This window comes from Thermodesulfobacteriota bacterium (assembly GCA_035325995.1).
Classification (GTDB): Bacteria; Desulfobacterota_D; UBA1144; order Nemesobacterales; family UBA2774; genus JADLGH01.
Map to the genome: position 1 here is coordinate 1 of DAOKYU010000007.1, position 56,995 is coordinate 56,995.

General features: G+C 52.6%; 63 protein-coding genes, 1 pseudogene and 1 riboswitch (1 of these 65 cut by a window edge). Of the genes and pseudogenes, 40 read left to right on the forward strand and 24 right to left on the reverse strand.

Annotated features, from left to right (window positions below; translation table 11 throughout):
• Positions 1-77: 77 nt before the first annotated feature.
• The 33 genes and pseudogenes from rpsJ (at position 78) to pdxH (ending at position 18,133) form a co-directional block, all read left to right on the forward strand.
• Positions 78-398, forward strand: a complete 321-nt coding sequence (gene rpsJ / locus PKC29_10145) for a 30S ribosomal protein S10 (protein HML95777.1) — start codon at positions 78-80, stop codon at positions 396-398.
• The gene (gene rplC, locus PKC29_10150) at positions 392-1,048 is read left to right on the forward strand and encodes a 50S ribosomal protein L3 (protein ID HML95778.1); all 657 of its coding nucleotides are present in this window, start codon (positions 392-394) and stop codon (positions 1,046-1,048) included. The genes rpsJ and rplC overlap by 7 nt, the downstream gene beginning before the upstream one ends.
• The gene (gene rplD, locus PKC29_10155) at positions 1,035-1,658 is read left to right on the forward strand and encodes a 50S ribosomal protein L4 (GenBank protein ID HML95779.1); all 624 of its coding nucleotides are present in this window, start codon (positions 1,035-1,037) and stop codon (positions 1,656-1,658) included. The genes rplC and rplD overlap by 14 nt, the downstream gene beginning before the upstream one ends.
• Positions 1,655-1,942 carry a 50S ribosomal protein L23 gene (gene rplW / locus PKC29_10160; GenBank protein HML95780.1) on the forward strand — a complete coding sequence of 96 codons (288 nt, stop codon included), beginning with the start codon at positions 1,655-1,657 and terminating at the stop codon, positions 1,940-1,942. Before rplD ends, rplW begins: the two co-directional genes overlap by 4 nt.
• 3 nt (positions 1,943-1,945) lie before the next feature.
• Entirely contained in the window at positions 1,946-2,788 is an 843-nt protein-coding gene (gene rplB / locus PKC29_10165; protein HML95781.1) for a 50S ribosomal protein L2, read from the forward strand.
• Positions 2,789-2,797: 9 nt separating this feature from the next.
• Positions 2,798-3,088: a 30S ribosomal protein S19 gene (gene rpsS / locus PKC29_10170; protein HML95782.1), complete on the forward strand. Its 291-nt coding sequence runs from the start codon at positions 2,798-2,800 to the stop codon at positions 3,086-3,088.
• 15 nt (positions 3,089-3,103) lie between these two features.
• Positions 3,104-3,442, forward strand: a complete 339-nt coding sequence (rplV, locus tag PKC29_10175; GenBank protein HML95783.1) for a 50S ribosomal protein L22 — start codon at positions 3,104-3,106, stop codon at positions 3,440-3,442.
• 1 nt (position 3,443) lies between these two features.
• On the forward strand, positions 3,444-4,097 hold the full coding sequence (gene rpsC, locus PKC29_10180) for a 30S ribosomal protein S3 (GenBank protein HML95784.1): 654 nt from the start codon (positions 3,444-3,446) through the stop codon (positions 4,095-4,097).
• A gap of 9 nt (positions 4,098-4,106) precedes the next feature.
• The gene (rplP, locus tag PKC29_10185) at positions 4,107-4,532 is read left to right on the forward strand and encodes a 50S ribosomal protein L16 (protein ID HML95785.1); all 426 of its coding nucleotides are present in this window, start codon (positions 4,107-4,109) and stop codon (positions 4,530-4,532) included.
• Positions 4,529-4,732: a 50S ribosomal protein L29 gene (gene rpmC, locus PKC29_10190; GenBank protein ID HML95786.1), complete on the forward strand. Its 204-nt coding sequence runs from the start codon at positions 4,529-4,531 to the stop codon at positions 4,730-4,732. Before rplP ends, rpmC begins: the two co-directional genes overlap by 4 nt.
• A 4-nt stretch (positions 4,733-4,736) precedes the next feature.
• Entirely contained in the window at positions 4,737-5,045 is a 309-nt protein-coding gene (rpsQ, locus tag PKC29_10195; GenBank protein HML95787.1) for a 30S ribosomal protein S17, read from the forward strand.
• Positions 5,042-5,410 (forward strand): 50S ribosomal protein L14, encoded by a 369-nt coding sequence (gene rplN / locus PKC29_10200; GenBank protein ID HML95788.1) that lies wholly within the window; start codon positions 5,042-5,044, stop codon positions 5,408-5,410. Before rpsQ ends, rplN begins: the two co-directional genes overlap by 4 nt.
• A 1-nt stretch (position 5,411) precedes the next feature.
• Entirely contained in the window at positions 5,412-5,768 is a 357-nt protein-coding gene (gene rplX, locus PKC29_10205; protein HML95789.1) for a 50S ribosomal protein L24, read from the forward strand.
• Positions 5,768-6,322, forward strand: coding sequence for a 50S ribosomal protein L5 (gene rplE, locus PKC29_10210; GenBank protein ID HML95790.1), 555 nt, complete (start codon positions 5,768-5,770; stop codon positions 6,320-6,322). The genes rplX and rplE overlap by 1 nt, the downstream gene beginning before the upstream one ends.
• 13 nt (positions 6,323-6,335) lie before the next feature.
• A complete protein-coding gene (locus PKC29_10215) occupies positions 6,336-6,521 on the forward strand; it encodes a type Z 30S ribosomal protein S14 (protein HML95791.1) in 186 nt (61 codons plus the stop codon).
• A gap of 54 nt (positions 6,522-6,575) precedes the next feature.
• A complete protein-coding gene (gene rpsH, locus PKC29_10220) occupies positions 6,576-6,968 on the forward strand; it encodes a 30S ribosomal protein S8 (protein ID HML95792.1) in 393 nt (130 codons plus the stop codon).
• A 10-nt stretch (positions 6,969-6,978) separates the two neighbouring features.
• Positions 6,979-7,527 (forward strand): 50S ribosomal protein L6, encoded by a 549-nt coding sequence (gene rplF, locus PKC29_10225; protein HML95793.1) that lies wholly within the window; start codon positions 6,979-6,981, stop codon positions 7,525-7,527.
• Entirely contained in the window at positions 7,524-7,898 is a 375-nt protein-coding gene (gene rplR, locus PKC29_10230; protein ID HML95794.1) for a 50S ribosomal protein L18, read from the forward strand. The genes rplF and rplR overlap by 4 nt, the downstream gene beginning before the upstream one ends.
• A 40-nt stretch (positions 7,899-7,938) precedes the next feature.
• Complete coding sequence (gene rpsE, locus PKC29_10235; GenBank protein ID HML95795.1) at positions 7,939-8,463, forward strand: 30S ribosomal protein S5; 525 nt, start codon at positions 7,939-7,941, stop codon at positions 8,461-8,463.
• A gap of 79 nt (positions 8,464-8,542) precedes the next feature.
• A complete protein-coding gene (gene rplO, locus PKC29_10240; GenBank protein ID HML95796.1) occupies positions 8,543-8,974 on the forward strand; it encodes a 50S ribosomal protein L15 in 432 nt (143 codons plus the stop codon).
• Complete coding sequence (gene secY, locus PKC29_10245) at positions 8,971-10,290, forward strand: preprotein translocase subunit SecY (protein HML95797.1); 1,320 nt, start codon at positions 8,971-8,973, stop codon at positions 10,288-10,290. Before rplO ends, secY begins: the two co-directional genes overlap by 4 nt.
• A gap of 13 nt (positions 10,291-10,303) precedes the next feature.
• Positions 10,304-10,879, forward strand: a complete 576-nt coding sequence (locus tag PKC29_10250; protein HML95798.1) for an adenylate kinase — start codon at positions 10,304-10,306, stop codon at positions 10,877-10,879.
• The gene (gene map / locus PKC29_10255; protein HML95799.1) at positions 10,876-11,634 is read left to right on the forward strand and encodes a type I methionyl aminopeptidase; all 759 of its coding nucleotides are present in this window, start codon (positions 10,876-10,878) and stop codon (positions 11,632-11,634) included. The genes PKC29_10250 and map overlap by 4 nt, the downstream gene beginning before the upstream one ends.
• Positions 11,635-11,642: 8 nt before the next feature.
• Positions 11,643-11,864: a translation initiation factor IF-1 gene (gene infA, locus PKC29_10260; protein HML95800.1), complete on the forward strand. Its 222-nt coding sequence runs from the start codon at positions 11,643-11,645 to the stop codon at positions 11,862-11,864.
• Between the two features lie 18 nt (positions 11,865-11,882).
• Positions 11,883-11,996 (forward strand): 50S ribosomal protein L36, encoded by a 114-nt coding sequence (gene rpmJ / locus PKC29_10265; GenBank protein ID HML95801.1) that lies wholly within the window; start codon positions 11,883-11,885, stop codon positions 11,994-11,996.
• Between the two features lie 12 nt (positions 11,997-12,008).
• Entirely contained in the window at positions 12,009-12,389 is a 381-nt protein-coding gene (gene rpsM / locus PKC29_10270) for a 30S ribosomal protein S13 (GenBank protein ID HML95802.1), read from the forward strand.
• A gap of 19 nt (positions 12,390-12,408) precedes the next feature.
• On the forward strand, positions 12,409-12,795 hold the full coding sequence (gene rpsK / locus PKC29_10275; GenBank protein HML95803.1) for a 30S ribosomal protein S11: 387 nt from the start codon (positions 12,409-12,411) through the stop codon (positions 12,793-12,795).
• A gap of 61 nt (positions 12,796-12,856) precedes the next feature.
• On the forward strand, positions 12,857-13,489 hold the full coding sequence (rpsD, locus tag PKC29_10280; protein HML95804.1) for a 30S ribosomal protein S4: 633 nt from the start codon (positions 12,857-12,859) through the stop codon (positions 13,487-13,489).
• An 82-nt stretch (positions 13,490-13,571) separates the two neighbouring features.
• Positions 13,572-14,603, forward strand: coding sequence for a DNA-directed RNA polymerase subunit alpha (locus PKC29_10285; protein ID HML95805.1), 1,032 nt, complete (start codon positions 13,572-13,574; stop codon positions 14,601-14,603).
• A 29-nt stretch (positions 14,604-14,632) separates the two neighbouring features.
• A pseudogene (gene rplQ, locus PKC29_10290) lies at positions 14,633-15,031 on the forward strand (50S ribosomal protein L17).
• A gap of 513 nt (positions 15,032-15,544) precedes the next feature.
• The gene (locus tag PKC29_10295; GenBank protein ID HML95806.1) at positions 15,545-16,519 is read left to right on the forward strand and encodes an LLM class flavin-dependent oxidoreductase; all 975 of its coding nucleotides are present in this window, start codon (positions 15,545-15,547) and stop codon (positions 16,517-16,519) included.
• Positions 16,520-16,572: 53 nt separating this feature from the next.
• Positions 16,573-17,466 (forward strand): TIGR01777 family oxidoreductase, encoded by an 894-nt coding sequence (locus tag PKC29_10300; protein HML95807.1) that lies wholly within the window; start codon positions 16,573-16,575, stop codon positions 17,464-17,466.
• 28 nt (positions 17,467-17,494) lie between these two features.
• Entirely contained in the window at positions 17,495-18,133 is a 639-nt protein-coding gene (gene pdxH / locus PKC29_10305) for a pyridoxamine 5'-phosphate oxidase (GenBank protein HML95808.1), read from the forward strand.
• 35 nt (positions 18,134-18,168) lie between these two features.
• On the opposite strand, the gene PKC29_10310 is transcribed toward pdxH, so the two are convergent.
• Both PKC29_10310 and metF read right to left on the reverse strand, forming a co-directional pair.
• On the reverse strand, positions 18,169-18,849 hold the full coding sequence (locus tag PKC29_10310) for a ubiquinone/menaquinone biosynthesis methyltransferase (protein ID HML95809.1): 681 nt from the start codon (positions 18,847-18,849) through the stop codon (positions 18,169-18,171).
• A gap of 5 nt (positions 18,850-18,854) precedes the next feature.
• A complete protein-coding gene (metF, locus tag PKC29_10315; GenBank protein ID HML95810.1) occupies positions 18,855-19,799 on the reverse strand; it encodes a methylenetetrahydrofolate reductase [NAD(P)H] in 945 nt (314 codons plus the stop codon).
• Positions 19,800-20,227: 428 nt separating this feature from the next.
• On the opposite strand from metF, the gene PKC29_10320 reads away from it, so the two are divergent.
• The gene (locus PKC29_10320; protein HML95811.1) at positions 20,228-20,455 is read left to right on the forward strand and encodes a hypothetical protein; all 228 of its coding nucleotides are present in this window, start codon (positions 20,228-20,230) and stop codon (positions 20,453-20,455) included.
• An 887-nt stretch (positions 20,456-21,342) separates the two neighbouring features.
• Positions 21,343-21,433, forward strand: a riboswitch (cyclic di-GMP riboswitch).
• A 115-nt stretch (positions 21,434-21,548) separates the two neighbouring features.
• On the opposite strand, the gene PKC29_10325 is transcribed toward PKC29_10320, so the two are convergent.
• Complete coding sequence (locus tag PKC29_10325; GenBank protein ID HML95812.1) at positions 21,549-21,815, reverse strand: hypothetical protein; 267 nt, start codon at positions 21,813-21,815, stop codon at positions 21,549-21,551.
• Positions 21,816-22,134: 319 nt separating this feature from the next.
• On the opposite strand from PKC29_10325, the gene PKC29_10330 reads away from it, so the two are divergent.
• Positions 22,135-23,298 carry a pectinesterase family protein gene (locus tag PKC29_10330; GenBank protein ID HML95813.1) on the forward strand — a complete coding sequence of 388 codons (1,164 nt, stop codon included), beginning with the start codon at positions 22,135-22,137 and terminating at the stop codon, positions 23,296-23,298.
• Positions 23,299-23,399: 101 nt separating this feature from the next.
• Here the strand turns inward: PKC29_10330 and PKC29_10335 are convergent, their stop codons facing one another.
• Positions 23,400-24,617, reverse strand: a complete 1,218-nt coding sequence (locus PKC29_10335; protein ID HML95814.1) for a glycosyltransferase family 4 protein — start codon at positions 24,615-24,617, stop codon at positions 23,400-23,402.
• Between the two features lie 382 nt (positions 24,618-24,999).
• Here PKC29_10335 and PKC29_10340 point away from each other — a divergent pair, with 382 nt between their 5' ends.
• Positions 25,000-26,121, forward strand: coding sequence for a pectinesterase family protein (locus PKC29_10340; GenBank protein HML95815.1), 1,122 nt, complete (start codon positions 25,000-25,002; stop codon positions 26,119-26,121).
• Between the two features lie 78 nt (positions 26,122-26,199).
• On the opposite strand, the gene PKC29_10345 is transcribed toward PKC29_10340, so the two are convergent.
• From PKC29_10345 to PKC29_10395, 11 genes are all read right to left on the reverse strand, one after another.
• Positions 26,200-27,465, reverse strand: a complete 1,266-nt coding sequence (locus tag PKC29_10345) for a glycosyltransferase family 4 protein (protein ID HML95816.1) — start codon at positions 27,463-27,465, stop codon at positions 26,200-26,202.
• Positions 27,462-28,589: a glycosyltransferase gene (locus PKC29_10350; GenBank protein ID HML95817.1), complete on the reverse strand. Its 1,128-nt coding sequence runs from the start codon at positions 28,587-28,589 to the stop codon at positions 27,462-27,464. Before PKC29_10350 ends, PKC29_10345 begins: the two co-directional genes overlap by 4 nt.
• A gap of 45 nt (positions 28,590-28,634) precedes the next feature.
• The gene (locus tag PKC29_10355; protein ID HML95818.1) at positions 28,635-30,038 is read right to left on the reverse strand and encodes an O-antigen ligase family protein; all 1,404 of its coding nucleotides are present in this window, start codon (positions 30,036-30,038) and stop codon (positions 28,635-28,637) included.
• A gap of 43 nt (positions 30,039-30,081) precedes the next feature.
• Positions 30,082-31,002: a glycosyltransferase gene (locus tag PKC29_10360; protein ID HML95819.1), complete on the reverse strand. Its 921-nt coding sequence runs from the start codon at positions 31,000-31,002 to the stop codon at positions 30,082-30,084.
• 38 nt (positions 31,003-31,040) lie between these two features.
• Entirely contained in the window at positions 31,041-32,276 is a 1,236-nt protein-coding gene (locus PKC29_10365; GenBank protein HML95820.1) for a glycosyltransferase, read from the reverse strand.
• A 41-nt stretch (positions 32,277-32,317) separates the two neighbouring features.
• Complete coding sequence (locus tag PKC29_10370; protein HML95821.1) at positions 32,318-33,445, reverse strand: glycosyltransferase family 4 protein; 1,128 nt, start codon at positions 33,443-33,445, stop codon at positions 32,318-32,320.
• 36 nt (positions 33,446-33,481) lie between these two features.
• Complete coding sequence (locus tag PKC29_10375; GenBank protein HML95822.1) at positions 33,482-34,291, reverse strand: polysaccharide deacetylase family protein; 810 nt, start codon at positions 34,289-34,291, stop codon at positions 33,482-33,484.
• A gap of 449 nt (positions 34,292-34,740) precedes the next feature.
• On the reverse strand, positions 34,741-35,766 hold the full coding sequence (locus PKC29_10380) for a glycosyltransferase (protein ID HML95823.1): 1,026 nt from the start codon (positions 35,764-35,766) through the stop codon (positions 34,741-34,743).
• A 324-nt stretch (positions 35,767-36,090) separates the two neighbouring features.
• Positions 36,091-37,221: a GNAT family N-acetyltransferase gene (locus PKC29_10385; protein HML95824.1), complete on the reverse strand. Its 1,131-nt coding sequence runs from the start codon at positions 37,219-37,221 to the stop codon at positions 36,091-36,093.
• A 365-nt stretch (positions 37,222-37,586) separates the two neighbouring features.
• A complete protein-coding gene (locus PKC29_10390; GenBank protein HML95825.1) occupies positions 37,587-38,753 on the reverse strand; it encodes a GNAT family N-acetyltransferase in 1,167 nt (388 codons plus the stop codon).
• A 55-nt stretch (positions 38,754-38,808) separates the two neighbouring features.
• On the reverse strand, positions 38,809-39,936 hold the full coding sequence (locus tag PKC29_10395; GenBank protein HML95826.1) for a GNAT family N-acetyltransferase: 1,128 nt from the start codon (positions 39,934-39,936) through the stop codon (positions 38,809-38,811).
• A gap of 311 nt (positions 39,937-40,247) precedes the next feature.
• On the opposite strand from PKC29_10395, the gene PKC29_10400 reads away from it, so the two are divergent.
• On the forward strand, positions 40,248-41,864 hold the full coding sequence (locus PKC29_10400; GenBank protein HML95827.1) for a phosphotransferase: 1,617 nt from the start codon (positions 40,248-40,250) through the stop codon (positions 41,862-41,864).
• A 106-nt stretch (positions 41,865-41,970) separates the two neighbouring features.
• Here the strand turns inward: PKC29_10400 and PKC29_10405 are convergent, their stop codons facing one another.
• Together PKC29_10405 and PKC29_10410 are read right to left on the reverse strand one after the other, a co-directional pair.
• Entirely contained in the window at positions 41,971-43,272 is a 1,302-nt protein-coding gene (locus tag PKC29_10405) for an ABC transporter ATP-binding protein (GenBank protein HML95828.1), read from the reverse strand.
• A gap of 1 nt (position 43,273) precedes the next feature.
• Complete coding sequence (locus PKC29_10410; protein HML95829.1) at positions 43,274-44,077, reverse strand: ABC transporter permease; 804 nt, start codon at positions 44,075-44,077, stop codon at positions 43,274-43,276.
• Between the two features lie 714 nt (positions 44,078-44,791).
• On the opposite strand from PKC29_10410, the gene PKC29_10415 reads away from it, so the two are divergent.
• Complete coding sequence (locus PKC29_10415; GenBank protein HML95830.1) at positions 44,792-46,240, forward strand: hypothetical protein; 1,449 nt, start codon at positions 44,792-44,794, stop codon at positions 46,238-46,240.
• Positions 46,241-46,297: 57 nt separating this feature from the next.
• Here PKC29_10415 and PKC29_10420 read toward each other — a convergent pair whose 3' ends face one another.
• From PKC29_10420 to PKC29_10450, 7 genes are all read right to left on the reverse strand, one after another.
• Positions 46,298-47,680 (reverse strand): O-antigen ligase family protein, encoded by a 1,383-nt coding sequence (locus PKC29_10420; GenBank protein HML95831.1) that lies wholly within the window; start codon positions 47,678-47,680, stop codon positions 46,298-46,300.
• 13 nt (positions 47,681-47,693) lie between these two features.
• The gene (locus tag PKC29_10425; GenBank protein ID HML95832.1) at positions 47,694-48,920 is read right to left on the reverse strand and encodes a tetratricopeptide repeat protein; all 1,227 of its coding nucleotides are present in this window, start codon (positions 48,918-48,920) and stop codon (positions 47,694-47,696) included.
• A 74-nt stretch (positions 48,921-48,994) separates the two neighbouring features.
• On the reverse strand, positions 48,995-51,268 hold the full coding sequence (locus tag PKC29_10430; protein HML95833.1) for a polysaccharide biosynthesis tyrosine autokinase: 2,274 nt from the start codon (positions 51,266-51,268) through the stop codon (positions 48,995-48,997).
• A 123-nt stretch (positions 51,269-51,391) separates the two neighbouring features.
• Positions 51,392-52,384: an SLBB domain-containing protein gene (locus tag PKC29_10435; GenBank protein HML95834.1), complete on the reverse strand. Its 993-nt coding sequence runs from the start codon at positions 52,382-52,384 to the stop codon at positions 51,392-51,394.
• 109 nt (positions 52,385-52,493) lie between these two features.
• The gene (locus PKC29_10440) at positions 52,494-53,261 is read right to left on the reverse strand and encodes a hypothetical protein (protein HML95835.1); all 768 of its coding nucleotides are present in this window, start codon (positions 53,259-53,261) and stop codon (positions 52,494-52,496) included.
• 279 nt (positions 53,262-53,540) lie between these two features.
• Complete coding sequence (locus tag PKC29_10445; GenBank protein ID HML95836.1) at positions 53,541-54,839, reverse strand: hypothetical protein; 1,299 nt, start codon at positions 54,837-54,839, stop codon at positions 53,541-53,543.
• A gap of 72 nt (positions 54,840-54,911) precedes the next feature.
• Positions 54,912-55,388, reverse strand: a complete 477-nt coding sequence (locus PKC29_10450) for an SRPBCC family protein (GenBank protein ID HML95837.1) — start codon at positions 55,386-55,388, stop codon at positions 54,912-54,914.
• 160 nt (positions 55,389-55,548) lie between these two features.
• Here PKC29_10450 and hisD point away from each other — a divergent pair, with 160 nt between their 5' ends.
• Together hisD and hisC are read left to right on the forward strand one after the other, a co-directional pair.
• Positions 55,549-56,841: a histidinol dehydrogenase gene (gene hisD, locus PKC29_10455; GenBank protein HML95838.1), complete on the forward strand. Its 1,293-nt coding sequence runs from the start codon at positions 55,549-55,551 to the stop codon at positions 56,839-56,841.
• Positions 56,842-56,882: 41 nt separating this feature from the next.
• Positions 56,883-56,995, forward strand: partial view of a histidinol-phosphate transaminase gene (gene hisC / locus PKC29_10460; protein HML95839.1) — the beginning only. 988 nt of this gene lie beyond the right edge of the window; only the first 113 of its 1,101 coding nucleotides appear in the window; the start codon lies at positions 56,883-56,885; its stop codon lies beyond the right edge, outside the window.

The window sequence follows — 56,995 nt, forward strand, 5'->3', positions numbered from 1 at the left end:
CAGGGAAGGCGGCAGGACCGTGGGCGCCGGAGTCGTTACCAAAATCGTGGAGTGATCGGGTAAAAGGGAATTGATAAATGAATCGCGCTGCTAAAATAAGAATTAAGCTGAAATCGTTCGATCACAGACTGCTCGACAGATCTTCGGTCGAAATCGTGGACACCGCAAAGAGGACGGGGGCCCGGGTCGCAGGACCTGTGCCGCTTCCGACTCACATAAGCCGCTACTGCGTGCTGAGGTCGCCGCATGTCGACAAGAATTCGAGGGAGCATTTCGAGGTCAGGACGCACAAAAGGGTCGTGGACATACTCGAACCCACGCAACAGACAATCGACGCACTTATGAAACTCGACCTTGCTTCAGGTGTTGAAGTCGAGATAAAACTTACAGGATCTTGATAATGATAGAAGGAATTCTAGGCAAGAAAATCGGGATGACCGAGTATTTCCTGGACAACGGGAACGCAGTCGTCGCTACCGTTATAGAGGCTGGACCGTGTTACGTCGTCCAGAAAAAGACCGCCGGGAAGGACGGCTACGAGGCCGTGCAGGTCGGGTTCCTCGAAGCCAAGCCGCAGAGGGTGAATAAGCCCATGCAGGGACACTTCAAAAAGGCGGGCGTAGCGCCGTTAAAGCACATCGTCGAATTCGCTGCGGGGGCTGACGAGTACGGGCCCGGCGACGAGATCAAGGCTGACGTGTTCGAAGAAGGCGAGATCGTCGACGTCGTGGGAACCAGCAAGGGTAAGGGGTTTTCGGGCGTCATGGAAAAGCATAACTTTCGCGGTCAGCCGGCTTCGCACGGAGGCATGGCGCACAGAAGGCCCGGCGGTATAGGCTCCGCAAGCTACCCGGCGAGGGTCTGGAAGGGGCAGCGCATGGCCGGACACCTGGGTAACGAAAGAGTGACGATTCAGGGGCTTACGGTGTTCAAGGTCGACGCCGAGCGGAATCTCATCGTGATCAAGGGGTCGGTGCCCGGTCCGAACGGCGGCCTCGTAGTGATAAAGAGAAGTAGCAAAGGGGGCAGGACAAGTGCCGCAGCTTGAAATATATAACATCGAGAAAGGGAAGGTCGGAACGTTCGACCTCGACCCTGCAATATTCGAAGCCCCTGTAAAGAAGCATCTTATGCACGCTGTCGTTAACTGGCAGCTCGCCAGGAGAAGGGCGGGAACCGCGTCTACGAAGACGAGGGGAGAGGTCAGCGGCGGCGGCAAGAAGCCTTGGAAGCAGAAGCATCTCGGCAGGGCGCGTCAGGGGAGCATCAGGGCCGCCCAGTGGCGCCACGGCGCTGTAATCTTCGGGCCGAAGCCGAAGGACTGGTCTTATTCCATCAACAAGAAGGCCAGGAAGCAGGCGCTGGTGAGCGCGCTTTCCCTGAAGTTCGGCGAAGGCGTTCTCTTCGGCCTCGACGGGTTCGAGCTTCCGTCCATAAAGACTAAGCAGGTGGCGGATTTTATAAAGAGGTTCGAGTTCAAGTCGGCTCTTATAATCGTTGGCGGGGAGAACGAGAACCTTCTCAAATCCTCCAGGAATATACCGAACGTTAAGGTGGTAAGGGTGGAAGGGCTTAACGTATACGACATCCTGAAGTACGATGCTCTCGTCATGACCCAGGATTCACTCGAAAGAGCTCAGGAGGTCCTCAAGAATTGAAAGACCCGAGACAGATAATAAAACGGCCGCTCGTTACCGAAAAATCCTCCGACGCGAGGGAGAAGAACTGGTACGTGTTCTCCGTCGACAAGAGGTGCAACAAGCGGGAAATAAAGGATGCGGTTGAAAAAATTTTCAAGGTTAAGGTTGGAAAGGTAAGGACGCTCGTGACGACGGGGAAGGCCGTAAAGAGGTTCGGCCGCGTTTCCGGCAAGAGGCCTTCCATAAAGAAGGCCTACGTCGAGCTCAGGGAAGGCGTAATAGAGATATTCGAGGGAGTTTAGAAAATGGGTATTAAGAAATTTCGTCCGACAAGCCCGGGCACGAGATTCAGATCAGGCTCGGACTATTCGGACATAACGACAGACAAGCCCTATAAGCCGCTCACTTCTCCGGTAAAGAAGACGGGCGGCAGGAACTCGCAGGGAAGGGTTACGAGTTTTCAGAGGGGCGGCGGTAACAAGCGCCTTTACAGGATTATCGACTTCAAGAGGAACAAGACCGACGTTCCGGGAAAGGTGGTTTCCGTAGAGTACGATCCGAACCGTTCGTCGAGGATAGCGCTCGTTTCCTATGCCGACGGAGAGAAGAGATACATACTCGCCCCCGAGGGGATAGGCGTAGGGAGCACCGTAATGTCGGGGTCCGACGTGGAAGTGACGGTCGGAAACGCGCTCCCGCTGAGGAGTATTCCGGTGGGTACCGTCGTTCATAACATAGAGCTTAAGCCCGGGGCGGGCGGCAAGATGGTGCGTGCCGCCGGGGCTTCGGCGCAGATAGCGGCCAAGGACGGGGATTACGCCCAGATAAAGCTCGCATCGGGTGAGATAAGGCTCGTTCATCTTAACTGCATGGCGACTGTCGGCAAGATAGGGAACAGCGAGCACGAGCTCATCTCTTATGGTAAAGCGGGCAGGAAGAGGCACATAGGCAAGCGTCCGCACGTAAGGGGCGTCGCGATGAACCCCGTAGACCATCCGCACGGCGGCGGCGAGGGCAAGGCGGCCAAGGGTAACCCGCATCCCGTGTCTCCCTGGGGCTGGATAACGATTGGATATAAAACAAGAAAGAACAAGAGAACCGATAAGTTTATAGTCAAGCGCAGAAGAATCGGTTACGGAATGGATTAAGGAGTATCTATGCCTAGATCAAGCAAAAAAGGACCTTTTATCAGCAGCCGGCTTTTGGAGAAAGTGCAGTCCGAAAAGGCTGCCGGAGGCACAAAGATCATAAGGACGTGGTCCAGGGGGTCGATGGTAATCCCCGACATGATAGGGCTGACATTCGCCGTTTACAACGGGAGAAAGTTCATACCTGTCTATGTTACGGAGCACATGGTCGGGCACAAGCTCGGGGAATTTTCCCCGACGAGGACGTTCACCGGACACGCGGGTGACAAGAAGGCAAAAGTTTCGAAAGGCAAAAAATAGCGAGAAGGATTGATCATGGTTTCACAGGCCGTAAAGAAATATTACAGATCTTCACCTAAAAAACTGGGCCCGGTGCTGGGACTTATCCGGGGCTCGGGAGTCGAAAACGCATTTACTCTCCTGTCCTCGCTGAACAAGCGCTCCGCTCCCGATATCGCGAAGCTTCTTAAGTCGGCTGTCGCGAATGCCGCGGAGAAAGGGCATGGCGATACGGACTCGCTTTACATAAAGGAAGCCTACGCTTCGAAAGGGCCGACCCTCAAGAGAATCAGGGCCAGGGCCAGGGGAAGGGCGGCTTCGAGGAAAAAGAGAATGAGCCACATAACAATCGTGCTTGAAGAGAGAGGGCTATAAATTGGGTCAGAAAGTTTGCCCTGTAGGGCTAAGACTGGGAATCACCAAAACGTGGGACTCCAAATGGTATGCGGAGAAGGGCAGGTATACGAGCCTTCTTCACGAGGACCTCAAGATCAGGAAGCTGATAAAAAAGGAGTTCTATCAGGCGGCGATATCGAAAATCGAGCTCGAAAGGGCTGCCTCCGAAAGGGTAAGGATAATCATTAACGCGGCCCGCCCGGGGATGATAATAGGAAGGAAGGGGCAGGAGATAGAATCCTTGAGGCAGAGGCTGTCGAAGATGACCGGAAAGGACATATACCTCGACATACGCGAGGTAAAGCGCCCCGAGATCGACGCGCAGCTCGTGGCGGAGAACGTGGCCCTTCAGATAGAGCGCCGCGTCGCTTACAGGCGTGCGATGAAAAGGGGTATATCTTCGGCCCTCAGGCTCGGTGCGCTCGGAGTGAAGATAATGGTTTCGGGAAGGCTCGGCGGGGCGGAAATCGCCAGGAAGGAATGGTACCGTGAAGGCAGGGTGCCGCTTGCGACGCTGAGGGCCGATATAGATTACGGCTTTGCCGAGGCGAAAACGACTTATGGAATAATCGGAATAAAAGTCTGGATATTCAAGGGCGAAATACTCGAAAGAAAACACAAACAGGTTCTGTAGGTGATATAAATGCTGCAGCCAGCACGTACGAAATACAGGAAATTACACAAGGGCAGGATCAGGGGAAAGGCCAACAAAGGGGCCTCCATGGCGTTCGGCGAGTACGGCCTTCAGGCTACGGAGTCCGGGAAACTGACTTCGCGCCAGATAGAGGCTGCCCGTATCGCTATTACCCGTCACGTCAGAAGGGGCGCGAAGCTCTGGATAAGGGTGTTCCCCCACAAGCCGATAACGAAGAAGCCGGCCGAAACCAGGATGGGTAAAGGAAAGGGCGACGTCGACAGTTACGTCGCACCGGTAAAAAGGGGCACGATGATTTACGAGATCAGCGGCATTAATATGGATCTCGTGAAGGAAGCCTTCAGGCTTGCTTCGCACAAGCTGCCTGTAAAGACGAGGGTGGTAGCCCGCAACGAAGGGGACATACTGGGATGAAAGCAAGCGATATAAGAATGCTCAGCGACAGTGAGCTTGAAAAGAAGAGGGTCGAGCTGACCGAGGAGATATTCAACCTCAGGATTCAGATAAGCACCCAGCAGACGACCAACGTTACGAGAATGCGGACGCTTAAAAGAGAGCTCGCCCGCCTCCTGACGATTAAAAGGGAAAAGGAACTCACCACAGGGAGAAGTTAATTTAATGCCTAGAGGGAAATATAAGTCCAAGGTCGGGACCGTCGTCAGCGACAAGATGAACAAGACCGTCGTCGTCGACGTCATACAGATGAAGATGGACCCGAGGTATAAAAAGGCGGTAAAGAGGAATACCAAGTTCAAGGCCCACGACGAGAACGAGACGTGCAAGGTCGGGGACAAGGTGCTCATAATCGAGACCAGGCCCGTCAGCAAGACGAAGAGATGGAGGGTCAGCAGGATTATAGAGCGCGCGATACAGCTTGATATCGAGCCTGAGGCCGATCCGGCAGCGGCAGGGGGTGAGCAGCAGTGATAATGTCGTCTACATATCTGGATTCCGCCGATAACACCGGCGCAAAGAGGCTTTACTGTATTAAGGTGCTGGGCGGCACGCGAAGGAAGTATGCGAGGCTCGGCGACGTGGTCGTCGTATCGGTAAAAGAGGCCATCCCGAGCTCGAAGGTGGACAAGGGCACGGTGCACAGGGCCGTGATCGTCCGCACCAGGAAGGAGCAGAGAAGGGTGGACGGCTCTTACGTCAGGTTCGACAACAATGCGGCCGTTCTTATAAACAAGGACAACGAGCCCGTCGGAACCCGAGTATTCGGGCCGATAGCGAGGGAGCTCAGGACGAAAGGGTTTATGAAGATTATCTCCCTTGCCCCCGAGGTGGTGTGAAATGGCTTTAACAGAAAAGAAAATCAGCGTCCATAAAAAGAAATTCAACATAAAGGCCGGCGATACCGTATACGTAACGGCCGGTAAGGAAAAGGGCAAGACAGGGAAGGTTATAAAGGTTCTCAAGAAAAAGGACGGGGCTCTCGTGGAAAAGCTCAACATCGTAAAGCGCCACGAGAAGCAGTCTCAGAAGAACCCTACCGGCGGCATAGTCGAGAAGGAAGCCCCGATACACGTTTCCAATCTCATGCTGCTGGACAGCGTCGACAGAAAACCTGTCCGCATCGGACGCAAGGTGCTCTCGAGCGGAGAGAAAGTCAGATATAGCAAAAAGAGCGGAGAGGAGATCAGGAAATAATGGCTCCCAGGTTAAAAGAATTATATCAGGAGAAGGTCGTTCCCGCGTTAAACGAGAAGTTTTCCTACAGGAACCCGATGCAGGTTCCGGGTGTAGAGAAGATCGTTATCAACATGGGGCTCGGAAGGATGAGCGACGCGGGGAAGGACAAGAAGGTCATAGAAGAGGCCGTGGACGAGCTCGGACGCATAACGGGACAGAGGCCCGTCGTCAGGGCCGCGAAAAAATCCATCGCGGGCTTTAAGCTTAGGGAAGGTCTTCCGGTGGGAGTTTCGGTTACCCTCCGCGGGAACAGGATGTACGAGTTTCTGGACAGACTCGTGAACCTTGCGCTTCCGAGGGTCAGGGACTTCCGCGGGGTGTCCGCCAAGGCCTTTGACGGGCGCGGCAACTATACGCTGGGCCTCAGGGAACAGGTAATTTTCCCGGAAATCGATTACAGCAAGGTTCAGCACGTAAAGGGTATGAACATAAGCATAGTGACGACGGCCGAGACCGATGCGGAGGCCAGGAGCCTGCTTCAGAAACTCGGAATGCCGTTTACAACAAACTAGGAGACGAAGCCAGATGACACGCAAAGCGCTAATGGAAAAATCTATGAGGGAGCCCAAGTTCAAAGTAAGGCAGAGAAACCGTTGCCCCCTCTGCGGAAGGCCGCGCTCCTACATAAGGCACTTCGATATGTGCAGGATATGCTTCAGGGATCTTTCGAGCCACGGCAAGATACCGGGCGTTAGAAAATCCAGCTGGTAGGCGGTATTCAAGGATGAGTGGATTAATTTTTCAGATTACAGGGAGTGAAAAGATATGACAGACCCGATAGCCGACATGCTTACGAGAATCAGGAACGCCTTGATTGCGGGTCATAAGACTGCTACGATACCGAGCTCTATTATAAAGGCGGAGCTTGCGCGGATATTGAAAGAGCAGGGATATATAAGCGATTACAAGCTCGAGGGGGAAGGTGTCGGCAAGGTCATCACGATAACCCTTGCCTACACCGAAGGGAAGGCGAGCGTCATAAAGGAAATTCAGCGAATCAGCAAGCCGAGCAGAAGGGTGTACGTCGGCAAGAGCGAGATTCCCCGTATAAAGGGCGGACTCGGAACCTGTATACTCTCGACCTCAAGGGGCATTCTGACGGGCGCCGAGGCCAGGAAGCAGGGAGTGGGCGGGGAGCTTATCTGTTCTATATTGTGAGGGAGCATTAATGTCTCGAATTGGAAGAAAACCTATAAAAGTACCGAGCGGGGTCAAGATTGGCCTTAATAACGGCATCGTCGAGGTCGAGGGCGGAAAAGGGAAGCTCTCCTGGAACATACCTTCGGGGATAAACGCCAAGCTCGAAGAAGAAACCCTGATCATAGAAAGGGATAACGACGAGAAGAAGGTAAAAGCGCTTCACGGGCTTGCCAGATCCGTTATATCGAACATGGTGACGGGCGTCAGCGACGGCTTTTCCCGGACGCTCGAGATTGTCGGTGTCGGGTACAGGGCCGAGGCCATGGGCAGCAACCAGATCAAGTTCAACCTCGGGTATTCGAACCCGGTCGAGTTCACCATTCCCGAGGGTATATCGGCGGAATTCGAGGAAAGGGGCACGAGGCTCATTTTAAAGGGCATCGACAAGCAGGTCCTCGGACAGACCGCAGCCCGTATAAGGGAGCTCAGGCCGCCCGATTCGTACAAAGGAAAGGGAGTCAGATACTCCACCGAAAAATTGAAGCTGAAGCCCGGAAAAGCGGGAGGTAAGGGATGACGACAAGACTCAGCAGGAAGATAAAAAAGGATATAAGGCATACGAGGGTAAGAAGGAAGATTTCCGGAAGCCCGGAAAAGCCGAGGCTCTCGATTTTCAAATCCTCGTCGCACATTTACGGGCAGATTATAGACGACCTGAATTCGGTAACGATCGTTTCGGCGTCCTCCCTCACCCCCGAGATCAGGGAGGTTTTGGGAAAGGAAAAGATGAAGAAGACGGATGCCGCCAAGGTTGTCGGCAAGGCTCTCGCGGAGAAGGCCGTGGCGAAGGGTATAACCAGGGTTTCGTTTGACCGCGGCGGTTACCCCTACCACGGAAGGATAAAGGCGTTTGCCGACGCGGCGAGGGAAGCGGGTCTCGAATTTTAACGAAAAAAGAATTCTAAAGGATTTTAGTCTGGAGGCGTACTTGCAAAAAGAAAAGATCGACGCAACCGAGTATGAGCTCAAAGAGAAGGTGGTCCATATCCGGAGAGTTGCCAAGGTTACCAAGGGCGGAAAGAGGTTCCACTTCACGGCGCTGGCGGTGGTGGGCAATACCGACGGTATCATAGGGGCGGGCCTCGGCAAATCGAACGAGGTGCCCGACGCCATCAGAAAGGCGATAGAAAAGGCCAAGAAGAATCTTATAAGGGTGCCGATAAAGGGGAACACGATACCCCACGAAGTGCTGGGCGAGCATGTGTCGAGCAGGGTCATGCTGCGGCCGGCTTCGCCGGGTACCGGTGTTATCGCGGGCGGTGCGGTGCGGGCCGTCGTCGAGCTTTCGGGAATCCACGACATACTCTCGAAGGTCGTAGGCTCGACCAATCCCCTTAACGTCGTAAAGGCGGCTATTAACGGGCTCGCTCTACTCAGGATGCCGCAGGATGTGGCCGGTATCAGAGGTAAGGATATAAAGGAACTCGATCTCCCGAAGTCTTATTTGAATTGAGTTTTGAACTATAATCCGAAAACCCCGCCCGGGCTGCCGTGCGGGCTAACAAAAAATTCATACACGAGGTCTGAAACAGATGCTTAACAGTTTATCTCCCCAGCCGGGTTCGAAAAAACAGAGAAAGAGAGTAGGCAGAGGGTCGGGGAGTACGGGAAAGACGAGCGGAAAGGGACACAAGGGCCAGAAGGCGAGGTCGGGCGGCAAGGTTTCGCCGTGGTTCGAGGGCGGACAGACGGCGCTCAAGCTGAGGTCTCCCAAGCGCGGATTCACGAGTAGGAACAAGGAAAAGTTCGACCTCGTCAAGGTGTCCGACCTTAATAGATTCAACGACGGCGACGTCATTACGGACGTCGAGCTCAAGGGCGCCGGCCTCACGAAGGGGAAAAACCCCGTGAAGGTGCTCGCGAACGGCGAGCTCGAAAAGAAGTTGACCGTTAGGGCAACCGCGTTCAGCAAGGCCGCTATAAAGAAGATAGAAGACAAGGGCGGTAAGGCAGATATTATATGAATAGAAATATAGGCGCTATTCCTAGAATACCTGAGCTTAACAAACGCCTTTTGTTCACAGCGCTCATGCTGATCATATACAGGCTCGGGGTATTCGTACCCCTGCCGGGTATCGATCCCGAGCAGATCGTAAAGCTCTTCGAAGAGACCAGGGGCACGATCTTTGACATACTGAACATGTTCTCCGGAGGCGCGCTCGAGCGTGCGTCCGTTTTTGCGCTCGGCGTAATGCCGTACATTACCTCCTCGATTATCATGTCCCTTCTCGTAAAGGCGTTTCCGTCGCTGGAAGCCATGCAAAAGGAAGGGGAAGCGGGCAGGAGGAAAATAAACCAGTATTCTCGCTATGGGACGGTTCTTATATGTATAGTGCAGGGCTTCATGCTTGCCGTAACCCTGGAAGGGGGCATGGGCACAGGTTCCCCGGTTGTAAAGGAAGCGGGGTGGGCGTTCAGGATTATGACGGTTCTCACGCTGACGGCAGGCTCGCTCTTCGTTATGTGGATCGGTGAGCAGATTACCGAGCGCGGTATCGGAAACGGTATATCGCTCATAATCGCGGCCTCGATCCTCGTCGGGATACCGGGTGCGCTCTGGAATATCATAAGGCTCATAGGCACCGGTGAGATGACCGTTTTCGGCGTCATTCTTATCTTCCTGCTCCTCGTCGTAATAGTCGGGTTCATCGTATTCGTCGAGAGGTCTTACCGGAAGATACCCGTACAATATCCGAGAAGGGTGGTCGGAAGGAAGGTATACGGAGGGCAGTCCTCTCACCTTCCGCTGAAGACGAATACGGCGGGCGTTATACCCCCGATCTTCGCATCTTCGCTTCTTATATTCCCGGCGACGGTTCTCACGTTCGTGAATGTTCCGTTCCTCCGGGATATGTCGGATTTGTTATTCGACAATTTGCTCGTGTATAATATTATATTTGCAGCATTAATTATTTTCTTCGCCTATTTCTATACGGCGATCATTTACAACCCGGACGATCTTGCTGAAAACCTCAGGAAGAACGGCGGTTTCATACCGGGAATAAGACCGGGGAAAAAGACCTCAGAGTATATAGACAGGATACTTGGGCGAATAACGTTCATCGGCGCCGTGTATGTGGCGTTCGTGTGCGTTATACCATCGTTTCTGCAGCGGGAGCCGTTTAATCTGCCTTTCTACTTTGGCGGGACCTCACTCCTGATCGTGGTAGGTGTCACGCTCGACTTCGTTCAGCAGGTGGAATCGTTCCTAATCACTCACAGTTACGAGGGGTTTGTAAGAAAACGCGGGATGAAAGGCCCCAGAAGATACAATATTTAACGGCGGTGTTTATATAATGCGACTTATTTTGTTCGGACCTCCTGGTGCCGGAAAGGGGACCCAGGCGGCCAAGATTACTGAAAAATATGCTACGGCGCACATTTCGACGGGAGACATGCTGAGGGCGGCTGTAAAGAACGGCACGGAGCTCGGACAGCTCGCGAAGTCGTACATGGACAAGGGGGAGCTCGTTCCCGACGGCGTGGTAATAGGCATAATAAAGGACAGAATCGCCGAGGACGACGCGAAGAGCGGGTTTATGCTGGACGGCTTTCCGCGAACCGTACCCCAGGCCGAGGCGCTCAGCGAGATGCTCAATTCGACCGGGGCGTCGATAGATGCTGTAGTGTCGATAGAGGTAAACGACGAGGAGATCGTCAAAAGGATACTCGAACGGCAGAAGATAGAGGGGAGAGAGGACGATACGGAAGACGTCGTAAGGAACAGGCTCAAGGTCTACAGGAATCAGACGGAGCCTCTAAAATCCTATTACGCCGAGGAAGGAGTGCTGCACGAGGTGGACGGCATGGGGAGCATCGACGACGTATTCGCAAAAATCGACTCGGTGCTGGCGGATTTGAGGGCATGATTTATTTGAAGAATAAAGAAGAAATACAAAAAATGCGCAGCGCGGCGCAGGTCGTCGTGGAGGCGCTCGGGAAGATGCGCGAGAACGTAGTACCGGGCGTAACTACGTGGGATCTCGACCGCATGGCGGAGGACCTTGCCGTCAGCAAGGGGGCCAAGCCGGCGTTCAAGGGTTATTCGAGCTATCCGGCGTCTGTGTGCTTTGCCGTAAACAGCGAGGTAGTCCACGGAATACCTTCGAAGAAGAACGTTCTTAAGGAAGGCGACATAGTCGGCCTCGATTTCGGAGTCGTGCTGGACGGTTTTTACGGCGATTCGGCTATTACCGTGCCGGTGGGTAACATATCCCCGGAAGCGGAGAAGCTCCTTAAGGTGACGGAAGAGTCCCTGATGAGAGGAATAAAGGAAGCCCGCCCCGGGAACAGGCTATACGACATATCGGCCGCTATACAGGAATACGTCGAGGGGGAGGGGTTCTCCATCGTGAGGTCTTTTGTGGGGCACGGCATCGGCAAAAAGCTTCACGAAGACCCGCAGGTGCCTAACTTCGTCCCCGAGAACGGAAACAACGGAAGGGGCATGAAGCTTAAGCCCGGAATGGTTATGGCTATAGAGCCGATGGTGAACGTCGGAAGGCCCGACGTGAAGATACTCAAAGACGGCTGGACGGCGGTCACGGTGGACGGCACTCTATCGGCTCATTTCGAGCACACGGTCGCCGTTACGGAGGACGGGCCGCTGGTGCTGACACAGTAAACGAACTTATGGCTAAAGAAGAAAGAATAGAATTCGAAGGTACGGTGATCGAGGCGCTGCCCAATGCGATGTTCAGAGTGGAGATCGACGGCGGGCATGAGATTCTGGCGTACGTTTCCGGCAAGATGAGGACGCGTTTCATACGAATACTCCCCGGGGACAAGGTGAAGCTCGAGCTTTCCCCGTACGACCTCTCGAAGGGCAGGATCACGTACAGACTGAGAAAATGATATTACGGGGTGAAGACCGTGAAAGTTAGAGCATCGGTAAAAAAGATTTGCGATAAGTGCAGGGTAATCAAGAGAAAGGGCGTTATAAGGATTATCTGCGCAAACAAGAGACACAAACAGAAGCAAGGGTAGGAGAGAAGAAATATGCCCAGAATAGCAGGCGTAGACATACCGCTCAATAAAAGGATAGAAATCGGACTTACCTATATTTACGGTATAGGCAGGAAGTTCTCGAAAGATATCCTGAAGGAAGCCGAGATAGACGTGAACACACACTCCAAGGACCTGACGGACCAGGAAGTGGCCGCCATCAGGGACATAATCGAGAACAAGTATCTCGTAGAAGGTGAGCTCCGAAAGGAAGTGCAGGGGAACATCAGGCGTCTCATCGAGATCGGCTGTTACAGGGGCATAAGGCACAGGCTCGGCCTTCCGACGAGGGGGCAGAAAACCAGGGCGAACGCGAGGACCAGAAAGGGGCCGCGCGGTACTGCGATAGCTAAAAAGAAGAAGGCCGGTAAATAATCGGTTACGGAGATAATAGATGGCTGTAAAAAAAGGCGGCAAGAAAAGGGTAAAGAAATTTGTGGAACAGGGTGTGGTTAACATCCAGGCCACTTTCAACAATACCATCATTACCATAAGCGACACGGCGGGCAACGTGGTCGCGTGGTCGAGCGGCGGGGCCAAAGGCTTCAAGGGCACCCGTAAGGGGACCCCGTTCGCTGCGCAGATCGCGGCCGAGGACGCGGCCAAGAAGGCGGCGTCGGTCGGTATGAGAAGCGTGTCCGTTTATGTAAAGGGCCCCGGCCCGGGAAGGGAGCCGGCCGTGAGGTCGCTCCAGGCTTCCGGACTCAAGATTACGTTCATAAGGGACATAACTCCTATACCGCATAACGGATGCAGGCCGCCGGGCAAGAGGAGGGTCTGATTCATGTCTTTTGGAAACACCCCTGTCTTAGCAGAGGAACTCAAGGAGGTTACGCTGTAATATGGGAAGATATACTGGGCCGACTGACAGGCTTTCCAGAAGGGAGGGAGTGAATCTCTTTCTCAAGGGTGAGCGCAGTTACAACGGCAAAACGGCTATAGAGAAAAGGCCCGAGCAGGTACCGGGAGAGCACGGAAAGTTCCGCAGTAAATTTTCAGAGTTCGGGGTCCGGCTCAGAGAGAAGCAGAAAGTGAAGAGAATGTACGGGCTTCGTGAAAAGCAGTTCAAGAGCTATTTCCAGAAAGCGGCCCGTGTGAAAGGCGTAACCGGCTCCATTCTCATAGCGATGCTCGAAAGAAGGCTCGACAACGTTATTTACCGTCTCTGCATGGGCAGCTCGAGGAGCGACGCCAGGCAGATAGTGAGCCACGGGCACGTGCTCGTAAACGGTGAGGCCGTTAATATCCCGTCCTACCAGGTTAAGCCGGGGGACAAGATCGAAATCAGGGAAAAGAGCAAGAAACTCCAGAGGATTGCCCAGGCGCTGGAGTTCACTTCGAGAAGGGGCGTTCCCGAATGGCTCGAGCTCGACGAGGAAAATTTGAAGGGGACCGTGGTCAGGAACCCCGAGCGCGAGGACATAACGTTCCCGATAGAGGAGCAGCTCATAGTCGAGTTCTATTCGAGGGTATAAAAATCGAGAAGATAATAAAGATAACAAAAAGGCGTTTCCAAAAGGCGTATGGATCTCATCTTCATATAATGGAGGGAGTAAGGTGAAGGATTTTCAAAAAAACTGGCAAGACCTGATCAAACCGAAGAGAATTGAGAAGGACGAAAGAACCGCTTCACATACATACGCAAAATTCATGTGCGAGCCTTTGGAACGCGGATACGGTGTAACGCTGGGAAATGCGCTCAGGAGAGTTCTGCTCTCTTCGATCCAGGGGCCGGCGGTTACGTCGATTAAGATAGACGGAGTGCTGCACGAATTTTCATCCGTGCCCGGCGTGAAAGAGGACGTCACAGAGATCATACTCAACATTAAAGGCATGGACCTCAAGATGCACACCTACGAGCCGCAGACGATCCGCGTAAGCGCCCAGGGTGAGACGGACATCAAGGCCGGGGACGTTACTACCGGACATAACGTGGAGATACTTAACCCGAACCATCATATAGCGACCCTTTCGGAGGGAGCAAAGCTCGAAATGGAGATGAAGGTCGAGATGGGAAGGGGCTACGAGCCCGTGGAAAGAAGGGGCGAGATTCAGAGCACGATAGGGGTAATCCCGATCGACGCGCTTTTTTCGCCGGTAAGGAAGGTGAACTACACGGTCACAAACTCGAGGGTCGGGCGAAGGACGGACTATCAGAAGCTTACTATCGAGATATGGACCAACGGAACCATGCTTCCCGAGGACGCGCTCGCGTACGCCGCCAAGATCGTGAAGCATCAGCTTACGGTGTTCATCAACTTCGATGAAGCCGAGGTTGACGAGGTGCTGGAGAGCGACGATAAGCAGGAGATAAAGGGCACGGAAGAGATTCTGTTCAATACCATCGAGGAGATGGACCTTTCCGCGCGTTCTCTCAACTGTCTCAGGAAGGCCGGCGTCGAGTATGCGGGCGATCTCGTCCAGAAATCCGAGGAGGATCTTCTTAACCTCGAGAATTTCGGCAAGCGCTCGCTTTACGAAATCAAGGAAAGACTGACGGAAATGGGGCTCGGGCTCGGGCTCAAGATTGACCAGGAAGTTTTCGAAAACGAAAAAGCGAAGAGAAGCGACAAGACGGCGCTTCAGTAAATGTTTGAAACAGAACCGGAGAATTTGCGATGAGACATAAAAGAATCGGGCGCAAGCTCGGGGTTACGACAAAGCACAGGAAGGCCATGTTCAGGAACATGGTTACGGACCTCTTTCGCTTCGACAAGATAAGGACTACCGACACCAGGGCGAAGGAGCTCCGGAGGATAGCCGAAAAGCTTATAACCCTCGCCAAGGACGGAAGCCTGCACAAGAGAAGGCAGGCCGCGGCCTACATTCGCGACAACGAGGTCTTGAAGAAGCTTTTCGACGAAATAGCCCCGAAGTTCAAGGACCGTCCGGGCGGATACACGAGGATTACGAAGCTCGGGTTCCGGAGGGGTGACAGCAGCCCGATATCCATAATCGAGCTCGTCGAAGAGGAATTCAAGCCGAAAAAGAAGAAGGCGAAGGCTGCTCCGAAGAAGAAGGAAACACGCGCGACCGAGGCGGAAGCCGCGGCGAAGGCCAGGAGCAGTAAGAAGGAATCCGCGGAGGACCTGGGGCTCATAGAAGAGGAAAAGGCAGTGGAGGCGTCCGCGCCTGATACCGAGGCCGCGGCAGAGTCTCGGCCGGAAGAGACTGCGACTGCCGAAACTGAAATGACGGCTGCTCCGGAAGCGGAAACCCCGGCTGCGGAATCTGCGGCTAAGGAAACGGCGGAGGCTCCCGAAGAGCCGGCCGAAGAGGCCCCTGCTCCCGAAGCGGCTGCATCCGAGCCTGCGGAAGAGGCGACGCCTGAAGGGGAGTCTCAGACGGAAGAAGCTCCTCGGGCCGAAGGGGAAGACAAGAAAGAGTAACTATTCATTAAGGCGGAACTGCCCGGAAGGATTACGGGTGCGTTTGGCCGTTACAAAGAAAATAAACCTGAAGGCGGCCATGTGCCGCCTTTATTGTTTCCGCCTATGAAACCCGTGGGACTCATACTCGATTCGGATGAAATGTCCGGCCTTCTCCCTCTCGCAAGGGACGCCGAGGCCGCGGGGTTCGATTCCATCTGGGCTACCGAGCTTTACAGGACGTCCTTCGAGCAGCTCTCCTACGTATCGTCTGTAACCAAAACGATTAAGCTCGGGACGGCCGTGGCGCTCGCGTTCGTGAGGACGCCTCTCATCACCGCGCTTACTGCGCTCGACCTGGACGAAATCTCGGGCGGAAGGCTCATGCTCGGCCTCGGCACCGGGGCGAAGCGGACGAACGAAATGTGGCACGGCATATCCCACGGAAAGCCCGTAACGCGTATAAAGGAGTGCATGGACGTCATAAGACTCGTCACGGAGAAGGCGGGCGACGGTGCGCTCAGATACGAAGGCGTGTATTACGACATCAACACGAAGGGTTATCATCGTCCGTTCAAGACTGTCAGGGATAATATCCCGATTTACCTTGCGGGCGTCGGCGGCGGCATGTGCCGCGCGGCCGGTGAGAAGGCGGACGGCTATCTCGGCCACGTGGTCTGCTCGGAGAGGTATTTGAGGGAAAGTGTGCTGCCGGAGATAAAGGCGGGTCTCGAAGCGTCGGGAAGGGACCGCCGGGGATTCACGGCGTCGTCGATAATAACCTGCGCGATCTCGGACGACAGGAAGAGGGCGACAGAGGCCGCGAGGGCCACGATAGCCTTTTACGCGACCGTGAGGACGTACGAGCCTCCGTTCAGGCTCCACGGGTTCACGGCTGAAACCGCGAAGATACGCGACGCGTTTTTGAAGGGAGACGTGAAGTCGATGGTAGCCGCCGTAAACGATGAGATGGTGGATACGTTCGCCGTCGTCGGAACCCCCGACGAATGCAGGAAGAGGATAGATTCGTATCGAAAGGTTCTAGACCTGCCGATATTGAGTGCGCCGCACTACTACATAGACTTCGAAGAGGTGAGGGAGTACCAGAGGTCCATACTGAACGTGTTCGGCTCCTGAGCTAATCCTTTTTCGATACCCGCCGTGTGTTAAGCTTAAAAAGAGGTGAAGTTATGAAAGTTCTCGTTACAGGATCGTCGGGGCTCGTGGGTTCGCATTTGGTGCCTCTTCTGAGGGGCAGGGGGCACACGGTTACGAGGCTCGTCCGCTCGAAGGAAAAGGCCGCGGCGGGGGATGCAGTATACTGGAGCCCGGACGAAGGCGAAATAGATACGGCCGGGCTCGAAGGGTATGACGCCGTCGTGCACCTGGCGGGAGAGAACATTGCCGGCAGGTGGACCGAGGAGAAAAAGGCCCGTATTCTGGAGAGCCGCGTACACGGGACTGAGCTGCTCATGGAGGCGCTTTCAGGATTACGGACGAAGCCCGGGGTCGTCGTCGCGGCGTCGGGCGTCGGGTATTACGGCGACAGGGGGGACGAGGTGCTTACCGAGGAGAGCCCGCAGGGAAAGGGCTTTCTCGCACACGTGAGCGGCAGGTGGGAGGACGTTCTCGACATCGGAAAGGGCGCGGGCATAAGGATCGTCAAGATGCGTATGGGGATGGTGTTCTCGCCGGAGGGCGGCGCGCTTAAGCAGATGCTGATACCGTTCAGGCTCGGTATAGCGGGCAGGATAGGGAGCGGGAAGCAGTACTGGAGCTGGATATCCATGGAGGACCTCACCGAGGGGATTTGCTATCTTCTCGAAGCCGGGGACGCCTCGGGACCGGTCAATATGGTGTCTCCCGACACGGTGACGAACGAGGAATTCACGAAGGCCCTAGCCTCGGCCCTTAACCGCCCCGCGTTTATCCCTCTGTCGGAGTTCGCCGCGCGTGCTGTCTTCGGGGAGATGGCCGACGAGCTAATGCTCGCGAGCACGAGGGCCGTGCCTGTAAAGCTCACGGAACTGGGGTATAATTTCAGGTCGCCGGTCTTGGCCAGGACACTGAAGAAGATTTTATAACTGACCGGCGTTTCACGCAGGAGCCAGAGTGGAAAAGACAGGACACGTACAGTTCGGCATTAAAGAGCTCAGGGAAGAAGACCTCGACAAGGACCCTTTCAGGCAGTTCGAAAAATGGTACGAAGAGGCGTCGGCCGGCTCGGGGCTGAGATACCCGGACGCATTTGCGCTGGCCACTGTTTCACCGGATATGAAGCCGTCTTTAAGGATGCTTCTCTTGAAGGGAGTGGACGAAAAGGGGTTTGTATTTTACACCAACTCGGAAAGCCGGAAAGGGGAGGAGCTTTCGGGGAATTCGAATGCGGCCATGTGCTTCTGGTGGGAGAGGGTAGAAAGGCAGGTACGGATAGAGGGCGCCGTCGAGATGCTCCCCGGAAGCGATTCCGACGATTATTTCTCTTCTAGGCCCCGCGGGAGCCAGCTCGGGGCATGGGCCTCGGAGCAGAGCAGGGTTATACCGGGCAGGAGATATCTCGAAGAAAGGTACAGGGCGCTCGAAGAAAAATACGGGAGCTCGGACATCCCGCGCCCGCCATACTGGAACGGGTACAGGCTGGTTCCTTCGTCGATTGAATTCTGGCAGGGACGGCCGGACAGGCTCCACGACAGGATACGTTATACGAAGCTCCCTTCGGGCGGATGGCTTATAGAGCGCCTCGCTCCGTGAAACCGTGACACCTTCCAAAACTTACGGACCGGCGCTCAGCGTTTGACACCGGTGTAAAGTATCACTATCCCGAGCATCATTTCGGCGGATTTTTCAGGCTCGAGCCCGGACTCTTTCATGAGATCGAGGAATTTCTCCCTCTGCGGGAATGCGGAAGTCGAATCCGAGAGATACTTGTACTCGCGTCTCGTTCCGAAGAGAGAGCCCACGAGCGGCAGTATGTTCTTGAAATAGAATAGATAAAGCGGGGCGAAGAGCCTTTGGCGCGGTATGGCGAATTCGAGCACCGCCGCCTTGCCGCCGGGCCTGAGCACCCTTCTCATTTCGGAAAGCGAGAGGGCCGGGTCGATTGTGTTTCTTATACCGAAGGCTATCGTCACGGCGTCGAAGGAGCCGTCCTTAAACGGCAGCTCCTCGGCCCGTGAGCGCGCGAGCGTTATCCTCTTCGAGAGCCCGCGCGATATGATCTTCTTCCTTGCTAAAAGGAGCATCTCCGAACTCGGATCTATTCCGAAGACGCGCGCTTCGGGAAGGACGTCTACCGTTTCTATCGCGACCTCGCCTGTGCCCGTTGCGATGTCGAGCACGGTTCTGGAGCCGCTTACGGCCACGGCGAGCCGTCTCCGCCATAGCCTGTCCATTCCCATGCTGAAGAAGGTGTTGAGCGAGTCGTAGCGCCGGGCTACTTTGTCGAAAAGGTTTACGGTGTCGGGCATCGTCCCTAGAGTCTTATTCCCGGGTTCCCGGCGCCCACGCGGTTTTCGTAGCCGCTTTCGCGCTGAAGGGGGAGGGCTTCCATGATTTCTCTGATATGGTCCGACTTGTTGAGGACGTAGAAATGAATTCCCCCGACCCCGCGTTCGAGAAGCTCTTTTGCCTGCGTTATGCAGAGATCTATCCCGACCCTCCGGGCCGCGTCGTCGTCCGCCCTGCACCTGTCGAGCTCGGCCCTCAGCCCGGGCGGTATGGAGGCCCCGCACATGGACGTTATGCGTTCTATTTGCTTCGAGGACAGGATGGGCATGAGGCCGGGTATTACGGGCGTCTCGATGCCGGCCGAGCGCGTCCTTTTCTCGAAGTCGAAGTAAAGTGCATTGTCGAAGAAGAGCTGTGTTATGACGACGTCCGCACCCGCGTCTACCTTTTTCTTGAGATTGGCGAGGTCTTCGTCCGGGCCCGGTGCCTCGGGGTGCGTTTCGGGGTAGCCGCCGACGGCGATTCCGAATGTCCTCCTGCCGAACTCCCGTTTTTCGAACTCTCTTATGTGCCGGACGAGGTCGCTCCCGTATTTATATCCGTCGCCGGACTGTGAGAACTCGCCGCCGCCCGGTGGATCGCCTCTTAAGGCCACGATATTCCTTATGCCCGCGTCGTATATGCCCCGGAGCGTGTCGTCGAGCTCTTTTCGTGAAGAGCCGACACAGGTGAGGTGGCAGGCGGATTCGACCCCGAGCTCGTTCTTTATGAGCGCTGCGATTTCGAGCGTTCTACCCCTCGTCGTTCCCATTGCGCCGTAGGTAACGGTGATGAAATCGGGCTCGAGACCGACGAGCTCCCTCAGTGTGGATTTCAGGCTTTTAAAACCCGCGTCGGTTTTAGGAGGAAAAATCTCGAAGGAAATCACCGGCTTATTCTTGCCGCATTTGTAATACTCTTGAAACAGCATGGTTTGCCTTTATACGATAACCGTTTAAGTCTTTCACTTCCATCGGGGTTTGTCAAATGAAGAGTGGAGGGGTGGCGCTCGAGACAGGGAACCCGGGCGAGAAGGAAACGGCCGTAGACCGTCCGGCTCGTATTTTGCCCCTAATGACCACCGAGCAAAGAAGCGAGAGCGATTCTCCGGCCAGGGCCCGAACCCGTCCCGGCGCAGTGCGATCCTCCGAGTGTATTCCTGGTCCGCTCCCAGGATCTCTGTCTTCCGATGCGCCCGCCACGAATTTTTGGAAAATTTTTCTAGTTTGTATAAAAATCCCTTGACAAGACGTTCTTTACTGGTAATATTGATATTGAATATCAATATTATAATGCCGGCCGGAAACGATATGTATAGAACAGGATCAAATTCAGCGGCAGGCCACAAGGAGGAAAACGATGGGTTATTTATGTGATTCGGATAAGCCCCTCGTCCTTTCGTCGTCAAATATAGGCAGTATCTCCAAATGCGTATGCTGCAATTATTATCACCTCAACATCGGCAATATAACGCTCAGGCTGGAGCATAAATACATGCTTACACTAACCCAGATGATCATAGAGGCGCTCGAGGTTAATTCCGCGAGAGATACGGATACGAGAGGACATATGAGGAACCAGGCCTGAGGCATTTATCTTAAACTGACAAATACTCCCGGAAGAAGGGCGGCTCCCGAAATAATAAGTCCTATTACCTTAGCTGGCCGCCCTTCTTCTCCCTTAAAAACGAATAAATTTTCAGAAAATCGTAAAGACCCGCGAACATTTTAAATCATCTTTACAATTATCTCCTTGTATTTCTGTGGACGACATCCCTGCTTTTGTATCTGGAAGCTGGGTTCAGCCCGTAAGGTGTATCGAAACATTACAGAGGGGCTCGGCTTCAGCCAAGAAGCTACCCCGGCATGCTCGAAGAGGTGATTTCCATTTTTTCGCGTGGCTATAATACTCGTTACGCTCAATCGCTCCTTCTTTTTACAGGCATTGCCGAACAGGTGGAAGCTGATTCTAATCGTAACCTCGCTCCTTTCGGCCCGGGGACATGCATCCGGTTGGGCTTATGCTCTGTGAGCCCGGCATTTGCATACCTTAAGATTGTATCATTTATTGTCTCACTGACGACACTTGCCCTCCCATATGATTATCGTAATCCGGTATTTATACCCCTCAGAAGTCCCGGCATAGCAAATAAGGGACAAATTCCCCTCCTTTTTCGGTATCAATCCTAACTACCCTTGCCCTTATCTCCGGACGCACTCTTGATTAGGTGCCTGTTTTGCCGATTTTGACAAAATAATACCCCTAGATGGACTAATTACGTCACTAAATTTTAGATATTGACAAAATCTGACGATATACGGCAAGCCGCTACCGTATCTCGGAAATTGTGATTAGAGTGATAAATCAAGTAATAACAGTAGATTAAAGGGATTATGGCCTGTTTGACATCAAATTTCTGTTATTTGGTATGGAAATTGCACTATTAGGGGGCATGTAGTGATTAGGCTTGACCTAAGCGATAAGGGCAAACCATCCGAAAGGGTGGGACGCAAAGCCTTCGACCTAAGTGCCGAGAAATCGGCATACGGTGGCCGGGTTACCGAAATAGGAAGAGCGTCAAACTCTGTAGACACCCTTCCCACATGTAACTGACCTGCTCCGGGTTACGGAGCCGAAGGAATGCCCGTTCCAGGCCTGAAGGCCTGATGAAAGGAGGCATTCAAATGGTTCGATTCTTTAACAGTATTGGCAGCTTCAAATGGATAATCATCGTATCCATGCTTCTGGTCTTCCCTCTTGAGGCCAGCGCATTTCGCCAGAGCCCGACAGCCTCGAACCAGCCGTCGCGTTCCACGGCTTCGAGGACCCCGTCGCGTTCCACAGCTTCGAGGACCCCATCACGCTCTACGGCTTCGAGGACCCCGTCGCGCTCGGCTTCGAGGAAACCGTCACGCTCCACGGCTTCGAGGACTCCGTCGCGTTCCACGGCTTCGAGAACGCCGTCACGCTCTACGGCTTCGAGGGCACCGTCGCGTAACTCGGCAGCTTCCAGGACGCCGTCGCGATCTGCGGCAAAGCCCGCTCCGACGCCGCGTCCGACAAAAGCTCCCGCCGTGGTACCGACGCCCGTTCCAACCCCCGCGCCGACGCAGGCCCCGGTTCAGGAACCGACTCCGGCTCCGACGCCTATACCGACCCCGGTACCTACAGCTGCTCCGACTCAGGCCCCGGCGCCCGCACCGTCAGGCCCTGTCCTTGACGATTCCGGTGTATCCGATGCTCCGATTGAGCCTGCCAGCCTCCGCGTGATCGTTGTCGCTAAAGACGGAAGCGGTGATTACAACTCGATCCAGACCGCGGTGAACAGCGCAAAACCTGGAGACACGATACAGGTCAAGAATGGGGTCTATAACGAGGGCGTCGTCTTTAAAACGAACGGGACGAGCTCAAAGCCCATAACCCTTATCAACTATCCGGGCCATTCGCCCGTCATAGACCCGGGTCATGGAAAATACCCCTCGGAGTGCTGTCCATCGAGCGGGCCTTTGAGGGTCGAATTCAGGGCTGAATGGATAATAATGGAAGGCTTCGAGATCAGATACGGTTGGGATGGAGTAAAGGTTTTCAAGCCGCATAACACGATACGTAACAATTGGATACACCATAACAGGTATCAGGGGATATTGATAATCTCGACAGACGATATCTTTGTCGTCGGCAACACTATAGAGAAAAACGGTACGGACCCGGGTGCATGTTACGACAGCGCGTGGGGAGGAGAAAGCCCCAGACATTGCCACGCCGTGTATATAAGCGATTATTCCTGCACGAGCGCGTCGGATATTACGATAAGGGGCAATGTTCTCAGCAATCAGGGCGGAAGCGGTGTTAATTTCAACGGGTACGGATGCTCCACTAAAATACAGAACACTCTTATAGAGAACAATGTAATCGAAAACACCCACTACGGCACGGCGATGTGGTATAGCGTCGAGGGAAGCATGGTTGTAAATAATACGTTCGTCCTCGCGCAGATCCCGGAAACGAACGCTACGAACCATACGTTCGTGGCGGTATGGGGCAGCACGGGCAACGTGTTTAAGAACAATATCTTCTACAGCGAGAGGGGGGATGTTCAGGCTGTGCAGATAAACGACGCCGAATCCGGACAGAATACCTTCGACTATAACCTTTGGAGCGTCAAGTCGGAGACATGGGTCTGGAAGAGCAGCTGGAGGTCGGATTTCAGCTCTTCGTACAAGTCGGCCACCGGTTGGGACAAAAATTCCCAGTGTTGCAAAGTGGACCCGGGTTTTTACAACCTGGCCAATGGTATTTATCACCTGAAAGCGGATTCCCCCGCACGTGACCGTGGTCAGGACTCCACGTGCTCGGCGGTCGACTTCGATCAGGAACTCAGGCTCGAGTCCGGCAATACCTGTGACGTAGGTATGGATGAGTATCTATAGCGGGAATGTTCCGCTCACTTTGAACGTCGGTTCCCGGCCGGCTTTTTGCCGGCCGGGAATTTTAATTAAGGACCTGTTTATTGCCTCAGGCCGTGTTTCCCCTAGAGAATGTTTTCGGAAAGTTGATCGACCGTTGACGAGATGTCGAACTGCTTCGTAACGAAATTCCTGCCCGCCGTTCCCAGCCTGGATCTCAGCCCGGGGTCCGAATGCAGCTGTTCGATGGCGCGGGCGAGTTCGCCGGAGTCTCCCGGCTGAACGAGTAATCCCGTTTCACCGTTTTCTATGACCTCCGGTATTCCCGAGACCGGGGTCGATACCACGGGCAGCTCCATTGCCATGGCCTCTAGTATGACTACCGGTATTCCGTCCCTGTCCTTGCTGCCTGCAATGACACACGGCAGGACAAAGCAGTCGGCGCCAGCATAGCGTTTTATGATCTCGTTTTGCGGAAGAGCCGGAATAAACCGGACGCAATCCTTTAATTCAAGGCTGTCGTAGAGCCGGAATACCTCGTTCTCGAAGTCGCCGTTTACATAGACTATCCGGCACAAGAACTGTATGCCGGAATCTTTTAGAATCCTGCATGCCTTGAGGAGAACGTCGAATCCCTTTTTCTCCGTGAGTCTGCCGATGCTTAATATTTCGAATATTTCCCCTTTCCCGGATTTTCCCGGCGTGAATTGTTTAAGATCCAGGCCGCAGTGCACGACCTCGATCTTGCCGGAATCGATTCCGGGGAACTTCTCCGTCAGGTATTTCTTGTTATAATCGGAAATTGTTATTGCCTTCCTGGCGTCCCGTATTTTATCCAGGAGCATGGTATCTTCCTGGTAGATATCCCAAGCGTGGGACGTGAAGGTATATGTAATACCGTTTAATTTCGCGATGGCCCAAGCGGCGGTCGTCGGTACGGTTGCCCAGTGCGCGTGGACCCTCGTTATTCCCATTTTTTTCAGTGTCCGGGCTATGGCGAATGATTTGGGAATTACTGCAATCGTTTTAAGAAGGAGCAGGGGTTTTAAAATATGAGTCCCGGTTATCCTTGCCAGAATCTCAAGGCACGCCGCCGGTTCTGTAAAAAGATAATAAAAGACCGCCCTCCAGATACCGGGGGAAAGAAAATAGGAGTAGTAATGAGTGGTTTCCATAAGGGCTTTTGCGTTGCCGTGCAATGTTCCTTTGGACGGGCAGCTTTTAAGCGAGAAAACTTCTACTATAATCCCCTTCCGGCGAAGCTCTTCAATTTCTCTGATTATGAAAGTCTCCGTCAGGACGGGAAAGCGGGAAGTTATATATGCAATCTTTTTCGCAGGCATGTTCCGGATTCAGCCTGTAATTGTAATGTCTTTGAGGACTTTCTCAACTGCTGGATGTGCCCGTGCGCCCCGAAACGGGTTGCCGTCGGCCGCCCGCTATCTCGAAGCTCTACGATTATGCCGGCTCGAAACCCTTCGGCGCTGGTGAAATCCCGTGAAGCCCTGCTTCGGCAGCCCGGGAACCGGATATTGAGCCGGCAGGCGACTGCCTGCGTGTGTTTCGGTGGACGGCAGTGCGATATTTTCCTCTTGGATGGCAGGGCGGCTGTGGTGTATTATTAATGCCTGGAGAGCATTCGCGTGTATATGCGATGATTGCATCGTTCGGATGACGTAATTCGTTTCGTGCCTCGAGGCGGGCTCGTTGTCGGAAGGGGTGTTCATGATGAAAAATCCACTCGCCGTTTTTTACCTTATTTTATTCCCCTTACTGTTTGTCGCAGCGGGATGTGGAAGCCAGTCTGAATCCCCGGCGACTACCGTCCGCGACAGCGCCGAATTCATAGTCGCGAAGGACGGGAGCGGAGATTTTACGACTATAGGCGCCGCCCTGGCGCAATCCCAGCCGGGCGATGTTATACAGGTCAAAAACGGGATATATGTCGAAGGCATAGATATAACGAGAAGCGGTACGAGCTCCGAGCCCATAACCCTTATCAATTATCCGGGTCATTCACCCGTAATAGATCCGGGCGGCGGCGCCTATCCATCCGAGTGCTGTACGTTAAACGGTCCTCCCCGCAGGGTCGAGGTGAGGGCGGAGTGGATAATAATAGAAGGGTTCGAGATCAGGCACGGCTGGGACGGGGTGAAATTTCTCAAGTCGCATAATACGATACGCAATAACTGGATACACCATAACAGGTACCAGGGCGTACTGTTAATATCCGTCAATGACATATTGATAGAGGGCAATACGATAGAATACAACGGCACTGATCCCGGGGCGTGTTACGACAGGGCCTGGGGGGGTGAAAGCCCGAGGCATTGTCACGCCGTATATTTGAGCGATTATTTGTGCACCGGCCTGGCCAACGTAACGATCAGTGGCAATATGCTCAGAAACCAGGGAGGCAGGGGAATAACGTGGAACGGACTGGGCTGCGTTTCGAAAAGCACCAACACGGTGGTTGATTCGAACCTGATAGAGAATAACTCCTGGGGAATGGCTCTTTACTATAATGTGGAAGGCGCGAGAATTACAAATAATGTATTTATCAACAACTCGAGACCCGATACGAACGATGTCGATTGGACATTTATAGGTATTTGGGGGAGCAGCGGCAATACGATCACGAATAACGAATTTCATACTGTAATGCCCGAGGTTGCGGCCATACAGGTATACGATAACAAGTCTAAAGAGAACGACGTCAATAATAATGTCTGGAGGACCGCGGGGACGCTCTGGATTTGGGGCGGCGAGCGCCGCACGGACTGGGAGAGCTATCCGGAAATTTCCGGATGGGACGTGGACAGCGATATATGCATAGGTTGTGAGTGAGCGCGGCGCTGTGTGAGACGAAGACCCCCATCCTCAGAATTCGGGATTTATTATTCGTATTAACAAGAGGCTTCCGGCTTATGTACTTTTCCCTCCGCCCGGTTTGTCGATGAGAGATCCGAGCAGGTTTATGTAGGTCGTCGCCTTGCCTTCTCGTGTAAAATTCGCGGTCACGTATTTCCTGCCGTTTTCGCCGAATTTTTTTCTGAGATCGGGGTTATTGTAAAGAGTCAGTATCGAATCGATCAGCCCCGCGGCGTCCTCGGGCGCGAAGGCGATTCCGCAGTCCGCTTTTTCGACGACGATGTTCCTCGTCTCGCCCACGGCGCCGACGACGATGGGCTTCCCGCAGGCCATGGGCTCGAAGACCTTGGCGAATATCGTTTTGTGAAGAAGGGGCTGGTTTATCGATAGGACGAGCGATATGTCGGAAGCGTTAAGGAACGCAGGGATCGAGGCTTTCGGCTGCGGGTCGAGGAACCTGACGTTATCCAGCCCCGAGTCCTTGCTGAGTTTGACGAGTCTTTCTTTGTCAGAGCCGCTGCCGACGAGCAGGAAAAGAAGCTCTGGTATCCTGCGCTTTAGTTCCGGAGCGGCCTTTAGTATGACCTCTGCTCCGTGTGTATATCCGATCGTGCCTATGTAGGTGACTACGAACCTGTCCCTGAGCCCGAGGTTCTCGATTGTTCCGGGATCGACCGCCTGGGGCTTGAAGAATTCCGTATCCACTGCATTTTCTATTATTTTGATTTTATCGGGCGAGACTCCCCTCGAGGAAACAATTTGGTCTTTGAAGGATTCCGTTACGACGACGATTAAATCGCTCTTGTCGTAAAGGGTCCTGGCTACCTTGTCGAAGAATCTGTACGTCAGCGAGCTCTCTTTGCCCGCACCTATAGCGGGAATGACCTCGGGCCATAGGTCCCTTACTTCAAAAACCAGGGGCATGCCCTTCAGCCGTGAAAGGAGGAGTCCCGTGAGCCCGATAAAGAGAGAAGGGGAGGTGGCGATCACGACCTGGGAACGTTTGAGAAAGAGTCCCGCCAGGGATGACGACAGGAAGAAGGATATATAATAAAGGATTCTCCTTACGGAGCTTCTGAGATGTGTCGGGAGAGAGAATGCCCTTACTACATTTATTCCGTCGATGGTTTCTCTATAGAAAAGCATCCTGCTTCTCGACTTATAATCCTTGTAGATTATGCCGTCCGGGTAATTCGGGAAAGAAGTCAGGACGGTTACGTCGTGGCCCCGGTTGACCCAGTACCTGGATAGTTCGTACACCCTCCCGGACGCTGCTCCCATTTCCGGATAGAACTGCTGAGATATGTAGAGGATTTTCATTCCTTCGCTACTCCTGCCGCTTCGAGGGACCTGTCGTAAAGCTTTTCGATATTGTTTACCATGATCTTATCCGTAAACTTGGCATTCAGGATGGAAAAACCCTCTTGTCCCATCCCGGACATTAGATTTACGTCCTCCGCGAGCTCGAGGATTTTGCCTGCCATGGATTTATAGTCGCCCGGTTCGACGAGAAATCCGTTGACGCCCTCCTGGACGACTTCGGGAATGCCGCCTGCGTTGGTCGATACCACCGGCTTGCGGAAAGCCATGTATTCGAGGAGCGCTATGCCCATGCCCTCTCTCCTGGAAGTGAGGCATCCTATATCGATTATCGGCAAGACCTCCCTGGGGTCGCCTACGAAGCCTGTGAATATTGTGTGGCTTTCTATGCCGAGGTCTTTCGACAGCCTTTGCATGGACGGTTTTGTTTTGCCGTCCCCGACCAGTAGAAAAGCGAATTCACCATGCGTTCTCAATATCTCCCGGGCGGCCAGCAAAAAGGTTTCGTGGTCTTTTTCGGGTGCGAAACGTGCTATAATCCCGACGACAACCTGCTCTTTTCGGATTCCGTACTTGCTCCTCGTTTCTTCTTCTGGGTTATGTATCGGATTATCGATACTGATGCCGTTGTATATGGTTACGCACTTTCCCGGGTCCGTCCCGATTCTCTGTATGAAAACCTCCCTTTCGTCGTTGGAGACGAATATGATTTTTTGTGACAGGCTGCCGACGATTCTGTCGAGCAGAAAGGAGCGCCATGTGTCGTAATCCTGTCCGTGCTTGTGTGCTATCAAGACCGGCACGCGGGCGATGGAGCCGACAATGCTCCCCCAGAGATTCGAGCCCAGATTATGCGAATGAATAATTTTAATTTTTTCTTCGTCGAGAAGATCGATAAGAGGCTTGAATTTGTGTACGTCCGAAAACCTGCGTCTTTTTAACAGCAGGTATCTTATGCCGTTTGCCCCGAGCTCTTCTTCGAGGCCCCCTCCTTCGCGCGTCGAGCAAAAGACCGGTAGATAGTTGCCCGATCTTTTAAGGCCAATGGCAATTTTTACCGCGACTCTTTCCGCACCTCCGACGGGGGATAAAGAATCGAGAAGGAAAAGGACTTTAACGGCCATGTGATATATGTTTTCGAGATTTTGCCGAGAGCACGGGAAGCTTCTTTATCCTCGATGTGTATTTACCGGAACTTTACTGTTCTCCAGGTTTCGGATGTTAAGCAAAACGGAGGAGAGGGTTATCATGAGCCATAGAATTTTGTTTATATCCGTGGAATAGAATAGCCCTACAGTGAGGAATGCGAAAAACCCCATCTCGAGCGCGTTGGAATACCGAGTAAGATAGAGACTGTTCGTGTTATGAAGAAGAAGGCCCGTCCGGGCTTTTCTGATGTCTCTCCATGTCATATAGAGGATGAGTATGAAGGGAATGAATCCCAGGAGCCCCGTCCCCGTGAGTACTTCGATAAACGTATTATGCGATATCTGTTTATAGATAGGGTTATTTAAAACAAATCCCCTGAAACCGACCCCGAGCAGGGGATGCTCCGCGAATAGTTGGGGAAACAGCTCGAAGTAGTAATAGTACCTTACGCTGAGCGAGCTTTCCTGGCGGACCGATTCCTTGCTCTCCAGTATCCTGAGGGTCTCGACGCGCGATATGATGTTCTCGCCGATTGTGTAGTAGACCACGATGAAACCCACGATCAGACATGGCACCAGTATAGCAAGCGTACGTGCTCTGTTTTTCCCCTGTATGAATTTGAACATGGCTATGACGCACAGTACGGAGAACGCGATAAAGCCGGACCTCGAGTATGTGAGCAGGAAGCCCGCGAAGAGGATGACGGCGAAGATGGTGAGCACCGTTTTCAACCCTTTGTTTCCGGTCGTAAAGATTATCGCGATAGAGAGTGGGATCAATACGAGAAGCATTCCGGCAAATTCATTCTGGTCGCCCCATAGCCCCCCATAGCGCTCGAGGCCGTTAGCCGTCACGACATCGCCATGACCGAGGAACATGGGGCTCAGTACAGATATCACCGTACCGGCAATCAGGGCGATGACCGCGTAATTAAGGGTCTTTATGTCCCTGATAAGCAGGGTCAGAACGAAATAGGAGATTATCAGCAGCCCCAGCTTGACCAGGTACCTGATGCTGTATGCAGGGTCTTTGGAAACGTAGATCGAGGCGATGGAAACCAGCCCGAATAGAATGATTAATAATGCTTTTTTATTTCTGAACGTCTCGCCGACATATCTAAGGGATCCGCTGGTAATTACGAGGAACACGAGGTATGCCCCTATGAGCTTGTTCAGTGTCGCCGTAACGTTTCCTTTAAATACGAATAATTCTTCGAGCGGTACGAGAAGAAAGAATATCGTTACGGCGACCCACGGCCTCGTGATGGTAATAAACCCGAACGGAATCATCAGGAAGCCGGCCAGTATAAGCTTTTTGGAGATGTCGGAATAGCCGAGCGCCAACCCGAGCACTACCGCCACTGCCAGGGAGGAGAGTACGATAAAAGTGGTGGGGTTAGCCTTGTAAAAATTTTCTCTGCTCATATTGTCTTGCGTACGACAAGAATAGGGGGCGCGTGGGCCGCTCTTATGCGGCGGCCGTCTTTTTCAGAGGAAAGTATCTTGCCCTTATCTCCTTTATCTTTTTGAAAGTTTCCGCTCCCATGCTGGAAATAGCCAGATTATAATAATATCTGACATCGTGGGGGTTGAGCTGTATCGCCTTGATGAGCGCTTTTCTGCCTTCGCTCATATTGCCGTTGTAGCAGTATGCGATTCCAAGCTTGAACAGGTGATTGCCGTAGGCTCTCTTGTTGCCGTTGAATGAATTGCTGTGTTTTGCGATAAGCCTTTCGAGCCCCCTGATTACGTTCAGGTTGTTGTTGCTGATCGAATTCTGATGAACGCGGTACCTTACCAGAGGCTCTTCTATGCAGTCGAATTCGAAAAGCGCGGATATGCGGATCCACATGTCGAAATCGCTTGCGCTCTTGAATTCGTGGTCGAACCGCCCGGCCTTCTCGAAACATGATTTTTTTACGACGAGGGAAGAAGTGACGATGAAATCGTTAAAGAGGAGTTCTTTGAATATATTGCCACTGTGCCGGGGGATTACCACTCTCTCCCTGCCGAGCCTGGTGTCGAGGAAGATCGCCCCCGTGAAAACGGCCCCTGTCTCTCGAGAGCTGCGGTCAAGCACATTTACCTGCTTTTCCAGCTTTTCGGGCAGCCATTCATCATCGTCGTCGAGAAAGGCTATGTATGCCCCCCTGGAGCTGTCGACCGCGTTGTTTCTGAGCTCGACCACACCGCTATTTTTTTCGTAACGCGTATATATGATTCTCGGGTCTGAAAAGCCGGCGACGGTATCCGTGGTATGATCGTTCGACGCGTCGTCGCATACCAGTAACTCGAAATCTGCGTACGTCTGGTCGAGCACGCTTTGAATCGCCGCTTTCAGTAAATCCGCGCGGTTATGTGTCGGTACAATGACGCTTACCTTCGGCATATCGTATTATATAGTATATGCTCAATTTGGGCCGCTGGTTATAGCCTTCCGTCGAGCATGTCCACTATGTGTTCCCTTATTCTTTTTATGACGTTTTGCCTGTCGTATATCTCTATAGTTTTCTCCCTCGCGGCAAGGCCTATTTTTTCACATAAATGCGAGTCACTGAGGAGGCTTACGCAGGCATCCGCGAATGTCTCCGGGTCGTCCCGTCTCAGTATCTCGGTCCCTTCCTCGAATTCCAGCCCCTCGGCGCCTATTGTTGTAGCGACTGTCGGTTTGCCGTAAGCTGCGGCCTCGATAATCTTGAACCGAGTCCCGCCGCCTACGAGAATAGGAACCGCGGTCGCCCGAACCCTTCTGTAGAGATCCGCCAGGTTGTCGACGAATCCCGGTGTTTCCACCCCCTCGGTGCCCGTAGTTTTAAGCCCCATCTTTTCCGCCGAAGTCCCGGCGATTATCAGCTTCGCCTGCGGCATTTTTTTTCTGACGAGCGGCCAGATGCGTTCCACGAGATAGTGTGCGGCGTCTACGTTCGGCTGGTATATCGAGCCGAGGAAAAGGAGATTGGGCTCGGGCGTAATCGGCTCGAGCCCGGGTATGTCGACTGCATTGGGCACGGTGACGACCCCGCTCAGCCCGTATTTTTCGTTCAGGTAGCCCCGGTCGAGCTCCGAGCAGACCGCCGTTTTGGATGCGAGCCTGATTGCGTTGTATTCTCCCCTGGTGAGCGAGGGGAGGAGGGAATAAAGGAGCTTGGTCTTGATGTTGCCCCGGCTTTCGATATAGCGTTTCAGAACGATATGCTCAATATCGTCCAGATCGAAAAAGATCGGGGGGAGCGGCTTTTTTGTCAGGAGGAGCGGGCACATGGACGAAAGCCTGTGGGCGAATATGACGTCGGGCTTCAGCCCGAGGCACTCCTCGACCGCGCGTACTTGTTCCTGGCTGCTGAATTCGATACGTCCCCTCTGTTTTGAAAAGCTGAAGATGCCCCTGGTAAACGATATCCATTTCATCAGCTCATTGTCCATGTTGAATTTGGACATCGGGTACAGGTAAAGCCTGACATCGGCATCCCACAGCCTGGTAATGAACTCTTTAAGCCCGGATATCCGTTCCTCGGAACAATCGTAATCGGGCGGGGTAAAGAACAGAACGTCGAGCTCGGCAATATCTTTAAACGCTTCTATGAAAGTGGCTATACGCTTAAAAGTGCCATGCACCTTCTGCGGGTCGTCGGGCAGGTATCTCGATATGAGTAGTATTTTCATGGGTTAATCCTGGATTTCCGAATCGTCATTTTCTCCTGTGTTTAATGGCCCGTGATTCCTTTCCTTCTGATTATTTCGGAGTAGATATCCGTTACGCCTTCGATCATTTTTTCCTGAGTGAAGCCGAGGTTTATGGTATCCCTTGCCGAAGCGGCGATTCTTTGGGCCAGCTGCCCGTCGGACAGGATGAGGTTTATCGCATCCGCCAAAGCTCTCGGGTCCCCGGGGGGGACCAGGAGACCGTTCTCCCGGTCGGTTATGAGATCGTTTATACCGTCGATGTCTGTCCCTATAACCGGTTTCGAAGCCGACATCGCCTCCATGACCGAGAGGGGGAGCCCCTCGAGTAAAGAGGGGAGAACGAAAATATCGCATGAATGGAGAAGGGCCGGTATGTCGTTTCTTCGTCCCAGGAAGATTATCCTGTCCGCTATATCGAGCTCGCGCGCGCGCTCCTCGAGATTGGCTCTCTCGGGGCCGTCCCCGGCCAGAAAAAAAAATGCGTTCGGAACCAGCGCGGCCGCTTCGATGAGGTATCCGATTCCCTTTAGCCTGTCCAGCCGCGCGACTGTCAGGACGGCCGGTTTCCGGTCGCCCTGTATCGCTTCTGACCGGGCGCAAGAGGCAAAATCCTCGGTGCGCACGGCATTATGAACGACGCTGACCTTTCCCTGTGGTATTGCCTTCTTCAATTGCTCAGCCTGGCTACGGGATACGGAGATGTACCGGTCGACCAGCATCGATACGAGCCTCTGATAAATGAACCTGATGTAGACCTTGTAAATCCTTCGTGCGCGGAATTTCTGGTAGGAGTGCTGAGTCGCCACGACGGCCTTTATGCCCGCAAGCCTCGCGCAAATAATGCCCGCGGTGCATTTGAGGTTCGAGACCAGCTGTGCGTGGAAAACGGCGGGGCGCAGTTGTTTAAGGGTTCCCACAAGTCTGTTGATCCCGCTTATATCTCCGAGCCCCTCGATCGCCGATACGGGTACGGTGCTTATGCCGAGGTCCCCGATTCTATCGACGAACGAGGCGATGCCGGAATGCTGCTGGTAGACCAGAACCGGCTCCCAGGAGCTCCGGTCGAGCTCGCTCAGAAGGTTGTAGAGCACTTGCTCCGCCCCGCCGAAGTCGCTGCTTTCCATGTAATAGACAACCCTGTATTTCATGGTTCCTGAATCCGGTTCGTCCCGGCGGGTACATGCCTAGTTGGTAGTAAGCCTAGCCCTTATTTTTCTTACCAGCCTTCCGACTCCACGCATCTTGCCGTGGGTGTACTGCCACCACCTCCGGGTCGTATTGTATTTGCCCTCGAAGTGGAGCTTTAGAAGGAAGTCGAGCATATTGTAATAACCCATGATGTCGACACGCGGCAGGAGGAGCATGTCGTCCCCCGGTCTCGAAAACCGTTCGTCCGTAGTACAGGCCGTGCGGTATCCCGCTTCCGCGGATATGTCTCTGACCTTTTGATTGTACGAGCCGTATGGATATGCCAGGTGGACTATTTCGTGACCGAGCTCGTCCTCGAGGATTTTCCGGGAATCGGTCAGCTCCCTGAAACAATCCTCCGGGCTTATCTCCGCGAGGTAGGGATGGCTCAGGCTATGGCTCCCGATTTCGAACCCGCTCGAATCGAGCTTTCTTGCAGCGTCCCAGCCGATTATCGGAAACTCGAAGCCCAGCTTGGGCACGAGCCAGTGGCTGTCCGTCCCTGCATAATCCGTAGGCATATAAAAGACCGCCGTAAACCCCTTTTCCTGAAGTATCGGTACCGCGTAGTCTATACAGTCCTGGTAGCAGTCGTCGAATGTGATAATTATCGGCTTTTTGGGCAGTGTCGATATTCCGTTCCTGTACTCTTCCAGCAGTGTGAGGCTGATCGGTGTGAAGCGAAGCAGTTTAAGGATGTCCATATGCAGGCCGAAGGTTTGAGGAGTCACGGAGCAGTCTATGAATCCCGGCTCTACATCGGGGGTGACCTGGTGATACATGAGTATTGGGATGTGAAAGCTCATAAGCGTTGCTATCTCTTCTTAATTTTTAGCGTTTAGTTCCTGCGGTAATGAGTCCGCTGTTTCTAGCGTCTATTTTTAAGAGCTTGTATAATGCTTTCGGCCGGCTCCTGGTTTCCTATTCCCCGCATACCTTCGCGGACTATCAGGATTTTATTCGGGGAAGACATTTTAAGCCGATTCTTCTTATCTATATAATCGTACCTTGAGAATTATACAGCTAAATACGGGCGATATATATGTGGCTTTGGCGACAGGTTTTTCGGGGGAGGGCCGTGGGGCCGTTTGCACCTCCTTCACGGGGGCCGGCGGCGGGGTGCGCCGGCGGCAAGGGCAACAGAGTAAATTCTACCGAGGTCGAAATGCAGACTCCGGGTGGGTTTAGGCCCGGGCATCGGCCACGAAAACCCACCGGACCGGGCCGATAGTTTGCCCCGGACCGTATACCCTGCCTATGCCGGAAGATTCCCGGGGGGAGCGGTCTTGGGTTTCTCGTACGACTTTATTCTGTAGAGGAGCTCTTCATTCTTTTTATCGCTTTTTATCGCGGACCAAACGCCAAGCCAGAATAAATAATCCATGGCAAGCGAGCATATCCTTCTCTGTCTCTCCGGGCTCGACCTGTCAAACAGGTTGACGAATGAGACCACGGCGCCGGTTGTGGCCGGAACCAGCAGGCTCGACCATATCAGGAGAAGACGAAGCGTGCGCCATTTCCACCCTGCGCTGTTATAGTTGCGGAAATTCAGCTCGGTGAAGGTCTCGGGATGCAGGTTGACCATGAGGACCGCCATCTTCCCCCCATTTATCGTTTTCCTCGCCAGGTCTTTGAAATTGTCCTCGTAGTGCTGTATGCAAAGGGCTTCGGGGCTGTATGCGAACTTTACTCCTGCCTTGACAAGCCGCTGCGCAAGCTCGATATCTTCGTATCCGTAAACTTTGAAAAGCTCGTTAAAAGCCCCTGCCTCGATTAAAACGTCGCGGCGAATCGAGAGATTCGCGCCGTAGAAATCCCATATGCGAAAATTGTAATTAGGAGCGGATATCTTTTCTTGCCGTGTGTTAAATTCGGCGGCGATATAGCGAGCGGCGAGCGTCGAAGATTCGTCGATGAAGATGGGCGCGGCCCCAATCACGCCGAGCATGGAATTGCGCGGGTGGGCCGCATAATGCGATTCCACGAGCCGGGGAGAGGGCTCCATATCGTCGTCCAGTATAATGAGCAATTCCCCCTCGGACGCTTTCACGCCGCGGTTGCATGCCGTCGCCCTGCCGGAGTTGGTTTCCCAGAGGCCCTTTAGCCTGAAGGGGGCGCTGAACTCTTCGACCATTTCACGCGTACCGTCGTCTGAACCGTCGATCGAAACTATGACTTCGAAACTTTCGGGAGGGAAGGTTTGCGCCGAGAGGGCCGTAAGCGCCCGCTTTACGGAATCGCGACGCTGGAATGTCGGTATAACCACGCTGACCTTTATCATTACGAGAACCGGTTCAAACTATGACGGGGGATATTCCGAAAACCGCTCCGCCTGAATAGTATTTTTGGGATGGAACTTTAGAAATCCTGTATTCCCGGCGATTTCGGGGGCTTTCTCCCATTCCTGTATATTTTAGCACCACTCTATTTAAATGGTATCCGGGTTTATCGTGCTTCATTCAAAGCCGCGGTCGAACCGCAGCCCTGCGTGTGTACATTCTAGCCGGGGGGAAGGAAGTCGGATACCGTTATCCCGGATGTCCGGTGAAATAGTTCAAAGCACCGTTTAGTAAATACAGGGATATATGTGTATACACGGATTTGATCAATAAATCATTTTCCTCATTTTTCTGTATCCCCTGTAAAGCTTTGCAGCGGCTTTCCTCATATTCAGTTTCATGCTCTTTCTTTGCACTGTAATATCCTGAATTTCGATATGATGGGTCGATAAGCTTTTCTTATATTCCTGTTCTCCATGCATGAAATCATACGAAAGCAGCCCTTTTTCCGCATTGTGTAGAATGGCGAAGTAGTCACAGACAAACCCCGGACGATAGCAATTGGCGGGGAGATAGCTGTACCCGCTGTCGGCGCAAAGGACCCTTCCGTCGTAGACGAAATTGTAAAGGCATCCTATGACATGATTCCCCGCCGATACTTTCAGGAGTTGTATTTCTCCATGCTCAAACCGGCTGGTGATAAGCTTTTTGTGTGAGTTAAGAACGTATTCGGTCGACAGGGATCCGGGCTGGTTGCGCTCGGCCCATCTTTTTTGGTGCAACTCGACCATCTCGTCGAACATCGTTAAGGCTTCGGGAACAGTCCCGGCTGTTTTTAAGGATATCTCCCCGATTTTCTCATATTCTTTAACGGCCCTACGTATTTTCTTTCTTCTGTTTCGGCTGATCAGCGCCAGGTAATCGTAGTTATTACGGCGGACCTCCTCCAAGTCTACGTAATATGATTTCTGGGAATTGATCGTTATTTTGTATTTGTGGTTCGCCGTGTTGTCCGGAGCCAGATTATGGTATATCGGTGAACATCTGACCATATGAAATTCGTCCCACGACTTTATAGGGATCTGATCGAGCAGCGACTCGAGAGACATTTCGACTTCCGTATCGACCAGGATTGAATTATATTCGATGAATGCCGCGTTATCGATGAGAGGAATCAGGGTTTGATTAAGCGCAACCTGCTGATACCTGAGAAACGTGCTTGTCGTGGATCCGGCAAAGAAAGCGATGACAGGGGATTCGTTCATGTAACCCACCACCAGCAAAAAATTACAGTCGGAGGGCAGGTTATCCAGCCATAATTCTTTCCGCGCCCATGAAAGATAATACGAATGAGGACATTTATTGATCATGGCTGTCCAGATATCCTTCACTGCGGCGCGTTGCGAAAACGGGTTGTAAAGTTTGAATATGATTCGGTCAGTATTTTTTATATTCATGATATAATCCAATCTATTCTACTTAAGATTTTATAAGCTCCGTGATATTAAATCAATGCCCTTTGTGAATCGTGAAAAAATACCGAAGTAGAATTCCCAAGCATGTTGGTTGTGTATGCACGAGACAAAGGATCACGTTGATTTAGCTTCAGTCATCGCTGACCCTGACATGGAGCTTATAAATAATACTACTCTTCCGGGCCGGTTACTATCGTCTAATTGGGCAGGAGGATTTCCGAAAACTCTCCGCGGCCCCCGCCCGGACGAAAGCTTCGGGCTAAATCCACACAGTTTATTATCGATTTCGGCGGAGGTGTGCGGAAGTGCATTGTGTCATTCTCCTGCCGAATCGACATATTTATCGCCTATGTTTTGCGCGCGGCTTCTTCGCCGGCATCGTCTTGCCCCTTTTCGCCCGCAGTAACATTTTCCTTCCTGAACATTCTCAGCAGCTTTGCCAGGTTGTTTTCTATCCTGAATTTGATATTCCTTTTATGAATGACCGTGGTCCGTATTTCGTTATAATTCGTTGACAGGCTCTCTTTATACTGCGCCTCTCCGTCCATGAAATCGTAGCTGCTCAGTCCGATATAGGCATTATGCAGTATCGAGTAGTAATGGCAAACTATGCCGGGGCTGTAAAGGTTTCCCGGAATATAATCAAACCCGCATTGCCCCCCAAGCACCTTTTGGTTGTAGACGATGGTGTATAGACATCCCAGCGTGTGGTCGCCGGCGGATATTTTAATCAGCTGGATTTCACCGTATTCGAAACGCTTCGAAACCAGATCTTTGTTAAAGTCTATAATGTATTCACTTGAAAAAACCCCACGGGATCCGCGCTCCGTCCATCTTTTTTGATGCAGCATGATTAACTCGTCGAGTATTTCCAGCGCCTCCTCGACAGTTTCGGCGATTCGTATCCGTATTTCCCCTATTTTTTCGTATTCTTTAATGGTCCTTCGTATTTTGCTCCTTCTTTTTTGGCTGAGTAGGGCCAGGTAATCGTAATTGTTCCGACGGATTTTCTCTAAATCTACATAGTATGATCTGGCCTGTTCCGTTTTTACATCATATTTCTTGTTTAAGTTCCCGTTCATGATTATGTTCGGCTGGTATATCGACGAGCATCTCGTCATAAGGAATTCATCCCATTCGAGAGGTATCCCTTCGAGTATAGACTCGAGGGATATTTCGATTTTCGGGTCGATCAGCATCGAGTTATATTCGATGTAAACCGAGTCGAAGTGTGGAATCAGCGTTTGATTGAGTGCAAGCTGTCTGAATTTGAGAAACCTGTGCCGGGTTGTCGTTCGGGAACCGAGAAAGAAAGCAATGACCGGAGATTCGTTCGAGTAGCCCACAGCCAGAAAGAGCTTACAGTCGGTCGGCAAGCTTTTCAGCCATAGCTCTGTCCAGGGCCATGCGAGATAATAGGAATGCGGGCATTTGTTCAACAGGTCGGCCCAGATTTCCTTCACGGTGCCGAATTGTGAAAAAGGGTTGTACAGTTTAAAAACGATTGAGTTCATATTTCCCTAATCATGGAGCCGTTCCAATCGCTTTTGCCTGTATGAAATCGCCGAATCAATGCTTTTTCCCCGACCTGATGGCGTCTATAACGCTCGCCGCCCTGTATTTCATATCTCTTTTCCGGATTGTAATGGTTTGCATCTCGTTATGATCGGTCGAGAGGGATTTTCTATAGCTATCGTCTCCTTCGAGGAAATCGTAGCTGTTAAGGCCCAACCTGGCATTATGCATGATTGCAAAACTGTGACAGACCAGCCCCGATCTGTATAAATTGCCCGGCAAGTAATTGAACCCACATATATAAAAATATACCTTCCCCTCGTAAATCAGATTGTAGATACATCCGAGGACGTGGGCGCCGGCGGATACTTTGATTAGTTGAATTTCTCCGTGTTCAAAACGTCGGGAGATCAGATTTTTATGGAAGTCGATTATATACGAGTCCGACAGGGCGCCGGTGTGCCCTTCTTCCGTCCATGTTTTCTGGTGTATTTCCGTTAGCTCGTCGAATAATGCGAGCGCCTCGTCGGTGTTCGCCGCTATAGCGATCTCGATCGCCCCGAATTTTTCGTATTCTTTGATCGAGCGGCGAATTTGCTGTCGCCTGTTTGGGCTCAAGAGACCGAAGTAATCGTCGTCGTTGCTGCGGATTTTATTCAAATCGACATAAAAGGATTCACACGTGTGGATTTCCAAATGATATTTTTTATCCAAATCGTCATCTATGATTAAGTTAGGCTGGAAAACCGGAGAACATCTCAGAATGCTGAATTCATCCCATGATTTTACAGGGAGATTTTCCAACAGGGAGCCCAGGGTTATTGTGATTTCAGGGTCGATCAGGATTCCGTTGTATTCGATCCATATTATATCTATATTTGGAATGAAAGTTTGATTGATTGAAAGTTTTCGGAACTTAAAGAGTCTGTGCCGGGTTGTGGTTTGGGCCCCCAAAAAGAAGGCCACTACCGGCGATTTGTTTATGAAACCGGCTACAAGAGATAAGCTGCAGTTATCGGGCAGGCTTTTTATCCATAGCTCTGTCCACGGCCAGGCGAGATAATAAGAATGTGGACATTTTTTTAACATGGATGTCCAGATTTCTTTTACGTCGTCGAATTGGGAAAAGGGGCTGTATAGTTTAAACGCTATATCATCTACGTGATTATTCAATCTTCTCATTGCCGGACTAAATCGTATGGATTTAAGTGTTCGTTTATGGTAGACCCGAATATTAGGCTGAAAAATACCCTGCGTGCCGTAAAAGATTCGTAATGAACTATAATTATAGCAACATGCCGGGAAAATGGATAGTGTCCGAAAAAGGACTTTATACGCATTCCATGAAGAGAGACCCTGGGTACTTCATGCCCTGCCTCATGTCTTGACGCCGGCAATTCTGAATGTAATGAAATCGTGAACCCCGATTACAATGGAGGGCCCTAAACATAAGCCGGAACGGATCAGAAGCATCGTCTAGTGAAAAGATTGAGTTGGTTTTAAGAAGGGCGGATTGGCGTTTTTTGCTCCGCGACCCGAATCCCTCAAAAAGCGTCGTATTCGGGGAAGGAGCCCTGGCGGATGCTGCCGCCATGATATCGGGAACAATCGTCGGGTCGGGAGAAAGCCGTCACAGGAATGACTGCGACCTCGCCGTCGCTACCGAACCCGATTACAAGACCCTCGAGGAAGCATGGTCGTATCTGAAGCCCGGGGGGGCCGTTTATGCAGAATGGATCCTGAACCCGTTATCCGGAACGAACGATATCAGAAAAAAATTGGAATCCTTGGGATTCCGGGATGTAAAGTTCTATCTGCCAAAGCCTTCTCCGTTTAATTCGCCGCCCGCGATGTGGGTCCCGCTGGAGAATAAGGGAGCAATCGACTTCGTCGGTTACATCGATAAAACCGAGGACTTTTTCAGGCGGATGATTAAGGGGATGCGCCTCTTTCTCTGGTCGTTGAGACCGAAATTGTTCGCGCTCTATCCATGGTTTATAAGTCTTGAGCCGGGAAAGTTCGTGGTTTGTTCAGTCGCGGTCAAACCTGCCGGGAACGGCATGCTGGAGAAGACCGCCGCTCCCGAGTCTCTTTCCGGGGCCGGCGCATCGGCGGCCGGTTTGCAGGGCGTTATTGCCGCTTGTTCGGAAGGGCCGGGCCTCCAATCGGGATCGGAAGATGCGTCTATTTTCATCTTGTCCATAAGAGAAAGCATAGAGAAGGCTCTGCTGTTTATTTTCTCGGAAGAGGGTCTTGAGCCTTATATGGTGGTTAAAATAGCACGGACCAGAGAGCCGGATCTCGTATTGGATAACGGGGCACGGTTTCTGAAGGAAATCAACGAAAAATTCGATGACATAACGGGAATCCCGAGGATATTGTTTGTAGGACGCGTCTCGGGACTCTTCGCTGTGGCGGAAACGTTCATTGGCGGCATACAATCTTCGAGGGCCGTAAATAAATCCAATTATGAAGAATTGGCCATGAATGCAACTTCGTGGCTTGCTGATTTCGGCATGAAATCAAAAGTGGAAGCTTCGAGAAGCTGTGTATTCGACCGGATAATAAGGCCGGAACTTGAGAAAATCGAAATTATAACGAACCAAGTGCTGACGCCGGATGAGGCCCGGCGGACCAGGGATATAATCGAAAGCCTGGAACTGCCGTTCCTCGTTTGCCATCATGGGGATTTCGCTCCTCTGAATGTTCATATAAGCTCGAAGGGAGAACTAGGGGTTGTCGATTGGGACGACGGCCGATTCCACGGCATTCCGGCTTTTGACCTGATATTCTTTTTGACCTACCTGAATTTTCATCTCTATCGCGCCTGGAATTCGGGCAATTTCCTGGACTGCTACAGGAGGATGCTGGATTCCTCTTCTTTTACCGGCCGTATTTTTCAATCTTGCCTGGATCTATATAGAGATTCTTTGGGTATATCGGCGGAGGCCATGGACAGATTACGCCTGTTAACCTGGGTAACCAAATCTTTAGGATATCTGGATACCGATATACCCCGCTCGCAAGCGATAGAAGATATAAAGACGGGTTTTTCTCTTTCCCTGTGGAGGGAGGAGCTGAGGCGCTTCGGCTCGCTTTATGACGAATAGATTATAATTCGCATCCCCCGGGTGGGATAACCAAACGGTTTTCCGACCCCGTGCTTGAAGAAAAATCGAATGGCCGGTTTATAATGCGAGATGTGTTTCGTTATAGCTAATTCGCTGTCTCGTCCTCGAGGACGAACCTGTATTTATTAATGTTGATGGACTGTTTTCTGGTCGGGATTTTTCCCGTTCCGTAAAAATCTTCCGTGGCTACATGGAAAACCGCAGCCCCGTCCAGGCCGTAAGAGGAGGCTTTATTTATTCTTAGCTCTACGTCCAGAGTGCATTCCCCCGGGGAAATCAGTATGGGTTCTGTCAGGCATGCAATTCTTCCCGACGGCGGAAGCACTTCCGGAAGATCGTCTGAAATCTTGCTGTCGAATCGGAATAATATGATATTCGTGTTGCTGTCCTTGATTTCGATAATCACCTGGAGACCCGAGATATTGCCTTCGCTCTCGTAGTCGATTTGAATGTTCAGCTTGCTGCCGGCCGTTATAGGTTTTTCTCTATCGGCGTTCTCGACCTTGAGAGAGGTTATTTTTATCTGTCTGTTTCCGAACGCATCTCTTCTTTCGTCAATCGGAACATCAAGGGTTTGATGTGTTTTCTGGATATAGGCCCGGATAATTTCGTCGGTCGGTCCTTCGGACAGGATTCTTCCGCTATCCAGTAAGATTGTCCTCTGACATAATGATTGTACCGCAGTGAGGTCATGGCTGATAAAGAGGACTGTCCTGCCCTCGGATGAGGCTATGTTATCGATCTTACCCAGGCATTTTTTTTGAAATGCGGCGTCTCCGACGGCAAGAACCTCGTCGAGCAGCAATATGTCGGGCTCAAGATGCGCTGCAACTGAAAATCCGAGGCGGACACGCATACCGGAAGAATAGTATTTTACGGGCGTATCTATGAACTGGTCTATGCCCGAGAAATCAACGATTTCGTCGAATTTGCGCTCGATCTCGCGTCTTTTCATTCCCAGGATAGCCCCGTTGAGATATATGTTCTCTTTCCCTGTGAGCTCCGGATGAAACCCGGTCCCGACCTCGAGAAGAGAGCCTATCCGGCCGTAGATTTCAATCCTTCCCTCTGTCGGCTCCGTTATCCCGGAGATCAGCTTTAGGAGGGTGCTTTTCCCCGCGCCGTTGTTCCCGATTATTCCTATTATCTCGCCCTTTTTGACCTCGAACGAGACGTCTTTCAGGGACCATATGAAGTTTTGTGTATTACGGGCGCCGCCGTTGTGGTATATGCCGGGGCCCGTATCCCCGGCGGTTTTTTCCCTGAATTTTGACAGGACGCTCGATGTAAAGCCGATGATGCTTTCCCGCAAGGTGCCGTACTGTATTCTCTCACCGATGCTGTATCGTTTTCCTATCTTTATGACTTTTATGGCAAGTTCGCTCATATCAGATTATGTCCGCGAAAGTTCTTTCCATGCGTTTGAAGTAAATCAAGCCCCCGATCAGGAGTACTATTACGATAACTATCGAGGCTGTTATCAGCGCCCAGTCCTGGCCTGTTTGTCCGAGCAAGGCCCATCTGAACCCCTCGACTACACCGGCCATAGGGTTCAGGCCGTAAATTACCCGCCATTTTTCCGGTACCAGGCTGCTCGGGTAGGCGATGGGCGTCAGGAATAGCCAGAGCTGTGTGAGGAATGGGATGGTATAACGCACGTCTCTGTATTTTACGTTGATAGCCGATAACCAGAGGCTGATCGCGAACGAAGTGGCCACGGCAAGGAGAATAAAAAGCGGCAGCGATAGTATGGCTAAAGTCGGTTTTATGTCGTAGTAAATCATCATACATATGAAAACGATGAAAGCTACGGCGAAATCGACAAGCCCGCCCAATATGGACGACAAGGGCATTGCCAGCCTGGGGAAATATATTTTCGTTATGAGGCCGCTGTTATTTACGAGGCTGTTGCTGGAGTTGGTCACGCTATTTGCAAAAAACTGCCACGGCAGCAGCGCTGCGAACGAGAAAATCGGGTAGGGCACACCGTCCGATTGTATCTTCGCCAGGTTGCCGAAGAAAATGGTAAAAACGACCATGGTTAAAAACGGCTGGAGGACAGCCCATATAACCCCGAGAGCCGTTTGTTTGTAGCGTACTTTGAGGTCTCGCCATGTGAGAAAATATATGAGCTCGTGGAATTCCAGAAGCTCCTTCAGCTTGAGTGATAGTCCCTTACTGGGTTCGTACACTGCAAAAGGTTTATCCTGAAGGGAATCCCGTTCTTTCAGGGGGTCTTTTGAGGGCGCCCTCTTTTTATGTTCGATTATATCGGACGTAGTGTCTATTTCAGGCATCTATTAATTGAATTAATTAAGGTTAAAGTTCGAATACGAAATCCATCAAGACGTGAGCTTATAGAATTATAATGCGAAAATGCGGATTATAAAGCGCTGTGCCGAGAACATTATCGGGCAAAGCAGATTTTGCCTGGGCAGGCGCGGAATATGAAGTTTGGATGATTTTTTAAAAATTCCTTAACAAATTTTATCGAGTGGACGTATAATGATATATGTGCAAACCAGCAAGTCGGCGGGCATTAAAACATATAGTGTTCGGGCATTAAAACATATAGTGTTATTGTATAATTACAGAATATTTAGATGAGTCAGTATGTTACTCACAATCTATCGCGCTGCCGGGGTGAATGTGCCGCCCGGCTACTATGAGTGGATGGGGTCAATACAGGGTGGACCGGGTTGAAAGCTCAAAAGTGCACGCTATAATTCGTATTATAATTGTTCGTTCGGTAAATGATCGCTGTGCAATCATGGCGTCTGGGCCCATGAATCGGCGCAGTGTCGGTTCGGAGGTTTTTCGGTGTAGCTTGACGGTTATTTTGGCTTGAGGGCTATACACCTATTAATGGGGTTATATCTATGCAGTACCTGAACAGTAAAGAATCAATGTATTTCATCGCGGCTTTCTTCATCGTCGCCGCTCTCGTGCCGCTCTTATGCCGTTTGGCGTTTATTACCGGCTTCGTCGATATGCCCGAGGGCCGGAAGCGGCACGATAACGCCGTACCCCCGGTCGGCGGTCTCGCGATTTTCCCGGTATTCATGGCCTTGCTTTATTATTCCGGGGTGCTCCAGGTATCCCCGTGGGTATACATCGGGCTTACGATTCTGCTGGTTGTCGGGGTGCTGGACGATGTGCGCGCGCTATCGGCTTCGTTCAAGTTTGTAGTTCAAATCGTCGTGGCGTTTCTGCTGGTCGTTCCGGGCGGAATAAGGGTTGACGACCTGGGGGATTTACTGGGGCTCGGTCCTCTCTGGCTCTCGTGGGTATCCATACCTTTTACCATAATAGCCGTGGTGCTCGTCGTTAACGCCATTAACCTGATTGACGGCCTGGACGGGCTCGCGGGAGGGTTCGGTTTTGTAATTACGTTCTGGCTCGCCGTCTGCTGCTATCTGTCGGGCCAGTCTGACAGACTCATGGCCGTATTAATACTCGCCGGCGCACTGCTGGGGTTCCTGGCCTATAACATGCGGCATCCTTTACGTCAGCGGGCTACGGCATTTCTCGGTAACTCGGGGAGCCAGTGTCTCGGGCTCGTCCTTGCGTGGCTTCTGATCAAGTTCTCCCAAATGGGGCATGGCGGGGCGATTATACGGCCGATTACGGTCGCATGGCTCCTGGCGCTGCCTATATACGATGCCTGCGGACAGTTTGCCAGACGGGTGAGCCTCGGACGTCATCCGTTCGACCCCGACAGGCACCATTTTCATCATCATTTTCTGTATGCGGGGCTGACCGATGCTCAGGCCACCGCAGCTATCCTCCTGATCGTTTTTGTGACCGGGCTTATAGGGGTGGGGGGGGTGCTGCTGGATGTTCCCGAGGGCGTCCTCACCTATCTCTGGATAGTATTTCTCTTGCTTCACATTTACATGTCGATGCGGCCGCTGAGATATCTCGAAATCCTGCTACCTTTGAACGGCAAGAGTGTAGATAATGTTATCGGCCAGCTGATCCTGGAGTCCGGCGTGATAAACGAGTCCCAACTCCTGGAGGTTCTGGAGCACCAGGGGAAATTCGGCGGAAGGATAGGCGAGCTGCTCGTCGAGAAGGGATACATATCCAAGCCCAGGCTCGAATATTTCCTCAATCTCCAGGTTGTCAGGAACGCCACGAAGCGCAAGTTAAATAGAAGCAGGAGAGATATGCTGCTGGGTGAGATAATGCTGGCCGACAAGGTAATAACAAACGATCAGCTGGAAGAGGCCCTCAGCTGTCAGCGGCTAAACGGGGGCTGGATCGGCCAGATATTGATAGGTTTGGGTTATGTTACGGAATCGGGTTTGAAGGAGTGCCTGGACAGGCAGAGCTCCGTAAGAACTGGTGGTTAGCTTCTTCTACGCTCGAATCTTATTTATCCCGCCCGGGGCAACGAATACCCCCCGCTGTCAGTGCTCGCCCTTGATTTGCTCGGATAGCCTTGCGGCCAGAGCGAACAGGAACGTGAAGTAATAGGCATTGGCCGGAATCTGGAATGTGAATTCCGTGATCGCGTGCGCGAACATCCCCACCATCCCGCTGACTGCCCCCAGCAGGATGTAGTAGCGGTAGGGGTCTTGCTCGGGAATTGCATACTTTTCGTTTGCGGCCAGCCTTCGGAAGTAGGCGATCAGGGCCCAGAAGACCAGAATAAATCCGATTAGTCCCGTCTCACACGCGAGCTCAATGTAATCGTTATGAGCGTGGTCGTACACGTGGGCCCAGTACGCTTCCTTTTTATATACAGTGTAGGCCAGGCTGAAATTGCCGAGACCGACTCCCAGGAGAGGGAAGTCCTTGATCATATCCACGCTGTCCTTCCATATGTAGGTGCGGTTGGGAGCATCTTCTCCGGTTTCAGTGAATTTGTCGAGAACCGGATCCAGCCCGATCCATATGGAGTATACGAGGATAATCAGGAGGAAGCTGCCCAGAAGCCATTCGTTGGACCTGCTTTTCTTGCTCCGCTGTATGAGCATGTAGAAGAAGAATATAGAGGCCGCGAACGACAGTATGGCTCCCCTCGACTGGGCGAGTATAAGGCTTATGGCCATGAGAGACGCCGAGAAGAATACGATAAGCTGGCTCGAGCCGGGCAGCTTGAGCCCCCACCGGCTGATCTCGGTTCCGTGCCGTGTGTAGAGATAGAGCATATACCCCATGAAGAGGGGAATTACCAGGACCAGAAGACCTGCGAAATGATTGGGGTTGACGTAGGTCCCGGAAGCCGGCACCGTCGTGCCGCTGCTTATATACTGAAGGAGTCCGATCAGGGATTCTATCATGGCGACGGTAAATATTATCCAGAAGAATCTTCTTATCTGTCTCTTTGTCCGTATGAAATCTGCGGTTACGAGGAAGAACGCAGCGTAGGAGAGATAGAGGAGGAATTTCTGGCTCGTCACGAACGGATAAATGCTTATGGTGTTTCCGAGATTGACGCCGCCTCCGAATATATGCCTGAGAGCTTCGCTTTTACTTTGCCAGAGCGCGGCTGTGTGGGGAGATATCAAGCCGAGTATCGCTTCGGGGAGCTCTATCGTTTGAATCATGATAAGGATGAAAAAGAGCCCCATCGGTATATATAGAGGTGACGGCATGAGACGGATTCGCCCTCTCAGTATCTTCCCGATCAGCCAGATGCCGAAGGTTATAAACGATACAATTTCGAAGAGGGAGACCGACCACGTCTCGACGTTCCCGAACGGCAGCGGCGACAATAAAATAAGTGCAAGCCCGACGTTGATAACGAGCGGGATCAGTTTTTCGATGATGAATGGCTTAAATAGCATTGGTCCGAGCCCTTCACAGCTGTTTTTCCAGCTTGACGTTATCTATCCAAACGGTTCCGCTGATTTTCCTGTCGAGATCGTTATCCGGCCGGCGTCTTAGTCTGATTACGAGATAATCGCAGTCCGGGGGAGTTTTAAACGAGGTCGAGACCTCGTGCCAATCGGATGTCCCGATGACTTGACCGGTACGGGCGTCCAGGCTGCCGTGACCCCAGCAGGATACATCCCAGAAAAGTCCATTACGTGTGGACAGTCCTTTACTTTTCATATCGGAGCTCAGCTTGTAATCGGAATTCCCGTAGGCCGGCACGATCTGGCGTAGATGGTTGAAATCTACATTTTTACTCCCGTCAAAATCTATTTTTAATGAATATCCTTTACTGTCGGTATTCCTGGTTCTCGTGATGTTCACGCCCTCGACTTTTCCTCTCCTCCAGTCGAATCCGGAGGACGTAATCTCTTTTTCAAAACCCCCGTTCCACACTCCCTGCCAATCCCCCAATCGGTCGGCCCAGGCGTCCTTCGCCGCCTGCAGCTTGTTTTCTATAATAAGAAAAGAGACATATCTCTGGAATATATCCTCGGGGATTTCGGCAGTATCCGACAGTTTTCCCCAGGCCCGCTCCGCTTCGGAAACCCTTCGTGTGCTGATCAGGAAATGAAGATACTCGGGGAGGGCGTTATCCGGGATAGCCCTCCATATCTTGTCTTCGTTCCTGAGGGACTGCCAAAGGACGGGAAACGCTTTAAAGCGCCTCCTGGGATCGCTGGCGAGCACGGACCGTGTGTTGCTGACGAGGGCCTCCTCGTTCCCCAGCTTCGAGGCCAGCATGGCCGCCCCCCATCTCAGGGATACGACGCCCGGGGCGAGGTCCGTGGCCTGGTTGAGTGCGAAAAGGGATTCCTCTTTTCTCCCGTCCATGAAAAGGGAATCGGCCAGATAAAACCAGTAAGCGTAGTTGAGCGGATTGAGCTCAAGGGCCTTTTGATAGAGGGGATATACCTGGCTGCCGGCGCCGCCGGCGTCGTAACTGTCGTAAAACTGTGCGAGCAGGAAATAAAATTCGGAGTTGTTCTTTTCGACCGCCAGGGCTTTCTTGAACCCGTACGGAGGGGGATCGCCGGCGTATACATATGACATCCAGCCCCTGGCGGAGCTCAATACGAGGAAGAACGATACGATTACTGTAACAAGAATAAGGGCGCGCTGGAGCAGCCTGGAACGAATTTTGATATCCATAGATCGATAATTCTCACTGCCATACATGCAGATGAAATGACAGGAAGACTTCCGGGTCGGCCGTAAATAATGACTTAAATTAAATTCAGCTCGTCCGGATCACTTTTGACCTTGGGCTTTGCCGGCGAGATTTTCTTCTTTTCTTCGTTGTCGCCGTAATAATAATTGTACGACTTGTAGTAATAGCTGTTCTGGTTGAGCTCTATGCCGTTCACTATTACACCGAGGAAGTTCGCTCTAAGGTTCCATAGCTTGTCTATGAGGTCCCTGATCGAATTCTTTGGTGTTTTGCCCGCTCTGACTACTATGGCCACTCCGTCTACGAGGCTGGACAGTATGTGCGAATCGACGAAACCCAAAGCAGGCGGGCCGTCCACTATTATGTAGTCGTACGTCTCGGTCAGGTCATGGATCAAATCCCTCATCTGGTTCGACCCGAGAAGCTCCGCGGGGTTGATAGGTATGGGGCCGACCGGCAGGATGTAGAGGTTCGGTATCTCTCCGTGTGATATTACGTCTTGTAAATTGGCATTCCCGGTCAGGTAGCTGCTCAGACCGCTGCCGTTGTTTCCGAGAACCGATCCGATCCTCGGTCTACGGAGATCGGCTTCGAGTAGAAGAACCCTGCTTCCGGCCTGGGCAAAGGACGAAGCCAGATTGATGGATACGGTTGTCTTCCCTTCGGCGGGGAAGCAGCTCGTAACGAGTATCGAGCGCGGCGGCTTTCCGGGCGTAGAAAGGAGTAGCGACGTTCTTATGGTCCTGAACGCCTCGGCTATATGGGACCTCGGGTCCATGAGGAACGTTTTTTCTACAGGGGAAGCCAGGGCCTGAGCCTGGCTGGCTTCGAAAACCCCCCCGAGGACCGGGTACTTCAGTTTGTCGCGTATCTCTTCGGGGGTTTTGATCGTGTTATCGAAGTATTCGATGAGGAATGCTATGAATACACCGCCTCCGAGGCCTATGATGCAGGCGAAGATGAGGGTCAGCGGTACGTTGGGCTTGAACGGGAAGAGGGGTATCTGGGCATAGTCGACGACCTGTATGTTGCTGGCCTTTATGGCGGACGATACTTCGGTTTCCTTCAGTCTCTGCAGGAGCGAGTTGTATATAGTCTCGTTGGATTGCACTTCGCGCTTGAGGATGTTGTACTCAATAGATTTGTCGTTGAGAGCGGACGCCAGGACTTTTTGCTTTTCGTAGCTCTCTCTGAGTGATTCTTCTTTCTTGAGCGCGGCTTCGTAGTCCGATTTCACCGAGCTGGCGACGCTGTTCTCGGCCTCGTCTATCTTCCTCTGGAGCTCGGCTACCCTGGCCCCGAGCTCTTTTAACTTCGGATAGCCGGATTTGAAAGTTGCACTCATCTGGCTGTATTCCGATTTGGCCCTTGCGTGCTCCGCCTTGAGGTTCTGGATATAGGGGTCGTTCACGACGAGGGGCAGCGAGCCGGTGTTTCCCGCCATGACGTGCTTGTAAAGCGATTCCTTTTCAATCCTCTGGGTCTCCGCCTTGGCGAGCGCGTCGTTGAGCTCGGCGAAGGTGTGATACGTTATGTTCATATTTTGTTCGAGAGAGACTATGTCGTTATTCTTGGCGAAGGTGTTGAGCCTCTCTTCGGACTGCTCGAGGTGAGTTTGTGCCTGCTCGATCTGCTTTTTCAGGAAATCCCTTCCCTGCTTGGTTGCGTCGAGCTTCCTGTTCAGAAGCCATTCGATGTATGTGTCGGCGAGCGTGTTGGCCGCATCCGCCGCGAGCTTCCTGTCGTGCGCTTCGAAGCTTATATCGACCAGGCGTGAATTGCCGATCGGGTTTATGGTCAGGTTGCCTACGAATGCGTTGACCAGTGCGTCCTGCCTGGATATTTCGCTGAGATCGAACTCGGCCTCCCCGGACTCGGGCTCGCTTACCGACGGGCTGAAAAGGTTCTTGATGCCGTCGAAACCGTCTTCAATCGCGCCGATAGTGCCCGAAATTATACGCGAGAGGATATTTGACTTCCTGTTTTCGAAATCGTATTCCGGGTACGAAGCCAGGTTGAGCTTATCGGCAACCTGTTTGGCGAGAGCCTTGCTTTTGAGGAGAAGGTACTGTGTTTCGTAGAATTCCGCCGACTGATTCTCGACCTCGACTACCTGGTCGAAGCTGACGACTTTGGGGTTTTCGAGCGATATTTCGAGCTTGGCGGTGGCCTTGTACAAGGGCTCGGTCAGCATCGTGCTCAAAAGGGCCGTTACCAGCACTATCGCGAAGAAGACGATAATAATCTTTTTCCGTCTTAACACCACATCTATGTATCTCTGTATGGTGTTTTCTTCTTCCAGGGGGTAGGCCCTGATGATGTCCGGCACTGGCGGCGTATAAGCCTTTACCGATCTATTTTCGTCATTCGGGACAAGGCTCTGTCCCCTATTCCCATCGTCTGGTGGTCTATTGTTGTTTTCCATTTTACTCTTTGGTAAGTCCCCTTCCGGTTATTGAACCCCCATGCTGAACGGCGGGAAGAATAGACCGAGTTTTATAGCGTCGAAGAAACTCTTAAATGCACTCTTGCCAACAACTACAACATCCTGATCCTCGATTACCATGTCCGCCATTTCCCCTTCATTAATGGATTCGAGGTTGATGGGGAGCACCTCCACCCGCCCGTCTCTATTCCTTAAAAGCCTGACATCGGAGGCCTTTGCGGTCTTGTCCATGCCGCCCGCCGCCGTCACGGCCTGGCTCACGGTCATGTCGTCCGTTATCGGGTATGTGCCCGGTTTCATGACTGCGCCGTCGACGTATACGACCCCGGCTTCGGGCACATATACTACGTCTCCCATGTTTATCGGCACGTTTAGACTGGCGTCGCCCTTGTCGAGAAGCTCGCCCAGGTCTACCTGTACGGATTGCTCGCCGCCGTCACCCGTTTTTCTGGTGACGTAGACGGTGTCGCTCGCCTTTTCGCCGAGCCCGCCCGCGAGCGCCAGCGCGTCAAGGAGAGTGCCCTTGCCGAGAAGCTCGTAAGTGCCGGGATTCTTTACGCTTCCTATTACGGCAACCCTCTGGCTCCTGTATTCCTTAACGGAAACGATCACGTGTGGGTTGTGCATGTAGTTTTCGGTCAGCATCTCGGTTATCCTGCTTTCGGCTTCCTGGGGAGTGTCCCCCCCTACGTCAACCTTGCCTATCAGTGGAAACGTTATGGCATTCTGGCTGCTGACCCTGGCTTCCGTGTTGAGATCGGGGGCTTCGAGCACCTCGATTGCGAGGAGATCTCCCGGGCCTATTCTGTAATCGACGGACGACGACGTGGAGAAGGTTTCCTGTATGAGCTTACGGTTGAGCTCCTGGTTTTCCTTGTTAACTTCCCTCGTAGCCTGGGGAATCGTGTAGCTCCCGCTATGGGAAGATCCGCCGCCGCAGGCGTACATCAATGCCAGGGAAAAAATTGCCGCTGATAAAATGGTTATTTTCTTGAACATGCAAGCACACCTTTCTTCGAATAACAATTATACACCCCTTATTCCTGACTTGTATAATTGTTATTCTAATCAGCAGAGCAATAGTGAAATGTCAGATTTTGACAGTTCGTTACTCGTTTGACCTGAGGACGTTGCTTGCGTTCGAGTCGTTATCGTTGCCGCCGCATGCCGCCCCGCAAATGACCGCCCCTGTAACCGCCGCCGCGCCTACCGAGGCCGGTATTATGAACGGCGCAATGGGGGCCTTGCAGCATCCGGACTTGCTGTCGAATGCGTTCTGCGGGTCCTTGTCGGACGGGGGATACGATAATGCGTCTCCCGGCTCGAGAGTCGTTTCGTTCAGGCTCGTCTTGAACACGGAATGCCCGTCGAACTGGATGGCGGACGAAGTGTTCTCTCTGTAATTCGTCCTGCCGTCCACGTATTGCGGGGACCCGGCCTGAAGCGCGGTTTCGCTCTGGGGTATGGTGTCCGCCTCCGGGGTGTCTACGAGATATCCGCCCTTGGGGTTAAAGCAGTAGCAAACCTCGCCCTCGTCGCCCGGGGTCAGTAATAGACCGGTATAGCCGTTGCCTATGGACTGTACTTTAAACACGGAATTGGGCTCGATAACGTATTTGCCGCCGTTGACTATGAGCGTAGCCTTGCCGTCGTCAAGCGTATCTATAATCATATCGGGATATATTGGATAGCTTTCGTCCTTGAGGTTGACCTCGCTCCCATCGACGAGAATGACCTTGACTTCATCCGATACTTTCATCGTGCCCAGGGAAACTTGGGCATCTACCGAGCTCTGTGCGTAAAGGCTGGACGGCTGGTAAATAACCATTGCCGCAATCAGAACCGCCATCGTCAGGTTAATTGTTCTGCTCATCATTCAATGCCCTCCCTCTCCTGCGTACTACTCAATTTATATTACATATTATAGGGATGCGCCTATTTAGAGTCAACGAGACTTAAGTAGGTCTTTTAATCGGAATAAAGTATTACATCCACCCCGGAAAGCAATACTTTAGTATTACACTATTTCACGCCTTATTGCCCGTTTCTCAAATTTACCATTTCTTTTATCCGATTGTTTCGAATATTACCACAGCCCGCGGCTTTTCGCACTACTATTCATGGGGCCGGACGCCGCCATCCTACGCGGGGACCTTCATTTGAGGTTTAGCTGCTTTTTTATCTTCGCAATTTCGAAATAGGGCTCGCCCCTTTCCCTGGCGCGCATATAATAACTTTCGAGCTCGCCAAGTATGTGCATAAGCCCGGTCTTGTCGTCTGAGGATGCCGCCTCGCGGGGGGTTTTCCCATCGAGGGAGGGGTGGGGCTGGTCCAGCCATTCGGTGTAGAAGTCCTCGAGCGTTTTGTCGAGCTCTTTGTTGCTTTTTACTCCGGGCGGGAGTTTCTTGGACTTCCTTGCACCTTTTTTCCCGCTTTTAGCTTCCTTGTTATTTATAAAATTGCCGAGGTCTTTTAACGTATCTTCTTTATGGGAAACAAGCGTTCCGAGATCCTTCTCGATCCTGTCTTTTACCCTAACGAGCATGTCTTTCGAATAGCACTGTACCCTGAGGATGCCGTTTTCTATTTCGAGCGTACCCGAAGCTGCATGATCGCCGGCATCCTCGAAAGCGAAGCTCTTTATCTCGTCGACGGGTGCGCTCAGCTCTTCGAAGGATTTATCGTCTCTTAATTTCTCGAGGACCGCCTCTTCGGAGCCGAGGGAATAGAGCGCCGAAGCCAATACCAGCTCCTCGCCCTCGGGGGAGACGAACCGGGGGTTCTTCACGAAGTCTTCTATATGGTGGCCGATCTGAAAACCTGCGTCTTTGAGGTATTCCCTCTTCGTGCTCTTCTTGCCGTGCTCGCGCTTGTAGTCCCTGAAGCCCGAGTTGAAGAATTCGAGGATTATTCTCTGGAAAGTGGCCGGATAGACGGATATGACGCCGGAAAAGTAGGTGTTATCACCCGTTCCGAGCGGCCGGGCGCCGATTATGTCGGAGGCCTTTAGCTTTTTCGAGGAAGAGGTGTCCCTGACGGTATACGTCTTGTTGTCGAAAAGGTCTCTTATAGCGCAGCTTTCGCCCGGGGTGACGCCCACGACTTCGAAAAAGCTGTAGACGTTATCGCGCCACTCGCCCACCATCTTGTCTTCGAGCTCGCTAAGCCCTTCGCGCTCTTCCCTGTAAAACCGCTCGATTACCCTTTCCCCGGTGTCGAGGAGCCTGAAGTCGAAGAGAAACCAGTCGAAGAACTTCTCGAATGTAAGATCGTCGACTTCGTCCTCCGATATGTCGTCGGCCAGAAACTCCGGGTCGTCCTTCCATATATAAAAGGCTTCTCCGAGCTGGGACTGTATCTCCGGGCGCTCGGTATATTCGACTAGCCTGGTGCGGAGCTCCTGCTCGGCCTGATCCACTTTGTAACGGCCCATGTCAACGACTGAATCACTCATACGTGAAAGTATATTTTCAGGGATGGGCCTGTCAATCGAAACCGGCCGGCCGGGCCGGCGTCCGCGGCGGGATCAGCCGGTATTACGCGGGGGTGCGCCGAATTTTCTTTCGACGTAGTCCTGTCTGAAGTCGAATATGCGGCCCAGCCGCTTTTTTGTGTCGAAGGAGTGAACGATCCTGCCCAGGGGGCCGAGCGGGAGGGCGTAGCTTACAACGTCCTTTACTTCGGTGGCCCCGTTTTTTTCCTTAAATATATGCTCGTGCCGCCAGAGGCTGTATGGCCCCCGGCGCTGCTCGTCGACGAAACGGCCCGGCTCCTCGACTTCGGTAATTTCCGTCACCCACGTGAGCGGTATACCGAGGAGGGGCGAAACGCTGTATTTAATCATCATCCCTTCGTATATTTCCCGGCCGGCTCCCGAGATTATCCTGAATCCGAGCCACGGGGGAGTTATGAGTGCGAGGTTTTCGGGGTTAGAGAAAAAGCCCCACACCTCGCCGAGCGGGGCCGCGACCTCCTGGGTTCTTTCGAGCCTGTATATCTTCATGTGTCTGCTCTCGGTGGGCCGTTCGAGGCGGCTCGTTCCGCAGGCCGCATGGATTTAGTGTACAGCATGAGCGGCCGATGCGGCGCGTTCCGGGAAACAGCAAGCCGGGCGGCCCGGCGACTTCCGGTCGCCTGCTAACCTGTGTATAATCCTTCCCATCGTGAAGATAATCGAAATTAAAAGCGGAAACATAGACGAGCAGTTAAAAGGGCTCAGGAGGGGCGAATCCCTTACCGACCCCGCACTCGAATCCTCCGTCAGGGAGATAGTCGAGGACGTCAGGAAAAACGGGGACAAGGCCCTTTTTAAATACACATCGAAATTCGACGGGGTGAAGCTCACTCCGGGGACCGTGAAGGTTTCACGAGATGAATTCGAAGAGGCGAAGTCGCGCGTTCCGGGGAGGCTCCGGGCCGACCTCGTAAAGGCCGCACGGCGCGTGAGGGATTTTCACAAGCGGAAGCTCCCGAAGGGGATGACGTTTAAGGACGGGCTCGGAAACGAGCTCGGCTGGCTCATTCGTCCGATTGAAAAGGCCGGGCTCTACGTGCCGGGCGGGAAGGCCGCGTATCCTTCGACGGTTCTCATGACGGCGATCCCGGCCAAGGTAGCCGGCGTAAAGGAGCTCGCCCTCGTTACGCCGTGCCCGGGCGGGGAGATAAATCCCGCCGTCCTGGTCGCCGCCGAGGTGGCCGGAGTCGATTCTGTGTATAAGGTGGGCGGGGCGCAGGCGGTGGCGGCGCTCGCTTACGGGACGGAGTCCGTTCCTAAAGTCGACAAGATAGTCGGCCCGGGAAATATATACGTCACTATAGCCAAGAAGCTCGTCTTCGGCGTCGTGAACATAGACATGATAGCCGGGCCGAGCGAGGTGCTCATAATTGCCGACGGTAGCTCGCCCGCGGCGTGGGTGGCGGCGGACCTCCTGGCGCAGGCCGAGCACGACGAGATGGCCGTGCCGCTCGTCGTAACCCAGTCGGCGAGGTTCGCCCGCGAGGTGGCGGCCGAGGTCGGGGCGCAGCTCGAAAAACTCGCCCGGAGGGACATAGCCGGGGAGGCCGTTAAAAATCAGGGCGCGGTATTCGTCGTGAAAAATATGGACAGGGCCGTCGAAGTAGCGAACGCCCTTGCGCCCGAGCACCTGGAGCTCTGTGTAAAGGAGCCTAAGAAGATACTCAAGAATATAAAACACGCCGGGGCGATATTCGTGGGATCGATGTCTACAGAGGCCTTCGGCGATTACGTCGCCGGCCCGAGCCACGTCTTGCCGACGGGCGGGGCGGCGAGGTTCTCGTCGCCGCTCAGCGTTTACGATTTCCTACGCATGCCGAGCGTGATATCGATCTCGGAGAAGGGGTTCAAGGCGCTTTCGGGCTCCGTTATGAACCTCGCCTACAGCGAGGATCTCGAGGCCCACGCGCTTTCGGTCGGCGTGAGGGTGAAGGGCAGGTAGAATTTCCGCCGGTGTATACAGCGGCCCCCTGAGACAAATCCATGAAATCCCGGGATAAGGACAGAAGGAAGACGGTCGAGGGCATTCTGGAATCGAGGCTGAACGAGCGCGTGAGGGGGCTTTCCGCCTATTCCGTGCCGCACCGCGACTGCTC

Bases quoted from the DNA above. Each gene is read 5' to 3' on its own strand.
- rpsJ (HML95777.1), top strand. From the start codon at position 78: ATGAATCGCGCTGCTAAAATAAGAATTAAGCTGAAATCGTTCGATCAC.
- rplB (HML95781.1), top strand. From the start codon at position 1,946: ATGGGTATTAAGAAATTTCGTCCGACAAGCCCGGGCACGAGATTCAGA.
- rpsS (HML95782.1), top strand. From the start codon at position 2,798: ATGCCTAGATCAAGCAAAAAAGGACCTTTTATCAGCAGCCGGCTTTTG.
- rplV (HML95783.1), top strand. From the start codon at position 3,104: ATGGTTTCACAGGCCGTAAAGAAATATTACAGATCTTCACCTAAAAAA.
- rplP (HML95785.1), top strand. From the start codon at position 4,107: ATGCTGCAGCCAGCACGTACGAAATACAGGAAATTACACAAGGGCAGG.
- rpmC (HML95786.1), top strand. From the start codon at position 4,529: ATGAAAGCAAGCGATATAAGAATGCTCAGCGACAGTGAGCTTGAAAAG.
- rpsQ (HML95787.1), top strand. From the start codon at position 4,737: ATGCCTAGAGGGAAATATAAGTCCAAGGTCGGGACCGTCGTCAGCGAC.
- rplX (HML95789.1), top strand. From the start codon at position 5,412: ATGGCTTTAACAGAAAAGAAAATCAGCGTCCATAAAAAGAAATTCAAC.
- rplE (HML95790.1), top strand. From the start codon at position 5,768: ATGGCTCCCAGGTTAAAAGAATTATATCAGGAGAAGGTCGTTCCCGCG.
- PKC29_10215 (HML95791.1), top strand. From the start codon at position 6,336: ATGACACGCAAAGCGCTAATGGAAAAATCTATGAGGGAGCCCAAGTTC.
- rpsH (HML95792.1), top strand. From the start codon at position 6,576: ATGACAGACCCGATAGCCGACATGCTTACGAGAATCAGGAACGCCTTG.
- rplF (HML95793.1), top strand. From the start codon at position 6,979: ATGTCTCGAATTGGAAGAAAACCTATAAAAGTACCGAGCGGGGTCAAG.
- rplR (HML95794.1), top strand. From the start codon at position 7,524: ATGACGACAAGACTCAGCAGGAAGATAAAAAAGGATATAAGGCATACG.
- rplO (HML95796.1), top strand. From the start codon at position 8,543: ATGCTTAACAGTTTATCTCCCCAGCCGGGTTCGAAAAAACAGAGAAAG.
- secY (HML95797.1), top strand. From the start codon at position 8,971: ATGAATAGAAATATAGGCGCTATTCCTAGAATACCTGAGCTTAACAAA.
- map (HML95799.1), top strand. From the start codon at position 10,876: ATGATTTATTTGAAGAATAAAGAAGAAATACAAAAAATGCGCAGCGCG.
- infA (HML95800.1), top strand. From the start codon at position 11,643: ATGGCTAAAGAAGAAAGAATAGAATTCGAAGGTACGGTGATCGAGGCG.
- rpsM (HML95802.1), top strand. From the start codon at position 12,009: ATGCCCAGAATAGCAGGCGTAGACATACCGCTCAATAAAAGGATAGAA.
- rpsK (HML95803.1), top strand. From the start codon at position 12,409: ATGGCTGTAAAAAAAGGCGGCAAGAAAAGGGTAAAGAAATTTGTGGAA.
- rpsD (HML95804.1), top strand. From the start codon at position 12,857: ATGGGAAGATATACTGGGCCGACTGACAGGCTTTCCAGAAGGGAGGGA.
- PKC29_10295 (HML95806.1), top strand. From the start codon at position 15,545: ATGTCCGGCCTTCTCCCTCTCGCAAGGGACGCCGAGGCCGCGGGGTTC.
- PKC29_10300 (HML95807.1), top strand. From the start codon at position 16,573: ATGAAAGTTCTCGTTACAGGATCGTCGGGGCTCGTGGGTTCGCATTTG.
- PKC29_10310 (HML95809.1), bottom strand. From the start codon at position 18,849: ATGCCCGACACCGTAAACCTTTTCGACAAAGTAGCCCGGCGCTACGAC.
- metF (HML95810.1), bottom strand. From the start codon at position 19,799: ATGCTGTTTCAAGAGTATTACAAATGCGGCAAGAATAAGCCGGTGATT.
- PKC29_10320 (HML95811.1), top strand. From the start codon at position 20,228: ATGGGTTATTTATGTGATTCGGATAAGCCCCTCGTCCTTTCGTCGTCA.
- PKC29_10335 (HML95814.1), bottom strand. From the start codon at position 24,617: ATGCCTGCGAAAAAGATTGCATATATAACTTCCCGCTTTCCCGTCCTG.
- PKC29_10340 (HML95815.1), top strand. From the start codon at position 25,000: ATGATGAAAAATCCACTCGCCGTTTTTTACCTTATTTTATTCCCCTTA.
- PKC29_10345 (HML95816.1), bottom strand. From the start codon at position 27,465: ATGAAAATCCTCTACATATCTCAGCAGTTCTATCCGGAAATGGGAGCA.
- PKC29_10350 (HML95817.1), bottom strand. From the start codon at position 28,589: ATGGCCGTTAAAGTCCTTTTCCTTCTCGATTCTTTATCCCCCGTCGGA.
- PKC29_10355 (HML95818.1), bottom strand. From the start codon at position 30,038: ATGAGCAGAGAAAATTTTTACAAGGCTAACCCCACCACTTTTATCGTA.
- PKC29_10360 (HML95819.1), bottom strand. From the start codon at position 31,002: ATGCCGAAGGTAAGCGTCATTGTACCGACACATAACCGCGCGGATTTA.
- PKC29_10365 (HML95820.1), bottom strand. From the start codon at position 32,276: ATGAAAATACTACTCATATCGAGATACCTGCCCGACGACCCGCAGAAG.
- PKC29_10370 (HML95821.1), bottom strand. From the start codon at position 33,445: ATGAAATACAGGGTTGTCTATTACATGGAAAGCAGCGACTTCGGCGGG.
- PKC29_10375 (HML95822.1), bottom strand. From the start codon at position 34,291: ATGAGCTTTCACATCCCAATACTCATGTATCACCAGGTCACCCCCGAT.
- PKC29_10380 (HML95823.1), bottom strand. From the start codon at position 35,766: ATGATAAAGGTCAGCGTGGTTATACCGACATTCCAGCGTCGCGATTCC.
- PKC29_10385 (HML95824.1), bottom strand. From the start codon at position 37,221: ATGAATATAAAAAATACTGACCGAATCATATTCAAACTTTACAACCCG.
- PKC29_10390 (HML95825.1), bottom strand. From the start codon at position 38,753: ATGAACTCAATCGTTTTTAAACTGTACAACCCTTTTTCACAATTCGGC.
- PKC29_10395 (HML95826.1), bottom strand. From the start codon at position 39,936: ATGAGAAGATTGAATAATCACGTAGATGATATAGCGTTTAAACTATAC.
- PKC29_10405 (HML95828.1), bottom strand. From the start codon at position 43,272: ATGAGCGAACTTGCCATAAAAGTCATAAAGATAGGAAAACGATACAGC.
- PKC29_10415 (HML95830.1), top strand. From the start codon at position 44,792: ATGTATTTCATCGCGGCTTTCTTCATCGTCGCCGCTCTCGTGCCGCTC.
- PKC29_10420 (HML95831.1), bottom strand. From the start codon at position 47,680: ATGCTATTTAAGCCATTCATCATCGAAAAACTGATCCCGCTCGTTATC.
- PKC29_10425 (HML95832.1), bottom strand. From the start codon at position 48,920: ATGGATATCAAAATTCGTTCCAGGCTGCTCCAGCGCGCCCTTATTCTT.
- PKC29_10435 (HML95834.1), bottom strand. From the start codon at position 52,384: ATGTTCAAGAAAATAACCATTTTATCAGCGGCAATTTTTTCCCTGGCA.
- PKC29_10440 (HML95835.1), bottom strand. From the start codon at position 53,261: ATGATGAGCAGAACAATTAACCTGACGATGGCGGTTCTGATTGCGGCA.
- PKC29_10445 (HML95836.1), bottom strand. From the start codon at position 54,839: ATGAGTGATTCAGTCGTTGACATGGGCCGTTACAAAGTGGATCAGGCC.
- PKC29_10450 (HML95837.1), bottom strand. From the start codon at position 55,388: ATGAAGATATACAGGCTCGAAAGAACCCAGGAGGTCGCGGCCCCGCTC.